This is a genomic window from Streptomyces sp. NPDC059832 (assembly GCF_042731715.1).
Taxonomy (GTDB): Bacteria; Actinomycetota; Actinomycetes; order Streptomycetales; family Streptomycetaceae; genus Streptomyces.
The window spans coordinates 1-54,737 of sequence record NZ_JBHWIY010000021.1 but is presented as its reverse complement, the minus strand read 5'-3'; the positions used below and the strand labels follow the sequence as shown (position 1 = coordinate 54,737).

Sequence of the window (54,737 nt, the reverse complement as noted above, 5' to 3'; positions counted from 1 at the left end):
CCCGTACCTAGCAAGGAGAGTCGTGAACGTGTTCGACTCGGCGACGCCCGACTACGCCCGCTACCGACCCGGGATCCCGGACGAGGCCATTCAGCTCCTCGCCCGGCCCCTGGAGGGCATCGACCGGCCGACGCTGCTCGATCTGAGCTCGGGCACCGGTCAGGTGACCGAGGGTCTGCTTCCCGCCCCCCTGCGCAGATCGGCCGCGTGGACCTCCTCGACCGGGACGAGGACATGCTCCGCACAGCTTCCGAGCTGCTTCGGCCACTGCTCGGACAGTCAGCTGCCGCCTACCATGCCATCGCCGCCGAGGAGTTCACCGCCCCGTACGCCGGCTACAGGGCTGATCTGGCCACATGCTCCCGGGCTTTCCACTGGATGGGCCGTCAAGCTGCCCTGGCGATGGCCGACCGCGTCACCACCCCCCGGGGCGGCGGTCGCGGTCATGGGTGACGGGAGCCTCTGGACCTACGAGGCGGAATGGACCTCGGCCCTGAAGGGGCTCATCCAGTCCTGCCTCGGCACTGAGCGGAGGGCAGGTACGACCGGCGTGTACGCGAACTCCTCGAACGGGGCCGCCGCACCCGGGCCAGGCTCCGTGCCACGGGCCGCCTGTGAACACCACACCCAACGCACCCGACCAGCTGAGGAGCAACACCATGGGGTACGTCGTCCGCGAGGAATGGCACAAGCACTACGCCGACGGGAAGAACTTCCGGCAGTTGGGTGAGGCCGAGCGGGCGCTGCTCGCCGAACACACCCCTGTGCCGGACGGCGGCGGGCGCGCGCTCGACGTGGGCTGCGGGACCGGCGGGCTGGCTCTCCACCTCTCCTGCCTCGGATATCTCGTGGATGCCGTCGACTTCGCCGACAGTGCGATCGAGCGGGCCCGGACCGAGCACGCCGACATGGAGGGAGTGCGCTGGTTGCGGCTGGATATCGAGCGCGAGGACCTGGTGGAGCTGCACCAGGACGGCTACGACCTGATCACGCTGCGCCTGGCGTACCCGTTCCTGCGCGACCGCAGCCGTACCCTCCACGCGCTCGGTGAGCGGCTGCGCCCCGGCGGCGCGCTCGTCGTCATCACGCCCACCGCCGAGCACACCCCGAAGGAGCGGCGGGACATCGCTCTCGACGAAGGCGAGATCCGTCTGCTCACCGCGGGCTGGGGTCGGGCCGAGCGGCTGGAAGCGGACGGGCTCGCCGTCCTCGTTCTGCGCGGTCCAAGGAACGTCGGCACAACTGCGGTCGAAAAGCAGCCGCCCACCGGCCATGCCCTGACCGGTGCCCTCGCAGTCGTCACCGATGAGGCCGGCCGGGTCCTGCTCGGCCGGTCCACCCGGGGCATGTGGGAACTGCCGGGCGGCAAGACTTCCGGTTCGGAGGACTTCGCCTCGGCGGCGGTACGGGAGCTCGCGGAGGAGACCGGCCTGACCGCCTCGGTCTGCGACGCGTACGTGGTGGCGATGCTCGCCGACGACAGCCACGGCGTGCCCCGTCTGACGGCAGCCGTTCGGATCACCGCCTGGTCCGGCACCCTCACCAATCGTGAGACGTCGCTTTTCGAGCGGTGGGAGTGGCACGACCTCCACGGCCTCGCCCACGCCGGGAACATCTTCACACCATCCGCGCAGACGCTCGACGCCATCTGGCCCGGAGTCATCCCCGGCCTGCCGCCCGTCCATACCTATCCCCTCGCCGTTGCGCAGCCGCCCGTACCCGGCGAGCCTGCCGAAGCTGTCCGGCGGCGCCACGCGATGGCCGAGGCTGTTATCGCCGGTGGCTGGGCACCCTCCGAGAGGGTTCAGGATGCGCTGCGCGCGGTGCCCCGGCACCGATACGCGCCGGAGAGGGACCTCAAGACGGCGTACGACGACCTGGCCGTCGTCACCCGCCTCGACGGCACGGGCAAGCCGACGAGTTCGGTGAGTGCGGCCTGGCTCCAGGCCGACATGATCGAAAGCCTCCAGCTGGAGGCCGGATCGGTCGTGCACGAGGCAGGGTCCGGCGGCTACAACGCCGCGCTTCTCGCCCACGTCGTCGGCCCCAACGGACGGATCGTCACCGGAGACATCGACCCGTACATCGTGCACCGCACCCGCAGGCTCACCACGGAGGCCGGCAGCAAAGACGTGACCGCCTTCCACGGCGACGCCGCCCTCGGCGCCCCCGCCCACCTCGTCCCCCGGAGCGGGTTCGACGCAACCGTGATCACCTACAACGTATGGGACATCGCGCCTGCCTGGCGCGAGCAGCTCGCCGAGGGCGGACGCCTGGTCCTGCCGCTCGAGATCGGCGGCCATACCCGGGCCATCACGTTCCGGCGGGCCGGGAATGTCCTGCACGCGGAGAGGTTCACGCACTGCGGGTTCATCCGCGCCCAGGGCGAGCACGCACGGATCATCCCGGTCGTCGACCTCCTCGGCGGTGAACTGCGGCTCCGGTTCGAGGACGGCGACCCCGCCCCCACAGAGGGGTTGGAGGAGGCGCTGCGCGGACCGCGTCACGAAATCGCCACCGGGGTCAAGATGGGCAGCGGCTTCTACTTCGGCTCGCTCCAGCTCTACGCGGCCACGACCCTGCCCTGCTTCTGCCGCCTGTCCGCCCACCGGGACAAGGGCACCGGCGTCACCCTGATCGCGAAGGACGGCGACGCCCCGGCGATCCTCGGCAACGCCGCACTGGCCTACCTCGTCCACGTCCAGACCCGGCTCGGCGACAGCCCGGCCGACAGGGAATGGGAGTGGGTTGTCCATGCCTTCGGAGAGCAAGGGCCTCAGCTTGCCCAGCAGTTGGCGGCCACGGTGCGGGCCTGGGACCGTGACGTACGCGACGGCGACAACCCGGGCCTGACCGTGCACCCGGCCGGGACACCCGATCACCTGCTGCCCGCCGGGGACGTAGTGGACAGACCGTTGTCACGCATGGTGTTCCAGTGGCCAGGCCGTGACATGCTTCTCCGGACGCCCGTTGAGCACTGCGGGACACCCGCCGCAACCGCGGAGGGCACGTGATCCTCTGGCTCGACGCCCCCTTCGGCGGCGGCAAGAGGACCCTCGCCGCCAGCCTGCGCGAGGCGATGCCCGGCACGGTCATCGCCGCCCCGGAGGCCCTCGGCGGTGTTCTGCGCACCGCACTCGCCGGTCACGCTCTTCACCCGCGGGACTACCGGGAACTGCCGCTCCGGCGGACCCTGACCACCGGGCCTGTCACCGGCCTGGCCCAGCGTACCGGTGGCCCCGCCACCGTGCCCATGACCGTCCTCACCCCCGTGTCCGCGACCGAGATGTTCACCCCGCTGCGCCAGAACGGCCCCCTTCTCCACCGCCTCGTCCTGCGCACCGCCCCGCCGGCCCTGCTGGAGCGGATCGAGTCCAGCTGGGAGTACGCCGGGGATGTGGAGCGCAGCGAGGCAGTGCCGACCTGGCTGGTCGGTTCGAACCGGCCGACGCGCTGCTGGCCGTCCCATACTGCGAGGCGCCAGGGCCCGGGATGTGACGTCTTGAGAATCTCCTCACGCGTTCCCGCGATGAAGGCGGAACTACCGGTGTACCGTCAGGGGCAGCTGTCATGGTTCCGAAGTACTGGTCGCCCGTGAACGTTTCCACGGGCGTTTCTGCTGTTCAACGTCTCTGAGGACCAAGGCGATCACCTCCGGTCCCCGCACGGTGCGGGGACCGACTACCAGTCCCCTTGGAGGGCAAAATGGCCAGCGGAACCGTCAAGTGGTTCAACTCGGAAAAGGGCTTCGGCTTCATCGAGCAGGACGGCGGCGGCCCCGACGTCTTCGCTCACTACTCCAACATTGCCAGCTCCGGCTTCCGTGAGCTCCAGGAAGGCCAGAAGGTGAACTTCGACGTCACCCAGGGCCAGAAGGGCCCGCAGGCGGAGAACATCACCCCGGCCTGATCAGCTTTTACCCGCACGGCACCCGCCCCGCGACAATCGCTGGGCGGGTTCCGTGCGCTCTGGAGCCCGGCCCCGTCCGCGGCGCCCATGCTCGCGCGAGCAAGAGGGGCCTACTGATCCAGCAATTGACGGGCCGCCCGTCGCTGCAGGCGACCGCTGGCTTCCCGGAGCCTGCGAGGCTGCTCGCCCCGGACAGCTGTCCCCTCGAAGAGGGAGTGCAAGGAGCCGGATGAGCTGGGCGGCGGGGCTGTCACCAAGATCCGCGGGCCGGTCCGAGGCACTGGCCGGCTGGAACATGTGCGGGCGCGATGACCTGCGGAGTGCGGCTCAGGCGGTCGGGCTGGCCAAGGAGCGGCAGGTCGTGTCCGACATTCGGTAGAGGCGGAGGACTCAGTGCCTGCCGCAGCCGATCACTGACCTCTGCTGCCGCACGCGGCCGTCGCCGGCGCCGCCCCATACCGACGGACCAGGCTGCCGCGTCGCCTGCGTAATGACCTCAGAAAACACCCCGGGCGTGCCGCGCGCGGTCGTGTAATCGCCCGTCACCGTTCCGGTCCCGAGGGCCTGTAGCCCCCTCACGCGCTCTGTGCGAGACCGCCGCCATTCCGCGAGATGGTCAGGAGCACCGGTTCTGCCACGCCGGCGTCGCGTACTGCGGTGGCGGTGACCTCGGCTGCCCAGATGGCGGTGTCGAGCGACCAGGCCGGCAAGGAGCAGTGGATCGACGCCGCGTTCTGCATTCCCCCGGTCTGCACCTCGCCTACGAGGGGAGGAGCCAGCCCTCCTGCGGGTGCAGGGGGTTTGCCGGGATGGATGGCCAGACGGTCGAAGGAACGTTCGAGAATCAGTACGTTCACGTCTTGTGCTCGGTTCGACAGATCGGCGGATTCCCGGGCTGCGATGGTGATGACACAGTCAGCCGACGGCCCCGGCCCCGCAGTGGCCACCCAGTCCGCGGCCTGCGACAAGTAGACGAGGTTGTCGTCCGTGGACAGCTGCAGGGGCGCGACCGTGTGCAGACCGGTGAGCGTGTACGTGCCCATGTGGTGCAGTACGTCGCTGAGGACGGTGGCCACGGGCAGCAGAGGCAGCCGTTGGCCGTGCAGCTGTTCCTCCACGGCTACCTGCATCCAGGCCAGTTGGCGGACACGATTGTCCTCGGTCCAGTCCTCACCGGCGTCGTTGTGTCCCCATCGACAGCCGTCCAGCGGACCGCGGCCCAGGTGAGTAGTGCTCCACCCGTAAGCTTCCGCCCTGGCCACGGCGAGACTGAACACGTCCTCGTCTTCCAGGTCGTTCTCGGCAAGGACGCGAGCGATCCACGGGTGCCGGTGGAAAACCCCGTGCAGGCCCATGATGAGGGTCGGATCGCTCGCGTACATGCCACTGCACTCCTTCTACGCTCCGCACGACAGGGTGACGGTCTTGGTGACCGCTTTCTCAGGGGAGTCCGCGATGCCGATCAAGTCGACATCGATGACGCTGCGCCACTGGGTTCTGTCCCGGTTCTCGCATGTCTTGCGGGCGTTGGCGCGGCGGGAACTGGCGCCCTTGCCGCCGGCCTTCACGTTCTTGGACCCCTCTGCGACAGTCTTCCAGGTATGTCCGTGCTTGGTCTGAAGCCAGATGGTGACCTTTGCCTTCACATTCTTGTGCTTGCCGAGGGGGTCCAGCCACCATCCATGTGCCGATGCTGTCGCGGGCGGCGTGCTGGACACGTGGACGTGGTCTCCGTCGGTGACGAACCCGCCGACGTCCGAAGCCGTCGTCTCGGAGGCCGCGTAAGCCGATGGTGCGGCAACGCTGATGGACATCGCCACAGCGAAGACCGCAGGCAGAAGGGGTGTACGCACAGGACTCCCTGGAGGTGGAGAGGTAGCTGGCAGTTGAAGTCCTGCTGATCATTTACAGCCGTACGGGCAGCAACCTTTCCCCTCGGTCAGATCACCCGATCGATGCGGGGAACGTGGCCCACTGACGCCCTGCCTGACCGGGACTCTGCGCCCGCGAGTTGAGGAGGAGAAGTCCGCGCTGATCGCAAGGCGAGTCACCCGGTCAACGGGGCCGCCTGCCGAGCAGGGTTGACCCGACTAAAGCGACCTCGGGCAAGCAGCGAGTCTCGCGCTCGCGCTTCTCAGTGGGCTAGCGGAGAGCTGGGAGGAGGTCGAGCGCCGGCACCGGCACCGGTACGAAGGCAACGGTCTGCAACCGCTCTGGACGACCCCACGGCTCGACCCCGTGGAATCCGCCAACCTCTACGCCTTCCCAGTCTCAAACGCTCGCGATCCAGGCGGGCCGCGGTGGGAAGCTCCCTGCTACGACGTATCGCTCTCTTCCACACCGTCACTGCCTTCCACCGTGTCCAGTGCTGGGACGACGGCGACAGCCGGAAAATCGACGCCCGCGCCGCCCACCCTCGTGCCCTCTGGCACGACCAGCTCATGCAGCAGAAGGTGGAACTGATCCACGGTGTCATCATCTTCACCGGTCGCTTCGACGGACAGGACCTGGTGTGGGCAGGCCGCAACCCCGGCGACCAACCCCGCGAAGGTGTCCCTGCGAAGGTGTCCTGTCGTCAGCGGGCAACCAGCTACCGGCTGCCGGCTACCGAAGGCAGTTCGCTCGGGCAATCCGCTTGCACGGACTTCGCACAGACGTCTAGCCTCACGCTCATCGGCGTGTAGCTCAGTAGCAGAGCACCGGGCTCTGGACCCGGAGGGCGCAGGGGCGGAACCTGCCACGTCGGCTTATGAGCGATGACGCTGAGCAGCAGCATTCCACAGGGTCCAGAGACTCCATGACGTATCCCCAGGCCATGCAGGCCCAGGCCTTCCTGACCCGGCTGACCCATGGTGAAGCCGACACCCGGGACCGCGCCGCGAGCCGCGTCGACCGTTGGCAGGCGGTGCTCTCCGGTATGGCTGACGGCCGCCTGACCATCGGCTCGCGCACCCCGGTGGCTGGGCTGCCCGCCTGGGTGACCCCGGAAGTCGTACGAGGCGGATTCGCCACCTCCGAGGCGAGCGCCGAGGGCCCGCTCCAACCGTACGAGCGCGAGGCCGCGTCCCTGGCGGGGGTGCCCGTCGGGCGTCGGGCACTGTTCGCGTACTGCCTCACCGAACCCGGCCTGGCACGGTTGTACGCGCTGCTCGACAGTGGACGTTACGAGATCGTCGTGCCCGAGAAAGCCGCGCTGCTGATCGTGGCGTGGCTGGTGCGGTCCGGAGACGTGACCGGCGCGCTGGAGCTTGTCGAGATCCTGGAACCGTGGGCCGATCGGCTGCGTTTCATGCCTCGGCCGTCTGTGCTGCCTACGCCGGACGTTCAGGCAGTCCACCGGCGCACGGTCGGCGACGTCGGCGCGTCCTTGTCCGCCCGACGGCCGCACTCCGCGGTGGAGACCCAGCGCGAGGCGCTCGCCGTCTGGCAGCCCTTCGGCGACGAACTGCTGGCCCACTGGCTGGAAACAGCCGGGACCGGCCGCGTGCTGGACCACGTGCTGGACGACACCTGGCGGGAGCGCGGCGAGATACTCCTGCGGCGCTACCGGGAGCTCGCGGCGACCCACACACGCTGCACCAAGCACCGCGACCCGAGGGAGAACCTGGGCATCCTGCGCGGCGCCCTGGAGGAAACCGTCGCAGGTCGGCCGCTGGACGCGCGCCGACTCGGGCTGCTGCGCCACGCGGTGGAGTCCATGGTTCGACGGCGTGGCCGTCCCGGCTCCGGACAGCACCGCGAGTTGCGCGCCCGCCAGGCGGCACAGGCGGCTCAGCCCTCGCACCACGCGCTCGCCCAACTCGTTCTGCGCCGACTGTCCGGACTCCCGCAGCAGACCGGCGCGGCCGATGTGACACCACTGATCGCGGACGTCTCGGCCCGCGAGTCCACGGAGACCGGGCTGCCCGCGGGGGCGGTGATCCCGGTGGCGGTGCGACGTGTCGTGGAGGCCGCGCTGAGCGCTCCGATCAGTACCCTCGTGGAACGCGGTGTGGTGCCCTCGGCCGAGGTCCTGGCCGAACTGGTGCCGCAGCTGGTCGCGTCAACCGGTTCGCAGGCGTATCAGGACCTGGCGCTGCGCACCCTGATGGCCGCGAACTACCGGGCGTTCCGCAACCGCCGTTCGCTGCTCCTGCTCGACCTCGCCCGGCAGGTACGGGTCGAGGAGCTGCCCTGGGTACGTGCAGTGGCCCAATACCGCGTCGACGATCAGGGGCAGGAGGCTGCGCACACCGTGCTGCGTCAACTCGGCGAACTGGCCGTGCAGGCCTTCCCCGGCACGCTCCTGCCCAACCCTCTGGTGCGCGAACTCAGTGTGCTCGCTCGGCAGGCCGAGGCAGGCGCACCGTTCGTGGAGGAGCTGGCCTCGGACATCTTCATGGGCACCTTCACACCGAAGTTTCTTGCGGCGGCGAGGGTCGCCGCTGAATTGCTCGACGGCACGCTGTACGAGCGCTACTACGGCATCGACTACGCGGCGGTCCGCAACCTCGCGATCACCGAGGCGAGCGACTCGCTGCGCCGGGCCCATCGGGCGCGCACCTCGCCCGGATTCGCGAAGCTGTGCGCAGCGCGGGCCGGCGATACGAGCACCCGGAGCTGGTCCGTGGCAGCGAATGGCAAGATCATCGAGCAGGGCCAGATCCTCACCACACACAACCTGGCCACCCTGGTCGGCCGAATCGGCATCAGTCCCGAGCCCGGTTGGGGAGACCTGGCTCGGCGCTGCTTCACCACCGTGTGCCTGCTGACTGCCCGGATACACGGCAACCCGCGACCGCTGTCCACGATCAAGGACGCGGCGTACGCATGGCGCCAGATGGTGTTCCACCTGTCGCTCTGCGGTCCTGCGGAACAGTCCCATGTGATCGCCCGACTGGACGAGGAGATGGCCCGCTATCCAGGTCATGTCGCGGCTCGGCTCGCTCCGGCGCTGACCGGCCTGCGCCAGGCCGCAGCCGGGGGCTCGCCCGACTCGGGTGGGGGGCGCTGTTTCCTGGGTTGGACCACTGAGGCCCACTGGCTCGTCCGCCTCGATGACGTCGGTATCCCCGTGCGGCCAGCCAGTTGGTGACGGACGACGCGCTATCGACGCCGCGCATGTCCGGGCGCTCAAAAGGGATGCTCATACCGGGCCTTCGCCGGTCGACCGGGCCGGCCCCGTCCGGCACCAGCACTACCTGCCGACCGAAACGGATCCCGCTCTCCCTCCCGTTCGCCGGCGGAGACCGTCACAACTCACCCAGCTCATGCCGCTGCTGGACGCCAACCCACCCGTCCGCAGGTTGCGCGGCCGGCCAGGCCATCGTCCCCGATGGCTCCTCACCGACCGCGGCTACGGCTTCGGCACGCGTGCCGATGTCGCCTCCGAGCACGCGGGGTCACTTCGGGATCGCCCACCGCGGCACCCCGCACGGCACCCCCCTGGGCAGAACCCGCGCCTGGCTCCACCAGTTCGAACGACTCCGTATCCGCTACCGGATACGCACCTCGAATGACCAACGGCCTGGACAGGGTGACCGCCGATCCGGCCGACGGCCCGGCGGGCGCGCGGTTTGAAGGTCGCCACCCGCAAGGGCGAGCCATGGATCACCGTGCCGACACCTCCCGCGGTCCGGGGCGAGGACGGTTCACTTGCCGCTGTCTTCGGCGAGCGTGTGTGCGACGAGGGCATTGGCGTGGCCGTGACCGAGGCCGTGCTCGGCCTTGAGCCACGAGACGAGCTCCATGTGTTTGGTCAGGGAAGAGGACCGGATGAGGTCCTTCCACTCCGTGATCGGACGGCCGTACTTCTTCTCGATCGAAGGGAAGTAACTGGCAGGGCCCTTTACCGGTTCAGTCATGTCGCAGTGTCCCATCTCTCCATGCTTAGTGATCTTGGATTGTCGCTTCGTTCTCGCCCGCCCTGCAAGCCACAGGGGACTCCGCCTGTCCTGCAAGCCACAGGGGCTCCGCCTAATGCTGAGCCGTCGGCGCGGCGGCGAGAAGCCGGGCCGACACTGCGGTGAGCCAGAGGAGTCCGAGTCCCGCTCCGGCCGTGAAGGCCAGGACGGCGACAGAGGAGCTTGCGAGGCCCACGAGAACTCCCACCGGCACGAGGCGGCAGGCGATGGCCCAGCCGCGCTGCCGCTGGGCGGCGAAGAGCCTGGCCAGCACGAAGGACGCGGCACACAACGCGAGGAAACCCACCATCCCGCTGAACATGTGGACGGCGCCGTGCGCACTCATCGAGGCGGCCGATCCCTCCGGGGTACCGGCCGGGAACCCGGCGCCGGCGTCGGCGGTGAACACCCCCGCAAGAAGGAACGAGGCGCCGAACACGCCTACCAACCGCGAGGCCCGGACCCCACCGGGATCGTCGCGCAGTGCCTGCCGTATCCCGATCGCACCGGCGATGGCCAGCACCCCGGTGAGCAGGAAGCTGGTCACCTGGATCCAGCCCAGGCCACCGAGGCTGAGCTGGCTTATGGCGTTGCGGGTGAAGTCGAAGCCCTCACGGGCGAAGCCCTGAATCAGGCCCGCACCCAGGAACAGCGGGCCCGCCGCGATACCGCCGGCCAGCAGCACCCGCGTCGCCTGCCGGGTCGAGATCGTGGAACTGGCAGTGATCGGGGCGTTGTTCGTCCGGGTCATGGAAGTCCTCCTCGGTCGCGATTACCGCACAGAACTAGACGGTTCAGTACCGCCAAGAACTGGACGGTACAGTACTCATGGATGAACTGGACTGTCCAGTACTGTCAGGTCAGGGAGACGGCATGGAAGCGAACGAGCTGGGCCGGTCGGCACGCAAGCGCCAGGCGATCATGGAGGCCGCGACCAGGGTGTTCATGGAGAAGGGCTACTCCGGCACGAGCATGGACGACATCGCGAAGCTGGCGGTCGTGTCCAAGCAGACCGTCTACAAGCACTTCTCCGACAAGGAGAAGCTGTTCGCAGAGATCGTCCTGGCCACCACCGACCGCATCGACGGCGTGATCGACCTGGTGGCCGACATCCCGTCCGACGCCGATGCGCTCGACGAGAACCTGACCCGCCTCGCCCGGCAGTTCCTCACCACCCTCACGCAGGCCCAGGTACTTCAGCTGCGTCGCCTGGTCATCGCCAACGCGGATGCCTTCCCCGAGCTCGGCGCGGCCTGGTACGAGCAGGGCTTCGAACGAGTACTCGTCACCCTGGCAGCCACGTTCCAGCGTCTCGCCGAGGACGGACTGCTCCGGATCGACGAACCGCTCCTGGCCGCCAACCACTTCTCCGGTCTGCTGCTGTGGATCCCGGTGAACAAGGCAATGTTCCACGGCGGCCCCCAGCACACCCAAGCCGAACTCGACCGCTACGCCACCGCCGGCGTCCGCGCCTTCCTCGCCGCCTACCGCTGACCCCCTGCGCCCCTGCGCCCCCGATGCACGCTTCGTCCGGCCGCCCCCTGAAGAGGCAACGCATGCCACGGCCCGAGCGCATGGCTCTGCACGATGGCGTACGGCTTTCCTGCCACGCACCCGAACTCATTCACACACTCGCACTGGTCGATGCTGCGCACCCGCAGCCCTCATCCGGGTGTTCCCGCTGAAATCGGCGGATGGCGCGGCTGATGGCCCATACCATTCCCTGCACGGAAGGTGGCAGTCCTCATCCTCGGCGCGGCCGGGTCGGCGAGGGCAGGGCGCGCGGCCAGTTCCGCGCGCCCGCCGCGTCGGCCGTGAAAATCCCTGTCCGATTGTCGGAGCACGATGAAAGACAGTCAGCGTGCAAAAGACTCCGGAATTCCCCGTTCTGCTGCGGCTGATCAACGAACGGTCGGTCGTGTTCCGGGCCGCGGTCGCCTCCGCGCCCAGCCTCGACGTGCAGGTGCCGACCTGCCCCGAGTGGAAGCTGCTGGATCTGGTACGGCACCTGGGCGGGGTGCACCGCTTCTGGGCCGCCACCGTCGCCGCAGGGCCTGCCGACGCTCCCCCGGCCGAGAGGTCCGGGCAGATGGCCCTCACTGCGCCCCGGGAGTGCGAGGCCCTGCTGGCCTGGTCGGCCGAGTCCACGGAGCTGCTGCTGAGCGCACTGCGCGAGGCCGGCCCGGATCGGGGCTGCTGGACGTGGTGGGGTGGGTCGCAGTCGCCGCAGACCAGCGGTGCCGTCGCCCGGCACCAGGTCCAGGAGGCCACGGTGCACACCTACGACGCCCAGATCACCGTGGGCGCCCCGCAGCCCCTGCCGGAAGAGGCGGCACTCGACGGTGTCGACGAGTTCCTGTCCACCTGCTGCGCGGGGCCGTACACCTGGCCGTACGAGCCCGCTGTCGTCGACTACCACGCCACCGAGGGCCACTCCTGGCGCCTCGCGCTCGCCGCCGACGGCGTACGGGCCACCCGTCTTCCCGCGACCGGAACGATGCCCGCCACCGCTGCCGGCGAGGCCCCGGACGCGGCCGACGCCTCCGCCCGGGGCACGGCCGGTGAGCTGGTCCTGGCCCTGGAAAGCCGCATTCCGGTGGACTCCCTGAAGCTCGACGGCGGCCGACGTCTCTTCGACCTGCTCCTGGCCTGGGACCCGGATGAGTAGGACCTGACGGCGCGCCACCTCACGCCTCCGAGGGCCCGATCCGCAGGGCGCGGACCTGCCGCACGATCGAACCGGACGCCGGGCTGAACGCCGTTCCGGGGCCTGTGAGTTCGATGTCGGCGGCTTGTCGGCTGGGGCCGGCACCTTTCCGGAAACGGCCGCCGGAGATCACTGGGCGGTCCCGACCCCGAGGAGCCCCCATGCGCACCCCCGTCACGATCATCGGCGCCGGACTCGGCGGACTTACCCTGGCCCGCGTGCTGCACGTCCACGGAATCCCGGTCACGGCCCACGAGGCCGAGTCCTCCCCCGACGGCGCGCACGCAGGGCGGGATGCTCGACATCCACGACCACAACGGGCAGCTCGCCCTCAAGGCGGCCGGCCTGATGGACGAGTTCCACGCCATCGTCATCGAAGGCCGCCAGACGATGCGGCTCGTCGAGCAAGACGGAACCGTCCTGCACGAGATGGCCGACGACGGCACGGGCGGAACGCCCCGAGGTAGAGCGCGGGGAGCTGCGACGGATTCTGCTCGACTCTCTCCCGGCCGACACCATCCGGTGGGGGCACAAGGTCAGCGGCACCCGTGCCCTCGGCGAGGGCCGTCATGAGGTGACGTTCGCCGACGGCGGCACTGTCGTCACGCGGCTGCTCGTCGGTGCGCACGGTGCGTGGTCGCGGGTCCGGCCGCTGCTCTCCGACGCCACACCCGAGTACGTCGGCACGTCGTTCGTCGAGACCTACCTGTTCGACGCCGACACCCGGCACACCGGCACCGCGAAGATGGTTGGCGGCGGGTCGACGATCGCGCCCTCGCCGGGCAAGGAGATCTTCGCTCACCGGGAAAGCAGTGACACCCTGCACGCCTATGTGGCACTGTCCAGGCCGCAGGACTGGTTTACCGCCATCGACTTCACCGATGCCTCCGCTGCGGCCACTCGGATCGCGCGGGAGTTCGACGGCTGGGCGCCGGAGCTCACCGCGCTGATCACGGACGCCGATACCACGCCTGTGCTGCGCCCTCACTACGCTTTGCCGGCCGAGCACCGGTGGGCCCGGGTGCCGGGGGTGACCCTGCTCGGCGACGCCGCCCACCTCGCAGCCCCGAACGGCGAAGGCGCCAACCTGGGCTCGACGGCGCCGAACTCGGCAATGCCCTCGCCACGTCCCCCGACGACATCGAAGCCGCGCTCGCCGAATACGAGCAGGCGATGTTCGCCCGCAGCACCGCGGCCGTCACTTTTGAAGGCACCGAGGTGGTCCAGGGAATCGACTCCGAGAACAACACGCCTCAGGCCATGCTCAAGATGATCACCGAGCAGCCCGGCCTGATCGCCCGGACCATTCCCAACTGCACGGCTGCACGAAGATGGCCGTCGGGACGCAATTCGCTCGCGTTCGCATGACTCTTCTGATGTGGTGACCGGCACGGGTACTTCGGAGCATGAGGAGGCGGCTGTGGCGGGTGACGGATGCATCTTCTGCGCGATAGGGCGCGGTGAGGCGGATGCCAGCATTGTCCATGAGGACGAGTCGGTGATCGCGTTCATGGATCTCCGGCCCGTCAACCCAGGCCACTTGTTGGTCGTTCCCAAGACTCATGCGGTGGGGTTGGAGGACCTTCAGGAGGACGACGGCGTCCAGGTCTGGGAAGTGGCGCACCGACTCGGGCGGGCACTGCGCCGATCAGGCCTGCGGTGCGAGGGCGTCAACCTGCTCCTCGCGGATGGTGAAGCGGCATTCCAGGAAGTCTTCCATGTGCACCTCCACGTCATCCCCCGCTTCGCAGGCGATCCATTTCGCATAGGCGCCGACTGGCGCGTTCATGAGCGGGAGCAGCTCGACGAGACGTCTGCTGCTGTCCGCAGCGGTCTCGCCGCCCTGGACGCCTCGCAACGTTGACGCCCGATCGGCGGCGGAACTCAGCGATCGTCGGTTGTCAGTCGCAGGAGTGGATTCGCAGTCGGACCGCCGCACAATTGCCCTGGCCGGGTCCGCAATCGAAGGAGACCCGGCCCGGGGGAGCGGCCCGCCGCGGATCGACAAGGCCGACCGCCTCGGTCATCCGGTCGTCGCTCACCAATCCCTGGCGGCGATCAGCTCCTCCGTATCGGCGTCCGAGAATCCGTAGACCGACGCCACGAACCAGAAGTCCTCGGCTATCTCCTCCCGTGCAACGGTCTCGATCTCGCTCCCTGCCGCCTCGAACTCGGCCTCCAGCAGATTGAACTCCTCTGTCGCCGCCTCCGTGAGCACGTACAGGGCGGGCAGATCCGCAGGCCGCACTGCCTCAATCCGCTCGCACAGCCTCAGCAGGATCGCCCTGCCCTTGTCGACGACGTGATCCGGAAAGTATTCGTCCGTGTAGAGCTGTTGCAGAAAGGCATACTCAGTCACCTGCTGGTTCGTGACCGGCATGGCGCCTCCGTCTCCCTCGAAGAACCGACGTGCCGATCATGCACCACGCCACTGACAGGCCCGGCTCAAGACTCGACACCGGCAGGGCCGGGCGGAACTGCTTCAGCAGAGCGACAGCTGTATGCCGATCCGGCTCGGAAGGCCGCCTGTCGGCGAAATGCATCTCCTCGTCCTCGGCACAGTCGGCGGCCCGTCGCATCAGGCGAGGGTGGCGAAGGCAGGGGGATGCAGAGTGCCCTCGGCGGTCTCCACCACCTGTGCGGCGCCGAGCAGCAGGTCCTCGCGGTGGTGTCGGGCGACGAGTTGTACCGCGCAGGGCAGGCCGTCCGGACCCAGACCGGCGGGGACACTGATTGCGGGGTGCCCGGTGTCGTTGAAGACGGAGGTGTAGGAGATCGGCAGCGTCCGCTCACGCACAGCTGTTGTCACGTCCGGCCCCTCCGCGAGCCATGCCGTTGTGGGCACGGTGGGCATGAGCAGCAGGTCGAACCGGTCGAAGAGTTCGGCCGTCCAGCGGTCGAGCAGGGAACGGTGCGCCCAGTAGGCGGCGAATTCGGCCGGTGCGATGTTGCGGCCGCCATCAAGGAGGTCGGCGAACCATGGTTCGAAATCGGCGCGTCGGGTGGTGAAGTCGTCGAGGACACCGAGGAGCCGGTTGTGGGCCAGGACTTTCTGGCGCAGTTGGAACGGCGCGGGAAAGTCCGCGGCTCCGGGCAGCGCCGCGTCGTCGTCCCGTACATCGTGGCCCTGGGCGCGCAGGATGTCCGCTGTCCGTTCGAGGGCACGCAGCATCTCTGTCCGGGGTGCGGCCACGCCGAGTGTGTGCAGGACTGCCACGCGCAGGGCGGGCAACGGTGTGCCGAGGCCGTCCAGGTACGAGGTTGCCGGTGCGGGCAGCGAGTACGGGTCGGCCGGGTGGTGTCCTGCGGCCACGTCGAGGTGCAGCGCGGTGTCCGACACGGTGCGGGCCATGCCGCTGAGGCATGCGTGCTGCGGCCAGCACGGCATGCGGGAGGGGCCCTGAGGGATGCGGCCGCGGCTCGGTTTGAGGCCGACCACGCCGCACAGTGCCGCAGGGATACGGGTGGAGCCGCCGCCGTCGCCGGCGGTGGCGAGGGCCACGAGCCCGGCGGCCACGGCTGCCGCGGCGCCGCCGCTGGACCCGCCCGGTGTCCGTTCCGGATTCCACGGGTTGCGGGTGATGCCGTGGGCGTCGTTGGCGGTGTGCACTGCGGCGCCGAGCGGCGGCAGGTTCGTCTTGCCGATGACCAGTGCGCCGGCCGCACGCAGCCGAGCCACGTGCAGGCTGTCGCCGGTTGCGGGCGGGCTGTTGTGGTAGGCGCTGGTGCCCCTGCTGGTGGGGAAGCCCTCCGCGTCCTCCAAGTCCTTGACGAGGATGGGCAGCCCTGCCAGCGGGCCGGGGTCCTCGCCTCGGGAGATCCGTGAGGTGAGGGCGGCGGATTCGGCGAGTGCCCGCTCGGGGTCCAGCGCGACGACGGAGTTGAGTGTGGCGTCTGCCGTCCGGATCCGGTCGAGGGTGTGGCGCATGAGCTCCTCGGGCGACAGCTTTCGGCGGCGTATGAGATCGGTGAGTTCGGTCGCGGAGGCGAAGGACAGATCGGTCATGACAGGACGGGTTCCTCTGCAGTGCGGGAGTCGTTGGGAGTGGTTGCGGCTTCCAGGCTCAGGCCGGTGGTGCCGGGGCCGAATGCGATGGCCACGCATCCGCCGACGAGGCTGAGGACGGCTAGAAAGGTGAACACGGCGGTGTACCCGAGCCCGCCGAACACCGCGGCAACCAGCATGGGGGCGGCAAAGTTGAAGATGCGTGACAGGGCGTTGGCGGTGCCGGACCCGAGCGCACGGATACGAGTGGGGAACACTTCGGCCGAGTACACCTGGAGGAAAGGCACGGCCATTTGGAAGAGCAGGCTGACCACGCATCCCAGGACGAGGACGGCTGCGGGGGCCCTGACGAGCCCGAAGAGCAGCAGCATGGTGGCGGTCAGGATACCGAGGACCAGTTGGGTGCGGCGGCGGTCCCACCGGTCGATGAGCGGGACGGCGACGAGGGCACCCAGCGGTGCGGCGGTGGCCAGGGCCGCGGACAACAGCAGTGTGTCGTCGAGATCGAGGCCGGTCTCCGAAAGGAGGGTGGGCGTCCAGGTGTTGTAGGAGGAGTAGGCGAGCAGTCCGGATACCCACATCGTCGCCACGACGAGGAACCGGCGGCGTTCAGGGCCCACCAGCAGCTCGGTCATACGGGGGCGGGCCGGTACGGAGACGGGCGGTGCGGGGACCGGCGGTGCGGAATCAGTCGGCTCGGCAGCGGGCACGGTGCGCGGATCCGCCCCGCACTGCCGCTCGATGGACCTCACGATCTCGTCGGCCTGGGCGAAATCGCCGCGGGAAGCGAGCCAGCGGGGGCTCTCGGGGACCCAGCGGCGGATCATCCAGGCGAAGACGACACCGAACAGGCCCAGACCGAAGACCAGTCGCCACCCCCAAGTCCACTGTGGTACGAGGAAGTAGCCGGCCCAGGCGGCGATCGGGATGCCGAGCGAGCCGACCGCGACCTTGTAGGTCTGCAGCCGTCCGCGGGCGGTGGCCGGGACGAATTCGGTGAGCACGACGATGGCCACGACCGCCATGCCCTGCGCGCCGAAGTGTGCGGCGCAGCGGACCACGATCAGCTGCCAAGGGCTCTGCACGAGGACGCACAGCGCGGTGGCCGCGCAGTAGACGGTGACAAAGGCGAGCATGGTGCGCCGACGACCCACCCGGTCGGCGAGGTAGCCGCCGAGGATGCCTCCGGCGAAGGCGCCGAGCTGGCTCACGCCGGCTATGAGGGCGACGGCCGAAAGCGACAGGCCCCATTGCTCTTTCAGGGCGGGTGCGACGAACGCGAAGGCGTAGGTCTCCACCCATTCGAAGAGGATCATTCCGGCCAGGGCGATGACCAGTCTGCGGTGGAACGAGCTGAGCGGGAGCCGGTCGAGCCGGTCCCCGAGTGCGGCGGCTTCGTACATGGCAGTCATGGGATGCATGACCTCCGGGAGAGTGGCGGAGCAGCGGGTGCGGGACGGGGGGTCAGATGACGCCGTCGGAGCTGAGGGCGGCGAGTTCGTCCGGGCTCAGGCCGAGCACTCCCTGGTACACCTCGGCGTTGTGCGCGCCGAGAGCGGGGCCGGTGGAGCGGATGCTGCCCGGGGTCTTCGACAGCCGGGGCAGGGGGGCGACCATGGAGAGTTCGCCGAAGTCCGGGTCTTCGACGGTGACGAGCGTGCCCCGCTCCCGGTAGTGCGGATCGGCGGCGATGTCGGCGATGCTCATCAGCGGCGAGGCAGGAACGTCCGCCTCGCTGAGCAGCTTGGTCAGATCGTCCGCGGTGCGGGTGGCGGCCCAGTCGGCAATCATCGTGTACAAGGCATCGGCGTTCTCGGCCCGGACCGCGCGGGTGGCGTACTCGGGGGCGTCGGCCAGCTCCGGTGTTCCCATGAGGGTGGCCAGGCGGCGGAAGAGTGCGTCGGTGCCCGCGTGAATCGAGACCCGGCGCCCGTCGGACGTGGTGAAGTCGCTGGCGGGAACGATCTGCGGGTTGCGGTTGCCCATACGCTCCCGAATCCGGCCGGTCGTCGCGTACGAGGTGAGCGCGTCCTCCGAGGCACGGAAGCCCGCCTCGTACAGCGCGAGGTCGATGACCTGACCGCCACCACCCGCCGTGTCGCGGTGGTACAGCGCCGTGACCACGGAGAAGGCGCCGAGATAGGCGGCCATGTAGTCGATCGTGGAATAGCCGCTGCGTACTGGGGACCGGTCGGCATCACCGGTCACGTATGTCAGGCCGGCGAAGGCACTCGCGATCCGGTCGAAGGAGCCCCGGTCGCGGTAGGGGCCGGTCAGCCCGTATCCCGTCACGTACACCAGCACGGTGTCGGGGGCGAGAGCGTGCAGCGCGTCCGGATCCAGTCCCCATGAACGCAGGGTGGGAGGGCGGTAGTTGGTGATCACGACGTCGAAGTGCGGGACCAGCCTGCGGACGAGGTCCTGTCCCCGTCCGGTGCGCAGGTCCAGGGTCACCGACTTCTTGTTGCGCGCCTCCTGGGCCCAGTACGGGGATCGCGCTCCGGCCTTCGCACCGCGGGTGAAGTCGCCGCGCCCGGGTTCTTCGACCTTGACCACCTCGGCGCCGAAGTCGCCCAGGAAAGTGGCCGTGACCGGCGCGGCGAGGACGGTGGACAGGTCGAGGACGCGTATGCCCGCCAGAGGAAGTGCTTGAGGGAGTGTCGGCATGGATGCCCCTTCACATCTAATTCACGTTCCGTTATTAACGAAACGTTGTTAGCGGGACCATAAGCTGGTCACTGGAGCGTGGCAAGGGGCTGCGACGAGAAAAGCCATCCAGGGACGGACGAGGAGCAGGGCATGAGCGAGACCGGCAGGACGCGGCGGCGACGGCGCACCCGCGAGGAGACCGAGGCGGACCTGCTGGCGGCCGCGCGCCGACTCCTCCAGCGCGACGGCGTGCTCGCCGGGGTCAACCTCCGGGAGATCGCCACCGAGGCCGGGGTCAACCACGGGCAGATCTATCAGTACTTCGGCACCCGGCAGGCCCTTCTACGCGCCGCCGCCGCCGACCTGGTACAACGTCAGGCCGCCGACCAGGACGGTCATTGGGAGCTGCCGTTCGCCGAGCGCCGACAGGCCATGTTCCGTCATCGCCTGGGGGAACCCGAACTGGTAAAGCTCGAAGCGCTGTTGGCGCTCGACGGCGATGGCGACTTCTCCCCGCTGCCACGGTTCACGCAGACCCGCCAGAGTCTGGAACGGGACAGGGGCGAGGGCTCACTGCCCGAGGACGCCGACGCAGTGGCCGACCATGTGATGACGGCCGCCGCACAGATGGGTTACATCATCTTCCGCGAGGCGTACGCCCGCGACACCGGAGTCCCCCTGGAAGAACTCGACGAGCGAGCAGCCCGCGCGTTTGCGCGCATGGTGGCCGGGCTCACCACCCCGTCGCCGAGGCAGGGGCCGCCGGAATGACACCTCAGTGCCGCGCACAGGGCCCTGCGTTGCCCGCGCCATCACGACCACGAGCCCCGGCAGCCCCTGCCCTTCCAGCACCCTGGCGACCGGCATGCCCAGCCGGTTGCAGCACGTTTGGATGACCGGCACACCTTCCCTGGTTGCGGGCCCCGCCGACCGGCACACACAGCAGGTCGTACGGCGGGGCGGCACGAGATCCGCGCACCGCCGGCGCGTGATACGCATGCCGACCTCGGTCGGCGGGAACCGCACACCGGTGATCGCCCAGCCCGTGCAGGCGACAAGGACCCCCAACAAGGAATGGGAATGGCGTCGTGGCAACGGCCACCACTCGACCCACCAGGGCTGGTCAGCCCTTCACCCGCCGGTCGCTCGGGCTGCGGAGCAGGACGTGACGGCTGGCTCCGGGTCGCGAGCGACGTGGCGCGAGGACGACGACCCTCGGGCGAGACCGTACGGCTCAGCCGTCCCGGGACCGCTGCGGGCGCCAGCCCTAACGCTGTTCGGCGACGTGCTCGCTCAAAAAGACACCTGCGTGGGCGGCAGCCTCCTCCTTCGTTGCGTAGTACGAGGTGCCGTCGGCCTCATCGCATGTTCCATCAGCCCCCCTTCCGGCCCATCGCCAGCCACCCGATGACGGATCCCGGAACAATTCCGCACTGCCGCCACACAGTTCGATCCGACTCGGCTCCGCTTCCGCAGGAGTCGACCTGTCGAGGGCGTCGGGCCATTTCTTGCGAGCACCCTGTCGAGTGATACCCCAGGCAGCACCCAACTGCTCATAGCTCGCGCCATAGGACCCGGCGGTCCCTGCTGCGATTGCCGTCAACCGCTTGACCTCCGCGTCCACCACCTTCCAGGTGCTGAGGATCGACAGAGTCACATCGATGGGTTCGGCATCCCACATCCGTTCTTCAGGAAGTCCGGTCACCCGGGCACGCATGGCCGAGGCAAGTGGGTTGAGGGCATCGAGGAGAGCCTTGTCGAGAACTGTCTGTTCCGCAGTAGTGATCTCAGGCAGCATCATGCGACAACTTTAGTTACCAGAGATGGCAAGCGCAACTAAAGTTACCGACGTAACGAGAGATCCGCGTCGCCGTCAGGCTCCCGACCCCTCACCGTGCACACAACACCGGCGGCGCCCCACGGATCCGCGATGGCCCCCGTGGAGCGGATGGTTCGCTACGTTCACCGGAGCGCCGAAGCACCAGAGCACCGGAGCGGCTCCGGCTTGTGGGCCAAGAAGCTGACGATCGCTCTCTTCCCCTCTTCGGCGGGCTCCTGCACCAGCCGCGTGGTCACCACGAGCCCGGCCCGGTCCAGTAGTTCGGCGATCCGGTCGGCCGGCAGCAGGTAGGAGTCGAAGAACGCGGGATGGTCGCCGTAGGCATTCTCCACATGCCGATGCTCGCCGTTTCCCGCCCGCCCGACGACCATCAGATGCCCACCGGGCGCCAAGGTGCGCTGAAATTCGGCGAACACGACCGGGAGCAGCTCCGGCGGCGTGTGGTGAGTTGAGTAATAGGCCAGAATGCCGCCGAGCTCGTTGTCATCGATGTCCAGCGCGGTCATCGAGCCCACCGTGAACCGCAGGTCCGGATGTGCTTCGCGTGCCAGGCCGATCATCTTCGGCGACACGTCGATCCCGCATGCCGACACCCCCAGTCCGGCGAGATGCGCCGTCACTTTGCCGGGGCCGCAGCCCAGGTCGGCGACGTCACCTCGGTCGGCGGTCCGCACGAGTTCGGCGAACGCGGCCAGCATCGCACGCGATATCGGATCAAGATCATCGGGGGCAGGTACGTACTCCGCGTAGTCGGCGGCGACGGTGTCGTACGACTCCCGGACCGCCGCAAGGTAGGAGGGTTCAGTCACGCAGCCAATCTAGACCCGCGCACTGACAGTGCCTGAGAGGCCGCTGTGCGCATGCTGCTCGCATGGTCCGTCCCAGACGAGCGAAGGCGGCCCGGCCCCACTGTCGGCCACGCAGTTGGAGGAGGAAGCCGCCCTCCTCCGCGTTGAACTCTCGCCGCAGAGTTTCGATCGTCCCGTCCATGAGATCAGATCATGACATTCGAAACCAATCATCGGGGACAACGGTGCCTCCGGCTGTGAACGCAGCGAGGACGATTGTCACGGAGAGCCAGGGCACCGACCGGCTTCCTGTCCCTGCCCGTCACCCGGGCCGGTGCCTGCTCCCCGGGGGGCTCGATGGACTATCCGGCCTGCCTTGGGCGTGGGCGTCGCGTACGACCATGCAGGCACGGGGCCGCACGCCGGTGATCACGACATCGAGCAGGTGACCGGCTTGCCTCTCCCCGTCCCGCACCCGCTCGGTGGCAACCGCGATCCCGTTGGCCAGATTGAGGAGATCCGAGATCGTGATGTCGTGCCGGGCCGCACCCGCCTGCTGCGCCCGGTGCAGGAGTTCGCCCCCCGCCGCGCGCACTTCGTCGTGCCGCGCCTCCACGTGATGTCCGGGCTCGGCGAGATCCTCGGACAGCAGCGCGGCAAGGCCACGAAACGTGTTGTTGTGCTCCACGACTGCCCGTACCCACGCTTCGAGGGCCTGCCCGGGTTCACACTCGGTCGAGAGCCGACGCGCTCGTGCGCACAGGGTCTGGACCCGTTCGTCCATCACCGCAACGGCCAGTGCGCGTCGCCCCTGGAAGTGGCGGTGCAGCGTCGCCGAACCCACCCCGGCGTGCTGGGCAATCCGCTCCAGGGAGACCGACACGCCCTCTTCGGCGAACAGTTGGCCGGCGGAGGCCACGATCCGCTCGCGGCTGATCCGGGCATCAGCACGTACGGGTCGGCCGTCGCCCGCGCGTTCCTCGTTCGCCGACTGCATTGTTTCCCGCCTTTCTCATCAAGTGGGGTCTGACCCCACTTAGTGTGGCAGAGTGTCGGATCCAGGCTCCTGCCGACCGAAAGGTTCGATGCCCCGTGCCCGATGCACTGGATGATCGCGACAGGCTTCTCGGCGGCTTCGTGGAACGCCCGCCCCTGAAGCGGTACGCGGCCGCGTACGCCGAACACTTCGCCATCCACCGGGACTCGGGAGTCGTCGAGATCCGCATGCACTCCAAGGGTGGACCGGCGGTCTTCTCGCGCGGGCTGCTCAACGCCTGGGGACGAGTGCTCGCGGAGGCCGGCGCGGACCCCGACAACGAGGTCCTGATCATCACGGGGACCGGCCGACAGTGGATGGCCGGGATCGATCCGCGGTCGTTCGCGGAACCGTTGTCGCAGTGGCCCGGCGACCTGCTGTACGAGCAGTATTCCGACGGCGCACGACTCCTTGAGAGTCTGGTCCTCGGTATCGACGTCCCGACCATCGGAGTGCTGAACGGACCCGGTCCACGCCAGGAGTTGGCCCTGATCTGCGATATCACTCTGTGTGCCGACGACGTGGTGATCGCCGACGGCAATTTCGCCGCCGGGTCGGTGCCCGGCGACGGCATGTACCTCGCTCTGGAGGAACTCCTCGGCACCAAACGGGCCGCCCATCTCGCCTACACCGGCAAGGGAATCGATGCCGCGACCGCACTGCGGTGGGGGGTGGTCAACGAGGTGCTGCCGAACGACCAACTGACGCACCGGGCCCACCGACTCGCAGAGACAATCATGGCCACTCCCCGCACCTCCCGCCGGCTCACCCACGCGGTCGTCAGCCGCCCATGGCGACGCCGGATCACCGAGGAACTGCGCAGCGGATATGCACGGCAACTCCTCGCGAGCAGCGGCACGTAGAACCTCTCCGGTGGATGCGGGTCACACAAGGCCCTGGCGCTGCCGCGAACACCTCGACACAAGCAGAGAACCAAGCCCTACGAGAATTCGAGGCACCGACGATGAAGATCGACTCAGTGATCGCAAGGCAGCGTGTCGACGACCTGGACGCGGCCATCGCCTTCTACGAGAGAGTGACCGGCGAGACAGCCGCCCGCTTCGCGTTCGCCGGGGTGAGTCTGGCGAGCATCGGTCCCTTCCTCCTGTTCAGCGGGCCGGACGAAGCGGTGCAGCGGGTAGCCGGTGTCGGGGCCACTCTCGCGGTCGCCGACCTGGACGCGGCGGTCGAGGAAGCGATGGCGGCAGGGGCCACCGTGGTGATGCCCGCTCAACCCACCCCCAACGGCCACCGTGCGGTACTGCGTCACCCCCACGGAGGCGTGTACGAGTACGTCGGCCCCTGAGCGGCCCACCGCGTCCGAGACCGTTGCGCGGTGCCGTTGTGCGTACGCATCGCCGTTCCCCGCCGATTCAAATCCTACTTCCGGGCGATGTAGGGACGCTCGGCGAGCAACTCCGCGAGGGAGTCGATAAGTTGCGTGAGCCATTCCAATTGTGAACCTCCGCGTGCCCTGCGAAATCCGTGGCGGCGACCCCAGAAAGCGCTTTGGACCGCATGGAACTGAGCCCAACGTCGGGCGCGTTCGGGATCGACTTCGGCCGCCTCGGTGAAGACATGCAGGGTCCGGAACAGCGCCCTTCGCAGGTCGCCCGCTTCGAGGAACGCCGGCGCCCGCGCCTTGAGCAGCGTGCCGCCGTCGTATGCGGGGTCTCCTGCGTACCCCTTGGGGTCGACGGCCAGCCACGGCTCACGGTCGGCACGCAGGATGTTGCGAGCATGCAAGTCGCCGTGGATGAGGATGTCCGGCTGATCGCGGCCCAATTCCTGGGCCGTCGCCACGGCGGCGTCGACCACGTATCGGGGCAACGTGTGTGTCAGCTCTGCGGCGTCCTGCCGGAGTTGGGCAGCCCAGGCATCGGCCTGGTCCCGAAGCCGGGGCAGTTCAGGCGGTGCGGGGATGGCCAGCCGATGACTGATCAGCCCTGCGATCCTCATCACCTCATCGCTGTCTTCGACCTCCGCCAGGGTCGACGACCGGACTCGCTCCAGGAGCATCGCGAAGTGCTCGTCGTCGCGCTCGTGCAGCAGCACCGCTCCTCGTCCGCCCCAGGCCGCAAACGCGTCCGGTTCATGCACGTTGCCGGGATGGGGAAAGGACACCTTCACCACGGCCGCCCCCTCGGCCGGCCGCCGCACCGGAACGATGACCCCGACTCCCCCATGCATGACCTCACCGTCCGGCACGCAGTCCCAGCGCCCCAGCAGCTCCTCCACGATCCCGGGCAGCTCGGCGAGCCAAGCCGCACCGGGCTCGCCCTCGCGCTCGACCGTGCTCCGCACGAACGCCTCTGGCACTTCCATCATCCCCGCACCCTACGCACCGGCCCTCTGTGAAGGCGGGACGGGGGGCACCTCCCACGTCCCGGCGCAAGGCAACGGTGCGATTGGCTCAACTCGCGGGAGACTTGCGCGATGCGGTACGCCCCGGCGGTGGCTGCCACCCTGTTGCCGCCGCCCAGCTTTCGGCCGCAATCATCAGAATCTCGGTGGCCGGGGCCTTGATCTGCCCGTAGTCCAGCAGGTCCGGCACACTGCGGGCCAGACGTCGTTTGAACGCCCCCCACTCCCGACGGGCGGCCTCATCGGCGCGCAGATAGTCACGGAACAGGAGAGCGAACCGGCAGTTCGGTGCACCGTCCTCGCGCAGGTGGACGCTGCAACTTCGCGCACCCACGGGCGGGGCAAACACCAACTTACGGCACTCCTGCCCGCCCGAAGTCTCCGCCCGGTTCCACGGCTCGGGACGGCAACGGAAGCCCATCGCGGCAAGAAGCCCGATCTGCCGGGCTTCTTGAATCGAGTCGACGCGTACCTGAATGTCCACACAGTCCTTGGCCGCCAGGCCCGGCACCGCCGTGGACCCGACGTGGTCGATCGCACGTGCGTCGTTCCCCAGAGCCTTGTACAGCTCCCCTGCCAGCCGCTCGAAGTCCACCGGCCACTGCGACTGGTACTCCAGTACGGCCACTGCGGCCGCCTCATCGGCAAAGGGCATGCCCCCAGCATGAACCCTCACGCGTGTTCCGAGCGCTGAACGACCCGAATCGAGGTGCGCGACCAGCGATGCAACTGACATGCTCCGCACGTGAACGACGTCGCGGCCTTCCAGATCTCCAAGATCACCGGCTCGGCCGAGCTGGCAGGCATCACCGCCGGGCTGATCGGCGCGCTCCCGTCATGGTTCGGTATCCCGCAGGTCAACGCGGAGTACGTGGAGTCGGCCAACCGTCTCTCCGGACTCGTCGCCCGCACCGACACGGAGTCGATAGGTGTCCTGCTGTACCAGCGGCACTTCGCCGAAGCAGCCGAGATCCACCTGATGGCGGTTGCCCCGTCATGGCATCGGCGAGGTGTCGGTAGGGCACTCGTCGATGAGCTCGTGTCCGAACTCACCCTGGACGGCTGCCGGTTGCTCCAGGTGAAGACGTTGGGAGCCACGCACCCCGATCGCGGCTATGCCCGGACCAGAGCCTTCTACCGGTCTGTCGAGTTCTTTCCGCTGGAGGAGACGAATGACCTGTGGCCCGGAACTCCCTGCCTGATCATGGTGAAGCCGCTGGCGCGCCCGACCTGAGCCCGCCTTCGCTCCATCCGGCCCGCAGCCCCAACTTCCGCCCGCTGCCGATCAGTCCACTCTTCGCACCGTCTGTCCGCAACCACCGGCCCTGGTCTCATCCACCGCGGTCTCGTCCCGCACGCATCCTCCCGCTCCGGGAGCCCCCACCCGCAGGCCGTCCATCACAAGGTCCAGAAGTCGCTTCGCACGCGGCTGCCAGTCGCTGTGCGGGTCGATCTGCCAGAGCCCGGCGATGAAGAGCACGAAGTCGTCGGGGGTCACCCCAGGACGGATGGTGCCGGCCTGCTCGTTCGCGGTCAGCAGCAGTGTGACCGCCCGAGTCACCGGGCCGTGGCCCAACTGGGCCAAACTGCCGTACTTGCCGGTGGACTTGCGCAACGCGTCGGCCAGGCCGGCCTTGGCCATGGCGTACTGGGCGAGACGGTCCATCCACTCCCTCAGCGCCCGGTCGGGCGCTCGGGTCCGGAGCAGTTGGTCCGCGGTGTCGGCCACCTGCTGCATCTCGTAGCGGTAGACCTCCAGGACCAGGGCCTCACGGTTGGGGAAGTTGCGGTAGAACGTCCCCTGCCCGACGCCCGCCTTCTTCGCGATCGCGCTCAATGGTGCGTCCGCTGCCCGGGTCAGCTCGGCCAGCGCGACTTCCAGGATGCGTTCACGATTACGTTGCGCGTCCGGGCGCAGAGGCGTGCTCTTCTCGTCCCGCACTCGTCCTCCTCCCGGAAGCACGGACGAGTCCGTCCTTGCTGAGCGGACAGCTGTCCGCTAGGTTCGACGATAAGCGGACAGCTGTCCGCTTGGATTCACCATAGCGGCAGATCCGGCCGGTGCGGCCGACCTGCGCCCACCGTCAATGGTTCCTTCACCGTCATCGCCCTCTCCCTCCCGGAATGTCCACCGGGATCGTCTCGTTCGACGCGCATCAGCAATGCGAAAGAAGGCTGATCATGACCCCATCGACGTCCAGTGCCATCACCCTGAACATCAATGGCGAGAAGTACACACTGCCCGTCGACCATCGCACCACCCTGCTCGACGCCTTGCGCGAGCATCTCGACCTGACCGGTTCCAAGAAGGGCTGTGACCAGGGTCAATGCGGCGCCTGCACGGTGATGATCGATGGGCGCCGGGCTGTTTCCTGCCTCCAGCTCGCGGTCGCGGCCGAGGGGCGGGTGATCACCACCATCGAAGGCGTGGCCGATGGCGAGCAGCTCCATCCCATGCAGCAGGCCTTTCTCGACCTGGACGGCTTTCAGTGCGGTTACTGCACACCCGGGCAGATCTGCTCGGCCATCGCGGTGATCGAGGAACACGCGGCGGGCTGGCCGAGCGCGGTGACCGATGACGTCCGGCCCGAGGCGGGGGTACCCGCGCTCAGCGCCGAGGAGATCCGCGAACGCATGAGCGGCAATCTGTGCCGTTGTGGCGCGTACGTGTCGATCGTGCAGGCAGTCGCGCAAGCGGCGGAGTCGGCCGGGTCCCAGAACAAGGAGACAGTGGCGTGAGGGAATTCGGCTACGAACGCGCCTTCGATGTTTCCGGAGCGGTCGCTCTGCTCGGTTCCGACCCCGACGCCCGCTTCCTCGGCGGCGGCACCAACCTCGTCGACCTGATGAAGGCCGGCGTGGAGAGGCCCGCGCTGCTCGTCGACATACGCGAACTTCCGCTCGGTGAAGTCGAGTTCGTCCCGGGTGGCAGACTGCGCATCGGAGCGACCGTCACCAACAGCGATCTCGCGGCTCACCCCGAAGTCCGGCGTCACTATCCGGCTTTGGCGCAGGCCGTCCTGGCCGGCGCATCGGGGCAGCTGCGCAACATGGCCACGGTCGGCGGGAATCTGCTCCAGCGCACCCGTTGCGGCTACTTCACCGACATCAGCAAACCATGCAACAAGCGCTCCCCCGACAGTGGTTGTCCCGCCGTCGACGGCGAGCACCACAACCACGCGATCCTCGGCGCCTCCGAGCACTGCATCGCCACCCATGCCTCGGACATGGCGGTCGCGCTCGCCGCCTTCGACGCCGTCGTCTCGTACGAAACGGCCGGCGGTCCGGGCGAGTTGCCGATCACCGAGTTCTACCCGCCCGTGGGCGACACGCCGCACATCGAGACCGCTCTGCCGCCCGGCGCGCTGATCACCGGCGTGACACTGCCGCCCGCTCCGGTCGCCGCCCACTCGCGATACCGGAAGGTACGTGAGCGCGCTTCGTACGCGTTCGCGATCGGCTCGATCGCCGCCGCGCTCGACGTCCAGGACGGTGTCGTGCGCGAAGTGCGTCTGGCGTTCGGAGCTGTCGCGTCGAGGCCGTGGCGGGCCCGGACGGCCGAGCGGGAGCTGATCGGCGGACCGGCGAGCGCGGAGGCGTTCGCCGCCGCGGCGGATGCCGAACTGGCCGCCGCCAAGGCCCTTCCCGAGAACGGCTACAAGGTGACGCTGATGCGCAACCTCGTCGTGGCCGTGCTGACCGAGCTCACCGAGGAGGTCTCCCGATGACCACGACGACCGGGGTCGCCACCGTGGCAGGAGCCGTCGGCTCCGCCCACACCCGCGTGGAGGGCCGTGACAAGGTCACCGGGGCGGCCCGCTACGCCGGAGAGGTTCCCTTCACCGAACTGGCCCACGGCTGGCTGGTGTTGTCGACCATTGCCCGTGGCCGGATCCGCTCCGTGGAGGACGGCCCCGTCCTGGCCATGCCCGGCGTCCTGACCGTGCTGCACCACGGGAACGCGCCACGCGTCGACACCGATTACATGGGCATGCTGGGGCGGCCGAACCCGATCCTCGGGGTCTTCCAGCACGATCGCGTACCCTTCGTCGGCTGGCCCGTGGCATTGGTGGTGGCCGATACGTCCGAGCAGGCCAGGGAGGCCGCCGAGGCGCTGGTGGTCCGGTACGACGAGGAGCCGCACGACGTCGCCTTCCACGCCGGCCGTTCGCACGCGTACACGCCGGAGAACACCCCGATGGTCCAGGCCGAGACGGAGAAGGGGGACGTGGAGGCGCAACTCGGCGCCTCCGCCGTGGTCGTGGACGCGGAGTACACCACTCCGGAGGAGCACCACAACCCGATGGAGCCGCATGCGGCAACGGCCCGCTGGGACGGCGGCCGACTCGACGTCATCGACTCCAACCAGGGAAGCACCTGGGTGGCGAGCGAACTGGCACAGCTCTTCTCCCTCGATCCGGCCTCCGTGCGGGTCCGGTCCGAACACGTCGGGGGCGCCTTCGGATCGAAGGGACTGAGCCCGCATCAGGTGGCGGCCGTGATGGCCACGACCGTCCTTCACCGTCCGGTCCGCGTCGTACTGACCCGCCGCCAGATGTTCTCGCTCATCGGCTACCGCAGCCCCACGGCGCAGCGGATCAGGCTCGGTGCCGATGCCGATGGCCGGCTGCTCGCCTTCGACCACCAGGCCCAGAACCTCACGTCGACCGTGCGTGAATTCGTCGAGACGAGCGCCGTGCTGGGGCGCGTGATGTACGACGCCGAGGCGCATCACACCCTTCACCGGCTCGTCCGGCTCGACGTGCCGACCCCGACGTGGATGCGCGCGCCGGGCGAGGCACCGGGATCCTTCGCCCTCGAATCCGCCCTCGACGAGCTGGCCGAGAAGTGCGGCATCGACCCGATCGCGCTGCGCGTACGCAACGAACCCGAGACGGGTCCCGTGTCCGGGCTGCCGTTCAGCAGCCGCAATGTGCTGGCCTGCTTCGAGGAGGGCGCCCGCAGGTTCGGCTGGGCGGACCGGGACCCCCGTCCCGGCGTGCGCCGTGAGGGGCGATGGCTGCTCGGGACCGGAACGGCGGCGGCCACCTACCCGTCGGGGGTCGGGCCGTCCACCGCGGCCGTGACCGCGGAGGCGGACGGAAGCTTCACCGTACGGATCAACGCGGCGGACATCGGTACCGGGGCGCGGACCGCGATGACCCTGGTCGCCGCGGACGCGCTGCAGGTGGCCCCGGACCGCGTCCGGGTGCGCATCGCGGACAGCGACCTCGGCCCGGCGATGATCGCCGGAGGCTCGATGGGAACGCGCTCCTGGGCGTGGGCGGTGACGATCGCGGCGGGCGAACTGCGGGAGCGTCTGGCCCTGGGTGGCGGCATTCCGCCGGAGGGAATCACCGCCCGGTCGGACACGGCCGAGGCCATCGGCGCTCTCGCGCAGCAGGAACGCCACTCCTTCGGAGCACAGTTCGCCGAGGTCGCGGTGGATGTGGACACCGGTGAGGTGCGCGTACGACGGCTGCTCGGCATCTATGCCGCGGGCACCATCGTCAACCCGCTCACCGCCCGCAGCCAGCTCATCGGCGGAATGACCTGGGGGCTGTCCATGGCGCTCCACGAGGAGGCGATCAGGGACCAGGCATCGGGCGGCCACGTCGGCGCCGACCTCGCCGGCTATCACTTCGCCGCGCACGCCGACGTGCCGCTCATCGAGGCCGACTGGGTGGACGACCCCGTCCCGGGCGATCCGGTCGGGATCAAGGGCATCGGCGAGATCGGCATCGTGGGCGTGGCCGCCGCGATCGCCAACGCGGTGTGGCACGCGACCGGCGTACGCCACCGGGACCTGCCGATCCGTCCGGACCGCGTCCTGCGCGCGGCGGACGAGGCCCGGCGCCGGGCGGCGGGAGGAGCCCGGAGTGCTTGACATCGCCGAGGAGCTGAGCCGGTGGTTCGAGGAGGGCCGGGACTTCGCCGTCGCCACCGTCGTAGCCGTCAGCGGCAGCGCGCCGCGCGGTCCCGGCGCCGCCCTGGCCGTCGCCGGTGACGGCACCGCCATCGGTTCCGTCTCCGGCGGTTGTGTGGAAGGCGCGGTGTACGACCTGTGTGTCCAGGCGCTCGGGGACGGGCGGACGGTACGCGAACGGTTCGGGTACGACGACGAGGACGCCTTCGCGGTGGGGCTCACCTGCGGCGGCGTCGTCGAGGTCCTGGTCACGCCGGTGCGTGCGGACGCACCGGTGTTCCGGGCCGGGGTGTCGGCCGCGGTCCGAGGAGAACCGGCGGCCCTCGCCCGGGTGGCCCGGGGCCCGGTGGGCCTGCTCGGCCGGGCACTGCTCGTCCACTCCGACGGATCGTACGAGGGCAGCCTGGACGGAGATCCGGAGCTGGACCGGACCGCGGCGGCCGAGGCCCGCGCGATGCTGGACGCCGGCCGCACCGGCACCGTCGAGATCGCGGAGGACGGATCGCGCTGTCCGGGCGGTGTGACGCTGTTCGTGGAGTCGAGGGTGCCGCCGCCCCGGATGATCGTCTTCGGTGCCGTGGACTTCGCGACGGCCCTCGTACGGGCGGGCAAGTTCCTCGGCTACCACGTGACCGTGTGCGACGCCCGGCCGGTCTTCGCCACTCACGCACGCTTCCCCGAGGCCGACGACCTCGTGGTCGACTGGCCGCACCGCTATCTCCGGCGCACCGCGACCGACGAACGCACCGTCCTGTGCGTGCTCACCCATGACGCCAAGTTCGACGTTCCCCTCCTGGAGACCGCCCTGCGGCTGCCGGTGGCATTCGTCGGCGCGATGGGCTCGCGCCGCACCCACGAGGACCGCAATCGCCGTCTTCGCGAAGTCGGCGTCAGCGGACCCGAGTTGGCCCGCCTGCACTCTCCGATCGGCCTCGACCTCGGCGCCCGTACGCCCGAGGAGACCGCCCTGTCCATCGCGGCGGAGATCGTCGCGGCGCGCCGGGGCGGCACGGGTGTTCCACTGACCGGCTCGGGCACACCCATCCACCATGACGTGGACGGGAGGGAGGCGGGCGAGGCCCGTTCCCGAACGGCGGCGTGACCTGACGGAGGCCGGGCGCGGCCGACGGCCGGGCGGACGCGAGGCCGGGAGAGGCTCTCTCAGTGGTCGCGTCCGCTCAGCCCGACGCCGAGCTCCACCAGGCCGTCGAGGACCAGGTCGATACTGACTGCGGCGAGCAGCAGTCCCAGAAGCCGGCCGAGCAGTTCGAATGTCGCATGGTGTGTGGCGCGGAGCACGCGTTCCAGGAGCAGGATGCAGACGAGGTCGAGCAGAATCACCGCCACGTACGCGCCGGCAACCGTGGAGCGCCAGGTCCAGGACGAACGCGCGGTGGCCTCGATCAGCAGCGCTGTCATGGCCAGCGGACTGACGACGAACGGCACGAGGAGTTCGCGCAGTCCGCTGGTCACGTCGGCGGTTTCCTCGTCCGGTGCGTCCACTCCGGTCCGAATCCCCAGGACGAGTCCGACGGCGTAGAGGAAGAAGATGATGCCGCCGGCAAGCAGGAGAGCGGGGGTGCTGATGTGGAACAGGTCCAGGAGCACCGGGGCGGTCAGGCTGGCTACCAGGCCGATGAAGATCGCCGCGCCGCAGGACAGCAGGGCGATGGTGCGAAGTTGGCGCGTCGGGTGCAGCTTCGCCAGGTGAGCGAAGGAGAGCAGAACCTTGGGCGGCCCGACGACCGAGACGAAGGTGATCAGAGCGGCGGAGAAAGTGAGCGCGTTCACCCGCGAAATCTAGGCCGCCGGGTCCGACTCCACGCAGTAGGCGAGGCTGGTGTCCCCCGCATCCGGCGAACGAGATCACGGCACCGGGCTCACGCTGTGCGATGCCCGGTCCGGCGGGCAGGCAGGCCTTCGACGCGCCCCTGTCTGCGGCGGTGTCTCCGAGTCGTGCCTTTTTCTGACGGCATTCGATTCGGGCACAGGCTTCTCCGCATGGCACGATGACTTGCGGTCGACGCAATCACGGTTGACGCTCCGGGGTGCGCTCGGATTTCCTTCTGCGATGCCTGACATTCGTATCGAACGGCCAGACAGAGAAACCGCATTCAAGGACTGGCAGTACGTCCACAATGCGATCATCCCTACGCACGTCCTGTCGCTGGACGACGTACGGGAACGCGCCCAGCGGCACCACCTGGAAGTCGCCTATCTCGGTGACGTTCTCGTAGGTAGCAGCACCGTGCGGCCGCCGACGGGTGATACATCGGCGGCCACGGTGATCGCCCGTGTGCTGGCCGATCGTCGTGGACAGGGATTCGGTGAGGAGCTCTATGCGCGCGGGCTGAAACGGGCGCGGGAGCTGGGTGCCCGGGTGGTCGAGACCGTCGTCCTGGCCTCCAACGAGGACGGTCTGCGGTTCGCGCGGAAGCGCGGTTTCATCGAGACCGAGCGCTACCTGCTGCCGGGAGAAACCATCCCCTGGATCGACTTGCGGCTCTCATGACCCGCCTCGCCCTCTGATCTCATGGGGCGGAAACGCCTGTCCGTCGATAGTGGACTTTCCTCCTCGCGAAGGTGCGGGTGAACAGCCTCACCTCCGGCCGGCGCTCTCGCCCCTCTGTACCGGCACTTCGCTGCGTTTCCTGGATGTGGTGACGCTCGATCGGTTCCTCGCCGAGGCGGGGTTCGAGATCGAGGCCCGGTACGGCGACTGGCACCGCGGACCCGTCACTCCGACGAGCCAGGAGATCGTCACTGTCGCTCGCCGCAGACAGGAAGGCCGGTGAGGCATGTGCTCTGAGGAAGAATCGTTGCCGGCCCACCCGCACGCCACTGCGCGGCGCGGAGCCGGGCCGCGACCCGTCCAAACCGTTGCGACGCGATTGGGAGCGGGTCAGGGACGAGGTGTTGCGTCGCATGGTAGCGGCCAAGTTCCGTACACACACCGACATCCGTGAGGTTCTGCTGTCCACCGGCGATGAAGCGATCGTCGAGGACACGACCACCGATCACTCCTGAGGTCGCGGTAGAACCGGGGACGGCAAGAACCTGCTCGGACGGATCTGTACCCGTACCCGTGGCCGGCTCGGGCCGAGTTCGCCGGAACCCACGGGAGCCACGGCCGTCCCGGACGGTGACCGGAGGAGTTGCTCGTGCCCGCTCGCGGTCGGGCAGACGGCCCGTGCCACCCGCCGGCGGGCGAGGACACGGGCCGACCGCGCCGTCATCCCGGCCCGGCGTTTCGATCAGCGTTCAGAGGCCGGTTCAGAACACGAACGGGCCCGGCGACTGAGTGGAGGTCGCGTTGCAGGTCGCGGTGATGCCGAACACCACGACCTTGAGGGACTTGGCCTCCAGGCTGTCCCCCGAGGCGACGGTTCCCTTGAGCGGCCCCGTCGACACAGGGCTTCCGGCGGGGATGGCCGGGTTGGAGTTTCCGGTGAACGTCACTGTTGACGCGCCCTTGTTGGTGAGAGTGAGCGTGGAACTGACCGAGTTCGCCCCGATGCTGATCGGTGCCGTGATGGCGGACGTCGAGACATTGATGGTCGCGCTCGTGCCGTCCTGCGTGGCGGTGAGGGTCGCGCTGCCCGAGCCGTAGGATCCGCAGTCGAAGGAAATGGTGGCGGTGGTGGGGGCGACCGCCTCGGCCGTGGGTGCCAGCGCGAGCGTGCCCGCGGCGAGGGCGGAACAGATGGCGAGTCGCCGTATGCCATACCTCATGGTGGTTGCCCTTCATGTGGGGGGACTGCCGACGCGCTGAATCGACGTGCCGCGTCGGAACACAGCACTCCCTGACGAACCGTCAGGGCGGCTGCCTCCCCCATTGAGGCACGACCCCCTTGAAGCAACAAGGCACATCACCATGATTCTTGACATGCCACGGCCAATTCAGGTCACCCCCTGGGGCTCCCCCGTCAGGAGGGCAGCTTCAGATCCGTGCATCCATGGCGCTGCGCGGCACGTTCGGCGAAGGCGCGCAGCGCGGTGCGGAGGTAGCCGCGCGGCGGGGCCGCGTACTCGGTGTCATTGACGGTGAAGAGGGCCCGCGGGCCCGTGCCGCACACGGCGCTCGCCCAGGCGCTGTGACGGTCGGCGCCCGCGTCGCCGCGGTAGCCGCCGGGACCGTCCTCGGAGGTGCGCAGGCGCTGCGTGTACGGGCCGAACGCGGCGTCGAACCAGTAGAGTTCCTCGTCCCGCGCCTTGGTCTCGCCGAGTGCGCAGGTCTCCAGGAGGGCGGTGCCGGGGGCGGTGGTCTCACGGTGCCAGTCGACGGAGTCGTCACCGGGGACGGGAACCCCGGCACAGGTGCCCGTGGCGTTGCCGGGTGCCGGGCGGTCGTCCTGTACGGGGATCGGCGGCACGCCGGTGCCGTGGGGGGCGTCGCACGACCATCGCTCGGCGGCCCGTTCGGCGGTGGCCGTGGCCAGCCGGGCGATCCGCCGGGTCTCCGCGGCGTTCTCGTGCGACTCGTCGGCACGCACGGCCACCACGAGGGAGGCCGGCCTGTTGGTGCAGTTGAGCACGATGCCGGTCTCGCGGAAATCGGTGTAGCCCTGCCAGTCACCGCCGACGGCGACGGGCAGATGGTCGGAGTCCCCGTCGCGCAGCATCGAGAGCGGATCGCCGGAGAGGTTGCGGTTGCGGACGGCGTCGTGCGGAATCAGAGCGGCCAGCAGCCGGGTGTCCGCCACCCCGCACTCGTACCAACGGTCGTCGTCCGCACCACCCGTGCGGTCCCCCGGCAGTCCGGGGTCGGTGGAGTACGCGGTCAGGGCGGCGGACTCGGCGACCGGCAGCAGGCCCTCGCAGTACGTCGCGAGCCGGCCCTCGTACCGCCACCGTTTGCCGGTGTCGCTCATCCGGTACCAGCCGTAGCCGGCCGCGAGCACGAGGGCCAGTGGCACCACGGCGTACAGCGCAATCCGGCGCATCGTCTTCATGGCGCGTCGGCCTCCCCCGTATCGATCACGGGCCCCTGCCTATCATCCGGGGCCCGGGACCCGACAACCGCCCTGCCCGAAATGGGCGCTGCTGCGGGCTTCGAGCAGCGCGGATCACACCGCGTCCCGCGCGGCCCGTCCCGGGCAACGCCACAGTCAGCCAAGGCGGGTCGTCCTACGGGGCGGGGCCCGGTCGGCCCCGGCCCGCTCGACAGCCAAGAGCTGTCCCCTAATCCCTGGTGGATCAGCGTGCGGCGTCAGATGCGGTGCATCGCAAGGACGCGGCGAGGCGCCATAGCTGTCGTCGCACGCCCGCCAGGGGTTACGGGACAGCCCTGAGGGCCTTTTGTTTGGATCACGCCCGGCTCGCGGGGTCCGGCCTGATCCAAACGAAAGACCCTAGGCCGGCCACGCGATCTGCCCGTTCACAACCTCGATCGCATCCGGCGTCAGGGCTTCGAGATGCCTCAAACCGCCGATCGGAACGGCATCGCCCGCGAGCCGGTCGGCGTCGTGAACTCGCGCCGCAAGCCAGCACAGCAGCTCGCCGACCTGCTCGAACTCGTCCGGGTGGATCTCCTGCCGGGAGGTCAGCGACCAGCCCTTCCGCGGCAGGTCCGCGCGGTCGGCCAGTGCCGAGCCCAGCACACCGCCCACCCGCCAGGCCGCACCGTTGCCGGCGAGCAGTGGACGAGGTTCGTCCTCGATCACCGGGTCCCCCGCCTCGTCCACCACCACGATCGGGAACGCGGTCACGATGGACAGGCGCTCCGGCTGCGGCCCGATTCCCAGATGCCAGCGCAGCTCGGCGAGCTCCTGCTCGGAGAGTTCGTCCCGCAGATCGACCGATATCGCCAACTCGTACACGTCACTCACGCCAGGCACCCTACAGAGAGGGTCCGACATGCCGATCCGGACCCGGGGCAGGGCGTACACCCAGCACGCTCCGCCTCCCGTGATGCCAGGAGTCGCCGCACCCACCGGCCGTGTGACGCGCCCGGTGATACGACGATCTCGATCCCGGTGCGATGTTTCCGTTCAGGCCCGTATGTGTCCGAATCTATTTACATCCCCGAATCACGGGCGTAATCTGACCACCAAACCACACACTCAGGCATGGAACGGATCCAAAACAACATGTATGCACCGGAGCGGCAGCAAGCCATCCTCCGCCTCGCCCGCGAGAGCGGCCGGGTCGACGTGCTGTCCCTGGCCGAGGAGTTCCAGGTCACCGCCGAGACCGTACGGCGTGATCTGAAGAGTCTCGACCGGGCCGGGCTGCTGCGGCGCGTCCATGGTGGCGCGATCCCGGCCGGGCGGCTCGACTTCGAGCCCGACCTCGCCGAGCGCGATGCAGTGGCCATCGACGAGAAGGAACGCATCGCGACAGCCGCGATCGGTGAGCTCCCCACCGACGGCAGCGTGATCATCGACGCGGGCAGTACGGCCGCCCGGCTGGCCGCGGCCATCCCGCTGGACGCCCACCTGACCGTGGTGACCCATGCGCTGCCGGTGGCCGCCAGGCTCGCCGACCACCCCGGCATCGCGCTGCACCTCGTCGGCGGCCGGGTCAGGCACCGTACTCGCGCCGCCGTCGATGCCTGGGCGTTGAACGCCTACAGCGAGATCAACGCCGACGTCGTCTTCCTCGCCACCAACGGCTTCTCACCGAAGGGTGGCCTGACCACGCCGGACCTGGCCGAGGCCGCCGTCAAACGCGCCATGATCGCTGCCGCCCGGCGGGTCGTGCTCCTGGCCGACTCCGCCAAGTTCGGCCAGGAGCACTTCGCCCGCTTCGGCGATCTCACCCAGGTCGATCTGCTCATCACCGACACCGGACTCGGCTCCGACGACGCCCTCGCCATCGAGAGCCTGGGCACGGAAGTAGTACGCGCATGATCCTCACCGTCACCCCCAATCCGAGCCTCGACCGTACGTACGAGCTGCCCGAGCTGACTCGCGGAGCCGTGCTGCGGGCCACGGACGACCGGGTCGACCCCGGCGGCAAAGGCATCAACGTCTCGCGCGCTGTCGCGGCGGCCGGCCACCGTACGATCGCTGTCGCACCGCTCGGCGGACCCGAGGGCGCGCTGCTCGCCCGGCTGCTGAGTGAGCACGGCATCGAGGCGGCCGGAGTGCCGATCGTCGGCAGCACCCGTATCAATGTGACGCTCGTCGAGCCCGACGGAACACTCACCAAGGTCAACGCGGTGGGCCCGGAGATCACCGCGGCCGAGGCCGAGGCCCTGCTCGATGCCGTACAGACCAGGTCGACGGCCACGGACTGGATCGCCTGCTGCGGCAGTCTGCCGCGTGGACTGCCGCCGCAGTGGTACGCCGAGCTGGTGGCGCGGAGCCACCGGGCCGGGGCCCGGATCGCCCTCGACACCTCCGGCGCGGCGCTGACCGCGGCGCTGCGGGAGCACCCCGATGTGATCAAGCCGAACGCGGAGGAGCTCGCCCAGGCCGTCGGTCGCCCGCTGGCGACGGTGGGCGATGCCGTGAAGGCGGCGGAGGAACTCCGCGAGCGCGGTGCCCGCTCCGTTCTGGCCAGCCTCGGGGCCGACGGGCAGTTGCTGGTCGACGGTGCGGATACGTACTTCGGCAGCGCCCGGGTGGAGACGGTCCGCAGCAACGTCGGAGCGGGCGACGCCTCCCTCGCGGGCTTCCTCGCCGCGGGCGGAAGAGGCCCGGCCGCGCTCGCCGCGGCGGTCGCCCACGGCGCGGCGGCCGTACAGCTGCCGGGCAGCGTCATGCCGACCCCGGCCGATCTCGATCTGTCGGCGGTCACCACGACCACCGAAATCCCTCTGGACCGACCCCTGACGGAGCCGACTTCATGACTGCCGCGCATCCGCGACCCAGCCCGCCGCCCCGAGTGTCCCCCGCCGCCCGCAGAACGGTCCACGAGCAAGGAGCCCCGCGATGAGTGAACTGATCACCGCGGAACTGGTCGATCTCGATCTGTCCGCCGAGACGAAGCACGACGCTGCCCGGTCGCTCGCCGAGCGGATGGTCGCCGAGGGCCGGGTGACCGACCTCGACGGCTTCCTCGCCGATGTCGCAGCCCGTGAGGCACAGATGCCGACCGGTCTGGACGGCGGCATCGGCATCCCGCACTGCCGCAGCGAGCATGTCACCACGCCCACGCTCGCGTTCGGCCGCAGCGGTTCGGGCATCGACTTCGGTGCGGCGGACGGCCCCGCCGATCTGATCTTCCTGATCGCCGCGCCGGCCGGAGCCGACGACGACCACCTCACCATCCTCTCCGCGCTGGCGCGGCGGCTGATGGACCCGGACTTCACGGGCGCGCTGCGCGCGGAGCGCGACGCCGGCGCGGCCGCGGCCCTCATCCGCGGCAAGGAGACCCACCCGGCCGACTCGGCTCCGCAGGCCTCGCCCCCGGATGACGTACCGGTGGACAACCCTGGCGCGGACAGCGCCGCGCCGGCCGCCGCCGCACCGTTCCGGATCGTCGCCGTCACGTCCTGTCCGACCGGTATCGCCCACACCTACATGGCGGCCGAAGCGCTGGCAGCCGCGGCCCGTGCCGAGGGCGTGGTGCTCGATGTCGAGACGCAGGGCTCGGCCGGGTTCGAGCGGCTCGATCCCGGGCTGATCGCCTCCGCCGACGCGGTCATCTGGGCGCATGACGTCGAGGTGCGCGAGAAGGCCCGGTTCGACGGCAAGCCCATCGTCGACACCGGGGTCAAGGCGGGGATCAACCGCCCAGCCGAGCTGATCGCCGAAGCGAGGCAGAAGGCGGAGCGCGGCGAGACCAGCACCATCGCGGCCGGCGCCGCTCAGCGGGACGGTGGAGCCGCGACCGGCGGTGACCACGCCCACTTCGGAATCCGGCTGCGGACCTATCTGATGTCCGGCGTCAGTTACATGGTGCCGTTCGTCGCGGCGGGCGGGCTGCTCATCGCCCTGTCGTTCGCCATCGGCGGCTACGAGATAACCGGTGCGAAATCCGTCGCGGACCACTTCGTCTGGGGCGAGGCCGACAGTTGGGCGGCTCTGCTCAACCAGATCGGCACCGCCGCATTCGCCTTCCTGGTGCCGGTGCTGGCCGGGTACATCGCGTACGGCATGGCCGACCGGCCCGCGCTCGTTCCCGGCTTCGTCGGCGGCGCCATCGCACTCACCATCGACGCGGGCTTCCTCGGCGGCCTCGCGGCCGGTCTCCTGGCCGGTGCGGTGGTGATGGCGATCCAACGGGTGAAGGTCCATCCCACCCTTCGGGGCATCATGCCGGTGCTGGTGATTCCACTGATCGCCTCGGCGGTCGTCGGTTTCCTGATGTTCATCGTCGTCGGCAAGCCGATCGCATCCCTCCAACGCGCTCTGACCGACGGGCTCAACGGGCTCTCCGGCTCGAACGCGATCATCCTCGGCATCGTCCTCGGGCTGATGATGTGCTTCGACATGGGCGGGCCGCTCAACAAGGTGGCGTACGCCTTCGCGGTCGGCGGTCTGGCCGACCCGACGCCCGGCAGCCTCAAGGTGATGGCCGCGGTGATGGCCGCCGGTATGGTGCCGCCGCTGGCCATGGCACTCGCGACCACCGTGCGCGGCAGGCTGTTCAGCAAGACCGAACGGGAGAACGGCCGGGCGGCCTGGGTCCTGGGCGCATCCTTCATCAGCGAGGGCGCGATCCCGTTCGCGGCGGCCGACCCGCTCCGGGTGATCCCGTCGGTGATGGCCGGCGGCGCGGTGACCGGTGCGCTTTCGATGGCCTTCGGCTGCACATTGCGGGCCCCGCACGGTGGCATCTTCGTGGTGCCGCTCATCGGGGATCCGTTCCTCTACCTGCTGGCCATCGCCGCCGGTACGACGGTCGCCACCGCCCTGGTCGTCCTGCTCAAGGGCATGCGCCGGAACACGGAGGCATCCGCACAGGCGACCGCGGAGCCCGAGATCTCCGTCGCCGCCTGACGGATTCCCCAGCAACCCGCATCTCCACCCCGCCACCACCACAGGAGAGTTCACCATGCATCAGCGCACCGTCGTCGTCGGTTCCCGCAGTGGTCTGCACGCCCGCCCGGCCTCGTTGTTCGTCAAGGCCGCTGCCCAGCATCCGGTCAAGGTGACGATCGGCCGGGACGGTCAGAGCGCGGTCGACGCCCGGAGCCTGCTCTCCGTTCTCGCCCTCGGGGCCCAGCACGGCGATTCGGTGGTGCTGACCGCGGAGGGCGAAGGCGCGGAGACCGCGGTCGAGGAGCTGGCCGCGCTCCTCGCTCGCGACCTGGATGCGACGCCGTAATTTCAGCTACCCCCTGCCGTCCCCGGAGCACCCAACGGCTCCGGGGACGGTGGGCGTTTCCCGAGCCGTTGTGTCGAACCGGCCGCAACGGCGGGCAGGGCCGTGATACCACGCTCGGCATCACCGTGTCCGTGGGGCGCGGCTGCCCGGCGAAGGGCGGCAACCTCACGCTTCCCGGCCTGCTCGCCGGTGTTCGGCGGTGCTGAACAGCAGGCCACCACGGGTGTCGGGAGTGTCACCGGTTCACAGCGTTCGGGCGAGCCGGAACCCCAGGTCGTCGATGCGGAACGTGGGGTGGCTCTTGCGGCGGCACGATGCGCGGCAGCCTCGGGGCCGGTCGAATCCGCCCCCGCCACGGAATACGCGGTACGGGCCGTAGACCTCGGGGTCGTAGAGGTCCCAGCACCACTCCCACACGTTGCCGATCATGTCGTGGAGCCCCCACGCGTTGGGCATCCTGGTCGCGACGTCGTGCACTTCGTCGCCGGAGTTCCCGCGGTGCCAGGCGATCTCGTCCAGGTCCCCGTAGCGGTCGCCGGAGGTTCCGGCTCTGCATGCGTACTCCCACTCCGCCTCGGACGGGAGCCGATAGCCGTCGGCCTGCCAGTCGCAGTCCACGTCCAGCCCGTCGGGGCCGTCGCCCGTCGAGTAGCAGGGCCGGAGTCCCATCGCCTGCGAGAGCAGGTTGCAGAACCGGACAGCCTCGTTCCAGGAGATCTCGGTCACCGGTGTACGTGGACCGGCCGAACTCGCGGGCAACTCTCCTCGAACCGCCTGGTACAGCTCGCGGGTCACGGGGTACGGCGCCAGTCGGAAGGCAGCGACCTCTACCTTCCAGTCCGTCCTCGTCCCCTCGTCCCGCAGCACGATCTCCCCGCCGGGGATGCTCCTCATGCTCTCGGCATTCGCCTGGCGACGTATGGATTCCGCGCTCATCACAGCTCCTCATGTGCTCCAGCTCGTCGAACCGGTGCGCCGGACCGGCAGCCTCCCGGGGTGCCCCGTCCTGCTGTCTCCTGAGCGAGTGAGAATACAGACGACAGTGACGCAGCGGCGCGGCGTTCCCGATGCCCCGTCACATCGCCCCGCTCCGGCACCAGTCGCGACACCGGACCACGACTCCCCATCCGTCGGGATCAGTGGAGGTGGATGTGGACGTGGACGGCGACGGGGCCGCGTCCGCCGCCGGGTCAGTCGCGGTAGCCGGGCATGGTGGTCCAGAGCGGATCGATGTGGCCCAGCCAGGCATCTTGTTCGTCCGCCAACGGTCGCTTCAGAGGAAGCGGGAGGAAGCGGCAGGCGAAGGTGAGGCCGGCGTCATCGCCGTCTCCTCGGACCTGGTGCTCCCACGTGTCAGGGGTGTCGGCCGATGCTCGGAGGAAGAAGAAGGTGGTCCTGCGCGGCTGTCCCGTATCGGGGTGCGGCTTGTCCTCCACGGCGATCCTCCGGACCACGGTGGCTGACGAAAGCCCGGATTCCTCCGCGACCTCTCGCAGGACGGCGTGTTCCATATCTTCGTCCGGTCCCACTCCGCCGGCGGGCACCTGGGTACCGGCTGCCGGCATTCCGATGTGGTCGAACACCAATAACTCGGGTACGGCACGATTCCGGATCACGTATGCGGCAACACGGATTCTGGGTCGGGTCATACACACATTCTCTGCCACCGGCAGCGCTCGCCGCGCGGGACTGCACGGGACCGCACCGGACCGCACGGGACCGGGCTTGAAGGCTGGAGAGCGAGAGGCATCCGCATGCCCATGGGCGCAAGGGGCTTTCGCCGGAATACCCGGTTCCCGCCCTCTGGAAGACTGGTTGTGTGACGGTGACAGAGGAACTCTTGCGACAACAGGACACACTGCGATCCGCGGCGGACGGGGTCAGCGCCGATCTACGGCTGGACGCACTGCTGCCCGAGGTCGGCCGACCGGTGCGGGTGGGAAGTTACGCCCTTGGTCTGATGGTCCGTCGCGACCTGGACGTAACGGTGATCTGCCCGCAGCTCGACCCGCGGACCCTGGAGACCGTTGCCGGCATCGGCGCACAACTGGCACAGCACCAGCGGGTGCGGCAGGTCCGGTTCCGCGACGACACCGGTGAGTGGAACACCGACCCGGACTACCCCGACGGGCTCTATCTCGGTGTGGAGTGTCGCTCAGTGCAAGGTCAGGACTGGACACTGGACATCTGGTTCGTCGACGAACCCGACCGGCAGCCCGACCTCGCCCACGTCAAGGCAATGCCTCCGCGTCTCACTTCCGAGACCCGCGCGGCGATTCTCGAAGTCAAGCGGGCCTGGGCAGACCGTGCCGAGTACGGCAAGTCCGTGAAGAGCGTCGACATCTACCGGTCGGTCCTGGACGACCACGTCCGCACACCCGAGCAGTTCGACGAATGGCGTGCCCGCGCGGAGTCCTGAGGGCGTTCAGCGTCGATCTCGTGGGCAACGCCCGCCGTTCGTCGATCAGGCCCGGACCGGTGCGCGGCATCATGTGATCGTTGACGACTTCGCAGCCTCGGCTGCCTCCGTCATTTGCTCAGTGCGCTCAGGGCGGCGGTTAGTCTTCACGGATGACCGACGAACCCTTGCTGCTGAACGTCCAGTTCGACGAAGCCGGCCTCGTCGTGGCCAAAGAGCCTGGTGAGGACGGAGCTTACTGCTTCCCTCGCCATGGCCGGGTGCCGGACAGTTCGCGGTGCTCGCTCCCCCTGGCCGAGGCATTGCACGCGCGGATCCGGCCCGTCGGCACCGCGGAGACCGTGCTGCGGAACTGGGTGACGGGAAGTCCGGCGCGGGAAATGGCCCTCTGGGATGATCCGGCGGCTGCCGATCCGGTGCGGGTCCGGGCCGGCGCGGTGGTGATTCGTGAGGGGCGGATGCTGCTCATCGGCTTCGAGGAGGACGGGCACCCGTTCTACGAGATTCCGGGCGGCGGCGTCGAGGACGGCGAGACTCTGCACGCTGCGGTGATCCGCGAACTGCGGGAGGAGACCGGCCTGCGCGGCGAAGTGGTCAGGGAAGTGGCCCGTGTCTGGAAGGACAATCGCCGTGAGCACTACTTCCTGCTGCATGCCGAAGGCGAGATCGGTGCGCCTGCGGAACTCGACAACTACGGTGGAACGCCCACGTGGATTCCGGTCGACCAGCTGCCCACCACCCCGGTGTGGCCCCGGCGACTGGCCTGGCGCATCGCTCACTGGTACACGACCGGGTGGCCCACTCGACCGGCCGAACTCGCCGACAGCATCAACGACCTTCGGGCCGACTGCACTTGGTGAGTGTGTTTCGCGGTTCCCGTCACGATTGCACACGCGACACGGGGCACCCGGGCGTCGAACTGACTGAGGCCGCAGCCTCCTGAGTGCACGCGCGCCACGAGAAGGGTCTGCCGCGAGCGGGCAATGGAGCTCGTGTCGCGACAGACCCCTCGCAGTGGGCGCCGGGCGGACCGGGTCCGGCCGGCTCCCGGGTACCGTCAGGCCGTGTGCAGGGTCAGCCCGTACCGGTTCAGAATCTCATTGATCGGCTGGTGCCAGGTCTCCCCGCCGCCGGTGCAGTCGCCCCAGCCACCCGAGGTGACTCCCTGGGCCTGGTCACCGCTGATGAACGAACCTCCCGAATCTCCCGGCTCGGCGCAGACACTCGTCTTGGTCATCTGATAGACCGCACCCTGGCTGTAGTTCACGGTCTCGTTCGTGGCCAGCACATTGCCGCAGTGCCAGTGGCTGGTGGAGCCGGAACGGCAGATCGAGGCGCCGATGGGCGCCTCCGCGGAGCCCCGCACCAGTTGGTCCGAAACGGTGCCCCAGCCGAGGACCACGGGGACGGTCCACCAACCGTTGCCGACGCTGACCCAGGCGTAGTCGTCACCGGGGAAGGACGACCCCTGGAAGTTGCCGATGGCCGAACGGTCCCATCCGCTGACCGCGGCACCTGCCTGTCCGCAATGTCCTGCCGTGACGAAACCGCCGTACACGGAGAAGCCGATGGAGCATCGGACATTGCCCGTGTAGTAGGGATCGCCGCCCACGGTTCCGGCAGCGAAGGTCCTGGGTGCCTCTGGTGTCTGATTCACCAGTACGGGACCGGCCCTGCGGGCCTGTTCGACGAACTCGCGGACATCGTTGTCACCCGCTGCCGGAGCGACGACGTCGACGACGACGCGGTTGGCCTTCGGGTCGACGTGCCAGCCGCTGACACCGTCCGGCGCGGTCAGCCTGTCGATCCGCATCCTGGTCGCGTCGAGCTGCCGTGCGTTGTGGCGTACCAGCTCGACGGACGCGCCGGCCGCTCGGACGTCACCCGACTTCCGGCTGTCGGTGACGGCCACGGTGAGCCTGCCCGTGGCCGGATCGAACCAGGAGCCGGCATAGGACGATCCGGCGGCCCGTCGCGCCTTGCCCTGTACGGCGGTTGCCGTCTTCTCCGCAGCCAGCCTGGCCCTGGCCTGACTTCTCGTCAGGCCGAGGTCCCTTTGCATGGCGGAGAGCAGTCCTGCGGACGCCGGCGCTTCATCGGTCGCGGAACGGGGTGTCATGGAAGGCGAGTCCGCCGCGGCGGCGGACGCGGGACCCGAGGCAAGACCCACGGTCGCCCAGGCTCCGACAACCAGCGCGGCAGCCAGGCTCGTACGCAGTGCGTTCACACATCTCAAGGCAATGGCCCTTCTGTTGTTCCGGCATCGTGGGGGAGGAACAGCAGGCGTCCGGGAGCTCTCACCTGAGAGCGCTCTCAGAGTGTGCCGCAACGGACTGTAACGCAGCTCGCCTATCAGGTCCATGCCAATGAATGTTTCCGGTCCCGGTCAGAGGTGCGTCCTTCGCGCCACGGCGCCCCCACCGAGCCCGCCTCCCTCCGCTCCGGGCGGACACCTATGCTCGCGTCAGATGATCGTGCGTGCCCGATGCTTCAGCTCCCGCCACGGGTCTCGCGCACGGCAGCGCACTCTCCCGCAGGAGCCTCACCATGACTTCCTCCGCCGACGAATCCGCTTCCTGGACCAGGTTGTGGGAGGGCTCCCCACGGGTTCCTCATACGCCCCTCGACGAGAAGACACGACGCAGCTCGGGGATTCCGGGCACATTGCTGCCTGCACCGGACGGGATGAATCACCCCCTGGTCTTCGAACCCGCTCTCAAGCAGTTCGCCAATGCCTACCGGGCAGGAGAACCGGACTTCGGCGATGGCGGGGAAGAGGTGGGGCGCACCTGGCATCGGGCGCGGCGTACCGTACTCGACACGGTGCTCTCATCCATCGCGGACGGCCCGTGGAGCGGCCATCTGGTGTTGCGTGGCAGCGTATTGATGGCCACATGGTTCGGTAAGGCCGCCCGCGACCCGGGTGATCTGGACTTCCTCTTCGTACCCCGGGACTGGGCCATGGACGACCCTCGGACCTCGGGTCTCTTCGGCACGATCGCCCGTGACGCGGCAGCGTCCGCCGTCGGTGGCCCCGTCCGGATCGACGCGGCAGGCACGGTGACGGAGGACATCTGGACGTACGACCGGGTTCCGGGCCGGCGCATGCTGCTGCCGTGGACGGCGGACGGGGTGCCCGGCGGCACCGTGCAGCTCGACGTGGTGTTCAACGAGACCCTTCCCTCGCCCGCCGTGCTCACCGAACTCCGGCCGCTGGGAGACGGCCCGGGTTGCCGCGTGCGGGCCGTCTCCCCCGAGCTGTCGCTGGCCTGGAAGTTGCTGTGGCTGGTCACCGACATGTATCCGCAGGGCAAGGATCTGTACGATGCCGTGCTGCTCGCGGAACACTCCCCACCTGTTTACGAACTGTTGCGGGAGGCCTTCGTTCTCGGCGGGACCGAGGGCCTGCGCCCCGTCGGCGCCCAGTTGTTCGACGATTTGAGGGTACAGACCGATTGGGAGCACTTCACCGCGGAACACCCATGGGTCACGGAAAGTGCGGCGAACTATTGCGGACGTCTCGCGCGAGCGCTGGCACCGCGCCTGGAGACGGAGGTGCCGGCTGACGGGACGGGCCGGTACCGACAGTGGGCCCGGTGGCTGCAGCCACTGGTGGAGGCCACGCGCGCGTCGGCCGCGGCGGACCCTGCCGCCGCGCTCGGGTATCTGGCCGAAGGCGGGCGGGACGGGTTGCTGGCGGCCGTCGTGGTCGTACGGGAGATCGCCGGGCCCCGGTGTCCGGATCTGGCGGAGGCACTCGCCGACGTCCTTTCCCATGAGGGAAGTTGGCAGTACTGGCGGGACCATCCCGAGGCGTGCGCCCGGCTCCTCGACGAGCTGCGCTGATCAACTCCCCCGGTTCCTGGCCCGGTTCAGCCGGCCCGGCCGATCGCGCTGCGCAGCATGGCGATCGTCGTCGCGGCGGCCGCTCGCTCCGCGCCGTCATCCGTCGCGCGTACTCGCTCCTCCAGGAGGACCACGGCCGCCTGGAGGACACCCACACGCACCGGAACGCTCTGCATAGCCGTCAGTACGGCCGCCGCCTGTTCGGCCGGGGTGGCCGTGGCGGCCTGTGGAATGAGGGTGGTGATTCCGCGCCCGAGCGCGCGGTCGCGAGGCGGCTGAGCCGCGGCTGTGGTCACCCGAGAAGTGTGCCGCACCGGACCCGGGGAATCGGTCAGCGACCTGGCTGTGCCCCTGCGGGACCTTCATGGACATGGGCATGCACTCGCCTCAACAGTGCTGCCAGCTGGGCCTGTTCCGGCCCGGTCAGAGGTGCGAGCAGCGCCTCCTGCACAGTCAGTGCCTCGGCCTGGAGCTCCCTGAGCGCCGCACGGCCGGCCGAGGTGGGCGTGACGGTCACCCGGCGGCGGTCGCCGGTGTCGCGGGCCCGGTCGACGAGACCGGCCACCGAGAGATCGTCCACGATCTTGACTATGTCGCTCCGGTCGATGCCGAGCCGCGATGCCAGCTCCCGTTGTACGTGAGGGCCGAAGTCGACGAGCGCCGACAGCACGGCCATGTGCCAGAGCCGCAGATTTCGCTCGGCCAGTCGTGCTGCCAGCATGCCGCGCGCCGCCTTGCCGGTCTTGGACATCAGATAGGTCGTGAGTCCCAGGAGGCTGGGCGGGGTCTCGCTCATCGGCACTATCTTAGGCCCACACCAATCATAGGTTTTCACCTACCAATCGGAGCGCGTCATGGATGCCCGCATCCGTGCCTGCCGGAGCACGACGCGCGGTGCCCCGCTCCAGGTGCACAGCGCCACGCGTCCTGCGTCCCGTCATCTTGATCCGGTCATGGCCGTGTCCGTGCTCCGGCGTCCGGTCCTCGGTCTCACCGCCCTGACGCGGCGCCTACCCCCGGGCCCAGTCGCGCATGGCCGTCCGCGACGAGAAGGCGGCGACGTCCTTGTCGAGCGGTTGGTCGGTGTACTGATGAATACGCCAGGATGCCTTGATCCTGGGCTTCCCCGCGGTCACATAGTCGGCGATCCACAGACCGTCCCCGGCATACGACGTGGTGTCGTGGTTCAACCAGAAGTAGCGGTTGCAGTACAGCAGAACCTTGTGGTGGGGCCGCAGGCGCTTGACCTCACGAATGAAGCGGTCCTTTTCGGCATTGCCGGCCCTCGTGCCTTCGCCGTTCTGCTCCCAGTCGACGGCGAGCAGATCGCCCGCCTTCTCGGGAGCCTTGCTCACGAAGTACTCGGCCTGGGCCGTGATGTTTCCCGGCCAAAGAAAATGATAAAAGCCGACCACGCACTCCGCGTCCCTCGCACGTTTCACCTGGGCCGCCAGATGCGGATTGATGTACGAACGTCCCTCGGTGGCCTTGATGAAGACGAAGTCCAGTCCGTCCGTGTCGAAGGACGACTGATGGGAGCTGACATCGACGCCATGCAGCATGGGCACCGCCTTCAAGTGGTCTCAGTGATTCCGTTCTCCTCCTGTAGGTGCCCGCAGCAACTCGTTCCCATCCTTCGGGTGAATGGGCGAATCGCTTTTCCAACGGCAGGAATACGGACCGGCGGCGGGTAGTTGATGATGCGCGAGACCACATCACGTACCGCAGGCGCCATGGGAAGGTCGGATCCATGAAGATCGGCATCATCGGAGCGGGCAACATCGGCGGAAACCTCACCCGGCGCCTCACGGCGCTGGGCCACGACGTCTCCGTCGCCAATTCGCGCGGCCCTCAGACGCTCTCCGCGCTCGCCGACGAGACCGGAGCCACCGCGGTCACCGCCGCTGAAGCGGCTCGGGGAGCCCAGGTCGTCGTCGTCACCGTTCCCCTCAAGGCCGTCCCCGATCTGCCCGCCGGCCTGATCGACGGTGCCGCGGACGCGGTCGCGGTCATCGACACGGGCAATTACTATCCGCAACAGCGCGACGGCCGTATCGCCGCGATCGAGGACGGCAAGCCCGAGAGCCGCTGGACCGAGGAGCAGATCGGTCATCCGGTGATCAAGGCGTTCAACGGGACGTACGCACAGGACATCCTCTCCAACGGCCTTCCCCAGGGCAGCCCCGGCCGTCAGGCGTTGCCGGTGGCCGGTGACGACGCGGCGGCCAAGCAGGTCGTGCGCGAGCTCATCGACAAGCTGGGTTTCGACACCGTGGACGCGGGAGGCCTCGACGAGTCCTGGCGTCAGCAGCCCGGCACGCCTGTTTACGGTCATCAGGGCGACGCGGAGGCAATTGTCAAGGCGCTCGCCGAAGCGTCCCCCGAGCGCACGGCCGAGTGGCGCGCCTGACGTCCCCGATGCCGGGGACGGTCGGGTTCGTACCCGTCATCCCCGGCGCGCCTCTCACCGATGAGCGCCCCGGCGCCGGTCGTGGGCCCGCAGGCGCACTCCGGCGCGCGTCCGAGGGCCCGGCGCATGCGCCCTGACGTCAGGTGCGGCAGGGCGCACTTCTCATTCGTCGAAGTCGGTGCTGCGGCTGACCGTCTCCCAGGCGAGAGTCTCTGCGCGGGCCGCTTCGAGGTGGGCCTGGATCGCGTCGATCGCGTCGTTCCCGAGCGGCAGTCGCAGCGGCGTCTCCTCGGCGGCGAGAGCGGTGAGATTGGCTGCAGCCGCCTTGTCGGGGTCGCCCTCCTGCTTGCCGTCCGAGCCGGGGAGGTTTGTCCGTACGGGGCCGACCGTCGCCACGTACGCGGGGATCTCGGCTGCCCGGCGGAGCGCCCCTCCCCCGTCGAACCCGGGCCGGAACGACCCGGGTTCGACGATCAGGACCTTGATTCCGTGCGGGGCGACCTCGGCCGCGAGGGCCTCGGACAGTCCTTCGAGAGCGAATTTGCTCGCCGAGTAGGCACCGACCCCGGGGAAGGTGAACCGTCCGCCCATGCTGCTCATCTGCACAATGGCGCCGGATCTCTGACGGAGCATGTGGGGCAGCACCGCGCGGACCAGCGCCGCGGGACCGAAGAAATGCAGGTCCATCAGGTCCCGCAGTTCCTGGTCGGTGGTCTCCTCGACCGCCCGACCAGGCCGAGGCCCGCGTTGTTGACGACGACATCGATGCGCCCGTGCCGGAGCACCGTATCGGCGACGACCGCGGCGATGCGTGCGGTGTCGGTCACGTCCAACTGGGCTGCCACGGCCCGGTCGGGGTAGGCGGCGACCAGATCGCCGAGCGCCTCGGGCCTGCGGGCCGTGACCACGACGGTGTCCCCTGCGGCCAGAGCGGCGTCAGCTGCACTACCTCACCGTGATCGCCGACGAGGAGAACCTCGGACGGGCCGCGCAGCGGCTGTACGTCAGCCAGCCGGCTCTGTCCTATGCGTTGAAGAGTCTTGAGTCCGAGCTGGGTGTGCGGCTCTTCGGCCGGCACGCCGGGGGTGTCTCCGCGACCGCCGCCGGGCGCGACATCGTTGCCGAGGCTCTGCTCACGGTCCGTCAGTCCGAGCGGGTGGCCGCCGCCGCGGAACGGCACCGGCGCGGGGCGACGGGCGTGCTGCGGGTGGGCTTCGAGGCGAGCGGTGCGGGTGAACTCACCACCCGCGCACGGGCCGAGTTCGCACGGCGCCACCCACGCGTGTGCGTGGTGCCCAAGCGCTATGACTGGGGGCAGGAAGGCCGCCGCTCTGCGTAAGGGGCTGGTCGACGTGGCCTTCGTCCGGCTGCCCAGCGATCTGACCGGCCTCCGCTCCGAGATGGTGCGTACGGAACCACGCGTCGCCTGGGTCGACGGCACGGACAACAACCTGGTGCGGGGGTTCGCGCGCGTGGTAGGCGAACTGGCGGCCGGGGCCCGGACCGGGTCCGGGCCCGGCGACCGGACCGGTACTACCGGTCGTCTTCCGGACGGGCCGGAAGGCTGTCCATGAACGAGCTGACGGAGAAGACGGCGCGTCCGGGTCCGGGCGGCCCGTAGCCGGGGGGCGAGCTGAGGCCGTACTCCTCCATGGTCGCGCGATAGGCGTCCAGCAGGCGGATGTGGTATTCGAGCGGCGCCCCGTCCGGGTTGGTCTTCCCGAGCGGGGTGGTGGGCTCCGGGCACCAGGTGGTGAACCGCGGGGTGATGCCGTGCGACATGAAGAACCGCAGGCCCTCGGTGGTCGAGGCGATGGCTTCGTCCACCGTGGTGAAGCCGAAGGGCTCGGCCATCTCCACGCCCGCCACGAAGTTGGGGATGACGTTGCGGGCGCCGAAGACCTCGGCGGAGTCCAGGATGCGGCGGTGCCATTCGTCGCGGCCCACGTAGCGTTCCTTGCCCGGACAGTAGAGCTCGAACAGCCGGCGGTCCCACACCTCGTAGTTGGGGTGGTAGATCTGCACGCCGTAGTCGTGGAACCGCTGTACGTCGGCCTTGGGCAGGGCCTGGGCGACGACCTTGCCGATCCAGCGGCCGGGGAACCGCTCCTCGATGGCCTTGGCGTACTGCCCGTAGAAATCGGCCTCGTCACGGCCTCCGATGTGGGAGGTGATGGCCCCGCCGGTGAGGGTGTAAGCGGTGGAGGCCTTCGCCGTGTCGTACTTGTCGATGATGGCGAGCGCCTCCAGGACCTCCTCGACCGGCTTCACCCCGGTGTACGGGCGTCCCGCCGCCTTGTGCTGGCGCCAGTTGTGATTGATGTCGCAGTACTGGCACTCCTCCTTCGCCCCGAAGTACTGGCAGACCCGGAAGACGGTCAGGTAGACGAGGTATCCCCACTGGATGGTGGGCGCCACCTCCATCACGGACTTGCCGTTCTCCAGTGTGTGCCGGTAGTAGTCCGGCATGGGCGGCAGACCCACGTCGGAGATCCGCCGGCCGTCGAGATACAGCCCGAGCACACCGTCGTCGTCGGCCGCGACACGGTACGGGGACGCGGGGTTGACCCGCACCGACACGACGGTCCTGCGCAGGTCGTACGGACCGCCGGTGAGGACGATCTCCTCCGGCGGACGGCGAAGTGCGGCCGCGCCCAGCTCGGGAAGGGTGCCGTGGTCGAACGAGAAGATGAAGTAGGACTTCGGCTTGACGTCACCGTCCTCGTTGTCGCTGAGCGCGGACTCGTCGAACGCCACGCCGCCGCGCAGCAGATCCTCCTTGATGACGGCTTCCCGGGGCACGTGCGGGAACTGCTCCATGAGGCGCTCGACCAGGCGGGTGCGGTTCCCGTCGGTGCGACTCGGTTCGGTGCGGCTGCGGTCGGTACTGCTGGGCATGTGCGGGACTCCTCGGTCCGGTCGTCTGCGGCGTTCCGGGTACGCCACACTGTGCAACGAACCGGACACGTCCGCAGTGCCCCGACCCACCGGCCGATTCGTCCCGATGTGGCGCGGATGGTCCATGGCCGCCAGTGGTGCGTCCCGGCCGTCGGTCGGTGGCCGCCTCCGGGCCGGGATTCACCGGTCCCAGTGCGTGGGGCGGCCGAGTGATGGCGGGAGCTTCGTCGCCGTGTCGCCCCGGGCCGCGTTGAGCTGGGCCTGAGCGAGGAAGAGGCTTCCGGTGAGGTCGGCGCCGGACAGGTCCGCGTCCCGGAAGTCGGCGCCGATCAGGTCGGCCAGGCGCAGATCGGCACCGGTGAGGTCCGCGGCGATCAGATAGGCGCCCCGCAGATCGGCGCCCCGCAGATCGGCACCCTTGAGCCTGGCTCCGATGAGGTCGGCGCCGCGGTGGTCACGCTTCTTCCTGCGCGGCGCCGTCGCCCGTACCAGTTCGCTGGTACGGAGCAGCAGTTCGGCCACGACGTCGCGGTGCCCGGCCACGTCCAGTTCCGAGAACGCGTCCGCCGGGAGGTGGGTGAGGCGCTCCGTCTCGTCGAGGGTGCGCCGGATCTCCGCGCGGAGGGGCCGCGCCGGTTCCAGGGACAGCGCTTCCGTGAGGTACCAGAGGAGTTCATGGAGCTGCCGCACGACCGGGAACACCTGGAACATCTGCCGGGCGGTCTGCGGGGCCCTGCGCCAGTCCTGTCCGTCGAAGATCTCACCGGAAACCTTCTGGCCCGCTCCGAAGCAGTCGTACACGGTGCAGCCGGGGAAGCCCTGTGTCCGCAGTTCGGTGTGGATGCCGCAGCGGAAGTCCTCCTGGAGGTTCCGGCAGGGCTTCCCGGCGTCCTTGTCGATCGCGAAGTCCGCGGACCGTGTCAGGGTCAGCGCCACGCAGCACAGACCGAAACAGTTCGCGCAGTCGGCGCGCAGCGCGGCACGATCGGTGCGGTCGTGGCCGGGGCCTTGGACATTGTCGGGCACGGTGCGTAGGTCCTCTGGGTACGGAACTGTCGGACGGTCGACCTTATCGGGATCCGTCACCCGTTCGCGTCAATTTCATGACCTCCGGATCAGGGGGCTCCGATCCGGCCTGCGCGCGATGATGGTGGGTAGTACATCTTTGTAGGAGGTGGCCACGACCGTGGCGAACGCAGCAGTCGACGACATCCCTGCCCGCCGGGTACTCACCGATCCGACCGGCCTCGCGCGGTACCAGCACGACGAGGCCGAGTGGGCCCCGTACGGAACGCCGCTGGCCGTGGTGCGTCCGCAGGACACCGAAGAGGTCCGGGATGTGGTCCGGCACTGCCTGGCCCACCGCATCCCGCTGGTTCCGCGCGGCGCGGGCACCGGCCTGTCGGGAGGTGCGAACGCCGTGGACGGGGCGATCGTCCTGTCCTTCGAGGACATGAACCGCATCGTCCGCATCGACAGGGCGGAGCGGCTGGCCGTCGTCCAGCCGGGAGTGGTCAACGACGATCTCCGGGCGGCGGGCGCGGAGCACGGGCTCTGGTACCCACCGGATCCGGCGAGTTCGCCCTGGTCGACGATCGGCGGGAACGTCGCGACCAACGCCGGAGGCATGTGCTGCGTCAAGTACGGCGTGACGCGCGACTACGTCCTCGGCCTCGAAGTGGTCAACGGGCTCGGTGAGGTCGTCTCGCTCGGCCGACGAACCGCGAAGGGCGTAGCGGGGTACGACCTGGCCGGCCTGATGGTCGGGTCCGAGGGCACCCTCGGCGTGATCACGGAGATCACGGTGCGGCTGCGTCCGGCACGGCCGCAGGAACGGAC

The 54,737-nt window shown here is 69.2% G+C and carries 57 protein-coding genes, 1 tRNA gene and 2 pseudogenes; 33 read left to right on the top strand and 27 right to left on the bottom strand.

All coding sequences use genetic code 11. The annotated features are described in order from the left end of the window. Positions 1-207: 207 nt before the first annotated feature. The 5 genes from ACFV8T_RS29945 to ACFV8T_RS29925 all read left to right on the top strand — a co-directional run bounded on the left by ACFV8T_RS29945 (position 208) and on the right by ACFV8T_RS29925 (position 4,288). A complete protein-coding gene (locus ACFV8T_RS29945) occupies positions 208-453 on the top strand; it encodes a hypothetical protein (RefSeq protein WP_385333596.1) in 246 nt (81 codons plus the stop codon). Between the two features lie 206 nt (positions 454-659). Continuing rightward, on the top strand, positions 660-3,014 hold the full coding sequence (fxlM, locus tag ACFV8T_RS29940; RefSeq protein ID WP_385333809.1) for a methyltransferase, FxLD system: 2,355 nt from the start codon (positions 660-662) through the stop codon (positions 3,012-3,014). Continuing rightward, positions 3,011-3,598: a hypothetical protein gene (locus ACFV8T_RS29935; RefSeq protein WP_385333594.1), complete on the top strand. Its 588-nt coding sequence runs from the start codon at positions 3,011-3,013 to the stop codon at positions 3,596-3,598. The genes fxlM and ACFV8T_RS29935 overlap by 4 nt, the downstream gene beginning before the upstream one ends. Positions 3,599-3,705: 107 nt before the next feature. Beyond that, the gene (locus ACFV8T_RS29930) at positions 3,706-3,909 is read left to right on the top strand and encodes a cold-shock protein (RefSeq protein WP_010982331.1); all 204 of its coding nucleotides are present in this window, start codon (positions 3,706-3,708) and stop codon (positions 3,907-3,909) included. Between the two features lie 229 nt (positions 3,910-4,138). After that, positions 4,139-4,288 (top strand): hypothetical protein, encoded by a 150-nt coding sequence (locus ACFV8T_RS29925; protein ID WP_385333592.1) that lies wholly within the window; start codon positions 4,139-4,141, stop codon positions 4,286-4,288. Positions 4,289-4,484: 196 nt separating this feature from the next. Here ACFV8T_RS29925 and ACFV8T_RS29920 read toward each other — a convergent pair whose 3' ends face one another. Both ACFV8T_RS29920 and ACFV8T_RS29915 read right to left on the bottom strand, forming a co-directional pair. Continuing rightward, positions 4,485-5,291 (bottom strand): hypothetical protein, encoded by an 807-nt coding sequence (locus ACFV8T_RS29920; protein WP_385333589.1) that lies wholly within the window; start codon positions 5,289-5,291, stop codon positions 4,485-4,487. A 15-nt stretch (positions 5,292-5,306) separates the two neighbouring features. Continuing rightward, positions 5,307-5,723, bottom strand: a complete 417-nt coding sequence (locus tag ACFV8T_RS29915) for a hypothetical protein (RefSeq protein WP_385333586.1) — start codon at positions 5,721-5,723, stop codon at positions 5,307-5,309. A gap of 627 nt (positions 5,724-6,350) precedes the next feature. On the opposite strand from ACFV8T_RS29915, the gene ACFV8T_RS29910 reads away from it, so the two are divergent. The 3 genes from ACFV8T_RS29910 to ACFV8T_RS29900 all read left to right on the top strand — a co-directional run bounded on the left by ACFV8T_RS29910 (position 6,351) and on the right by ACFV8T_RS29900 (position 8,983). Continuing rightward, positions 6,351-6,593 carry a hypothetical protein gene (locus tag ACFV8T_RS29910; RefSeq protein ID WP_385333584.1) on the top strand — a complete coding sequence of 81 codons (243 nt, stop codon included), beginning with the start codon at positions 6,351-6,353 and terminating at the stop codon, positions 6,591-6,593. Continuing rightward, positions 6,584-6,655 (top strand) — tRNA-Gln (locus ACFV8T_RS29905). Before ACFV8T_RS29910 ends, ACFV8T_RS29905 begins: the two co-directional genes overlap by 10 nt. A gap of 3 nt (positions 6,656-6,658) precedes the next feature. Continuing rightward, positions 6,659-8,983, top strand: a complete 2,325-nt coding sequence (locus ACFV8T_RS29900) for a hypothetical protein (RefSeq protein WP_385333581.1) — start codon at positions 6,659-6,661, stop codon at positions 8,981-8,983. Positions 8,984-9,539: 556 nt separating this feature from the next. Here ACFV8T_RS29900 and ACFV8T_RS29895 read toward each other — a convergent pair. Next, the gene (locus ACFV8T_RS29895; RefSeq protein ID WP_385333578.1) at positions 9,540-9,752 is read right to left on the bottom strand and encodes a DUF4287 domain-containing protein; all 213 of its coding nucleotides are present in this window, start codon (positions 9,750-9,752) and stop codon (positions 9,540-9,542) included. Between the two features lie 112 nt (positions 9,753-9,864). Beyond that, a complete protein-coding gene (locus tag ACFV8T_RS29890) occupies positions 9,865-10,542 on the bottom strand; it encodes a DUF998 domain-containing protein (RefSeq protein WP_385333575.1) in 678 nt (225 codons plus the stop codon). Positions 10,543-10,664: 122 nt separating this feature from the next. Here ACFV8T_RS29890 and ACFV8T_RS29885 point away from each other — a divergent pair, with 122 nt between their 5' ends. The 4 genes and pseudogenes from ACFV8T_RS29885 to ACFV8T_RS29870 all read left to right on the top strand — a co-directional run bounded on the left by ACFV8T_RS29885 (position 10,665) and on the right by ACFV8T_RS29870 (position 14,362). After that, positions 10,665-11,285, top strand: coding sequence for a TetR/AcrR family transcriptional regulator (locus tag ACFV8T_RS29885; protein WP_385333572.1), 621 nt, complete (start codon positions 10,665-10,667; stop codon positions 11,283-11,285). A gap of 367 nt (positions 11,286-11,652) precedes the next feature. Next, complete coding sequence (locus tag ACFV8T_RS29880) at positions 11,653-12,459, top strand: maleylpyruvate isomerase family mycothiol-dependent enzyme (RefSeq protein WP_385333569.1); 807 nt, start codon at positions 11,653-11,655, stop codon at positions 12,457-12,459. Positions 12,460-12,659: 200 nt separating this feature from the next. After that, positions 12,660-13,866: pseudogene (locus tag ACFV8T_RS29875) on the top strand (FAD-dependent oxidoreductase). 10 nt (positions 13,867-13,876) lie between these two features. Then, on the top strand, positions 13,877-14,362 hold the full coding sequence (locus ACFV8T_RS29870; protein WP_385333567.1) for an HIT family protein: 486 nt from the start codon (positions 13,877-13,879) through the stop codon (positions 14,360-14,362). Positions 14,363-14,536: 174 nt separating this feature from the next. Here the strand turns inward: ACFV8T_RS29870 and ACFV8T_RS29865 are convergent, their stop codons facing one another. The 4 genes from ACFV8T_RS29865 to ACFV8T_RS29850 form a co-directional block, all read right to left on the bottom strand. After that, positions 14,537-14,878, bottom strand: a complete 342-nt coding sequence (locus ACFV8T_RS29865) for a DUF5713 family protein (RefSeq protein ID WP_385333564.1) — start codon at positions 14,876-14,878, stop codon at positions 14,537-14,539. A gap of 198 nt (positions 14,879-15,076) precedes the next feature. Further along, positions 15,077-16,504, bottom strand: coding sequence for an amidase (locus ACFV8T_RS29860; protein ID WP_385333561.1), 1,428 nt, complete (start codon positions 16,502-16,504; stop codon positions 15,077-15,079). Continuing rightward, positions 16,501-17,916 (bottom strand): MFS transporter, encoded by a 1,416-nt coding sequence (locus ACFV8T_RS29855; RefSeq protein WP_385333559.1) that lies wholly within the window; start codon positions 17,914-17,916, stop codon positions 16,501-16,503. Before ACFV8T_RS29855 ends, ACFV8T_RS29860 begins: the two co-directional genes overlap by 4 nt. 52 nt (positions 17,917-17,968) lie before the next feature. Continuing rightward, complete coding sequence (locus ACFV8T_RS29850; protein ID WP_385333556.1) at positions 17,969-19,171, bottom strand: CaiB/BaiF CoA transferase family protein; 1,203 nt, start codon at positions 19,169-19,171, stop codon at positions 17,969-17,971. A gap of 132 nt (positions 19,172-19,303) precedes the next feature. On the opposite strand from ACFV8T_RS29850, the gene ACFV8T_RS29845 reads away from it, so the two are divergent. Then, a complete protein-coding gene (locus tag ACFV8T_RS29845) occupies positions 19,304-19,924 on the top strand; it encodes a helix-turn-helix domain-containing protein (RefSeq protein ID WP_385333554.1) in 621 nt (206 codons plus the stop codon). A 496-nt stretch (positions 19,925-20,420) separates the two neighbouring features. Here the strand turns inward: ACFV8T_RS29845 and ACFV8T_RS29840 are convergent, their stop codons facing one another. The 3 genes from ACFV8T_RS29840 to ACFV8T_RS29830 all read right to left on the bottom strand — a co-directional run bounded on the left by ACFV8T_RS29840 (position 20,421) and on the right by ACFV8T_RS29830 (position 22,778). Continuing rightward, a complete protein-coding gene (locus ACFV8T_RS29840; RefSeq protein ID WP_385333551.1) occupies positions 20,421-20,954 on the bottom strand; it encodes a hypothetical protein in 534 nt (177 codons plus the stop codon). Between the two features lie 161 nt (positions 20,955-21,115). After that, positions 21,116-21,802, bottom strand: a complete 687-nt coding sequence (locus tag ACFV8T_RS29835; RefSeq protein WP_385333548.1) for a class I SAM-dependent methyltransferase — start codon at positions 21,800-21,802, stop codon at positions 21,116-21,118. 301 nt (positions 21,803-22,103) lie between these two features. After that, positions 22,104-22,778 carry a TetR/AcrR family transcriptional regulator gene (locus ACFV8T_RS29830; RefSeq protein ID WP_385333545.1) on the bottom strand — a complete coding sequence of 225 codons (675 nt, stop codon included), beginning with the start codon at positions 22,776-22,778 and terminating at the stop codon, positions 22,104-22,106. 95 nt (positions 22,779-22,873) lie between these two features. On the opposite strand from ACFV8T_RS29830, the gene ACFV8T_RS29825 reads away from it, so the two are divergent. Then, the gene (locus ACFV8T_RS29825) at positions 22,874-23,680 is read left to right on the top strand and encodes an enoyl-CoA hydratase/isomerase family protein (protein WP_385333542.1); all 807 of its coding nucleotides are present in this window, start codon (positions 22,874-22,876) and stop codon (positions 23,678-23,680) included. A 101-nt stretch (positions 23,681-23,781) separates the two neighbouring features. Continuing rightward, a complete protein-coding gene (locus tag ACFV8T_RS29820) occupies positions 23,782-24,123 on the top strand; it encodes a VOC family protein (protein ID WP_385333539.1) in 342 nt (113 codons plus the stop codon). A gap of 74 nt (positions 24,124-24,197) precedes the next feature. On the opposite strand, the gene ACFV8T_RS29815 is transcribed toward ACFV8T_RS29820, so the two are convergent. Then, a complete protein-coding gene (locus ACFV8T_RS29815) occupies positions 24,198-25,145 on the bottom strand; it encodes an aminoglycoside phosphotransferase family protein (protein WP_385333537.1) in 948 nt (315 codons plus the stop codon). A gap of 85 nt (positions 25,146-25,230) precedes the next feature. Next, entirely contained in the window at positions 25,231-25,836 is a 606-nt protein-coding gene (locus ACFV8T_RS29810; RefSeq protein WP_385333534.1) for a GrpB family protein, read from the bottom strand. Between the two features lie 90 nt (positions 25,837-25,926). Between ACFV8T_RS29810 and ACFV8T_RS29805 the strand changes: the two genes are divergently transcribed. Next, the gene (locus ACFV8T_RS29805) at positions 25,927-26,415 is read left to right on the top strand and encodes a GNAT family N-acetyltransferase (RefSeq protein WP_385333531.1); all 489 of its coding nucleotides are present in this window, start codon (positions 25,927-25,929) and stop codon (positions 26,413-26,415) included. A 51-nt stretch (positions 26,416-26,466) separates the two neighbouring features. On the opposite strand, the gene ACFV8T_RS29800 is transcribed toward ACFV8T_RS29805, so the two are convergent. Beyond that, positions 26,467-27,123 carry a TetR/AcrR family transcriptional regulator gene (locus tag ACFV8T_RS29800; RefSeq protein ID WP_385333528.1) on the bottom strand — a complete coding sequence of 219 codons (657 nt, stop codon included), beginning with the start codon at positions 27,121-27,123 and terminating at the stop codon, positions 26,467-26,469. 239 nt (positions 27,124-27,362) lie between these two features. Here ACFV8T_RS29800 and ACFV8T_RS29795 point away from each other — a divergent pair, with 239 nt between their 5' ends. From ACFV8T_RS29795 to ACFV8T_RS29780, 4 genes are read left to right on the top strand one after another with little or no spacing between them, the layout of a single operon-like run. Further along, on the top strand, positions 27,363-27,920 hold the full coding sequence (locus tag ACFV8T_RS29795; RefSeq protein WP_385333806.1) for a (2Fe-2S)-binding protein: 558 nt from the start codon (positions 27,363-27,365) through the stop codon (positions 27,918-27,920). Then, on the top strand, positions 27,917-28,909 hold the full coding sequence (locus tag ACFV8T_RS29790) for an FAD binding domain-containing protein (RefSeq protein WP_385333526.1): 993 nt from the start codon (positions 27,917-27,919) through the stop codon (positions 28,907-28,909). Before ACFV8T_RS29795 ends, ACFV8T_RS29790 begins: the two co-directional genes overlap by 4 nt. Further along, a complete protein-coding gene (locus ACFV8T_RS29785; protein ID WP_385333524.1) occupies positions 28,906-31,068 on the top strand; it encodes a xanthine dehydrogenase family protein molybdopterin-binding subunit in 2,163 nt (720 codons plus the stop codon). Before ACFV8T_RS29790 ends, ACFV8T_RS29785 begins: the two co-directional genes overlap by 4 nt. Further along, entirely contained in the window at positions 31,061-32,209 is a 1,149-nt protein-coding gene (locus ACFV8T_RS29780) for an XdhC family protein (RefSeq protein ID WP_385333521.1), read from the top strand. Before ACFV8T_RS29785 ends, ACFV8T_RS29780 begins: the two co-directional genes overlap by 8 nt. Positions 32,210-32,268: 59 nt before the next feature. Here ACFV8T_RS29780 and ACFV8T_RS29775 read toward each other — a convergent pair whose 3' ends face one another. Next, positions 32,269-32,898, bottom strand: coding sequence for a MarC family protein (locus ACFV8T_RS29775; protein WP_385333519.1), 630 nt, complete (start codon positions 32,896-32,898; stop codon positions 32,269-32,271). 280 nt (positions 32,899-33,178) lie between these two features. Between ACFV8T_RS29775 and ACFV8T_RS29770 the strand changes: the two genes are divergently transcribed. From ACFV8T_RS29770 to ACFV8T_RS29760, 3 genes are all read left to right on the top strand, one after another. Next, on the top strand, positions 33,179-33,619 hold the full coding sequence (locus ACFV8T_RS29770) for a GNAT family N-acetyltransferase (RefSeq protein ID WP_385333516.1): 441 nt from the start codon (positions 33,179-33,181) through the stop codon (positions 33,617-33,619). Between the two features lie 148 nt (positions 33,620-33,767). Then, positions 33,768-33,902 (top strand): hypothetical protein, encoded by a 135-nt coding sequence (locus tag ACFV8T_RS29765; protein WP_385333515.1) that lies wholly within the window; start codon positions 33,768-33,770, stop codon positions 33,900-33,902. Continuing rightward, the gene (locus ACFV8T_RS29760) at positions 33,871-34,134 is read left to right on the top strand and encodes an NADAR domain-containing protein (protein WP_385333803.1); all 264 of its coding nucleotides are present in this window, start codon (positions 33,871-33,873) and stop codon (positions 34,132-34,134) included. The genes ACFV8T_RS29765 and ACFV8T_RS29760 overlap by 32 nt, the downstream gene beginning before the upstream one ends. Positions 34,135-34,380: 246 nt before the next feature. Here the strand turns inward: ACFV8T_RS29760 and ACFV8T_RS29755 are convergent, their stop codons facing one another. The 3 genes from ACFV8T_RS29755 to ACFV8T_RS29745 form a co-directional block, all read right to left on the bottom strand. Beyond that, positions 34,381-34,839: a hypothetical protein gene (locus ACFV8T_RS29755; RefSeq protein WP_385333512.1), complete on the bottom strand. Its 459-nt coding sequence runs from the start codon at positions 34,837-34,839 to the stop codon at positions 34,381-34,383. Positions 34,840-35,033: 194 nt separating this feature from the next. Further along, positions 35,034-36,059 (bottom strand): hypothetical protein, encoded by a 1,026-nt coding sequence (locus ACFV8T_RS29750; protein WP_385333510.1) that lies wholly within the window; start codon positions 36,057-36,059, stop codon positions 35,034-35,036. A 399-nt stretch (positions 36,060-36,458) separates the two neighbouring features. Continuing rightward, positions 36,459-36,935 carry a hypothetical protein gene (locus ACFV8T_RS29745; protein ID WP_385333508.1) on the bottom strand — a complete coding sequence of 159 codons (477 nt, stop codon included), beginning with the start codon at positions 36,933-36,935 and terminating at the stop codon, positions 36,459-36,461. Positions 36,936-37,196: 261 nt separating this feature from the next. Here ACFV8T_RS29745 and ACFV8T_RS29740 point away from each other — a divergent pair, with 261 nt between their 5' ends. The 4 genes from ACFV8T_RS29740 to ACFV8T_RS29725 all read left to right on the top strand — a co-directional run bounded on the left by ACFV8T_RS29740 (position 37,197) and on the right by ACFV8T_RS29725 (position 41,325). Then, positions 37,197-37,958 (top strand): DeoR/GlpR family DNA-binding transcription regulator, encoded by a 762-nt coding sequence (locus ACFV8T_RS29740; protein ID WP_385333800.1) that lies wholly within the window; start codon positions 37,197-37,199, stop codon positions 37,956-37,958. Beyond that, positions 37,955-38,902 (top strand): 1-phosphofructokinase, encoded by a 948-nt coding sequence (pfkB, locus tag ACFV8T_RS29735; RefSeq protein ID WP_385333506.1) that lies wholly within the window; start codon positions 37,955-37,957, stop codon positions 38,900-38,902. The genes ACFV8T_RS29740 and pfkB overlap by 4 nt, the downstream gene beginning before the upstream one ends. 82 nt (positions 38,903-38,984) lie before the next feature. Continuing rightward, positions 38,985-40,997, top strand: a complete 2,013-nt coding sequence (locus ACFV8T_RS29730) for a fructose-specific PTS transporter subunit EIIC (RefSeq protein ID WP_385333503.1) — start codon at positions 38,985-38,987, stop codon at positions 40,995-40,997. 55 nt (positions 40,998-41,052) lie between these two features. Further along, complete coding sequence (locus ACFV8T_RS29725; RefSeq protein WP_385333501.1) at positions 41,053-41,325, top strand: HPr family phosphocarrier protein; 273 nt, start codon at positions 41,053-41,055, stop codon at positions 41,323-41,325. 243 nt (positions 41,326-41,568) lie between these two features. Here the strand turns inward: ACFV8T_RS29725 and ACFV8T_RS29720 are convergent, their stop codons facing one another. Then, positions 41,569-42,261: a formylglycine-generating enzyme family protein gene (locus tag ACFV8T_RS29720; protein WP_385333498.1), complete on the bottom strand. Its 693-nt coding sequence runs from the start codon at positions 42,259-42,261 to the stop codon at positions 41,569-41,571. Positions 42,262-42,515: 254 nt separating this feature from the next. Next, positions 42,516-42,974, bottom strand: coding sequence for an NUDIX domain-containing protein (locus tag ACFV8T_RS29715; RefSeq protein ID WP_385333496.1), 459 nt, complete (start codon positions 42,972-42,974; stop codon positions 42,516-42,518). Positions 42,975-43,144: 170 nt separating this feature from the next. Between ACFV8T_RS29715 and ACFV8T_RS29710 the strand changes: the two genes are divergently transcribed. Both ACFV8T_RS29710 and ACFV8T_RS29705 read left to right on the top strand, forming a co-directional pair. Further along, positions 43,145-43,744, top strand: coding sequence for a hypothetical protein (locus tag ACFV8T_RS29710; protein ID WP_385333494.1), 600 nt, complete (start codon positions 43,145-43,147; stop codon positions 43,742-43,744). A 152-nt stretch (positions 43,745-43,896) separates the two neighbouring features. Then, positions 43,897-44,604, top strand: a complete 708-nt coding sequence (locus ACFV8T_RS29705) for an NUDIX domain-containing protein (RefSeq protein WP_385333492.1) — start codon at positions 43,897-43,899, stop codon at positions 44,602-44,604. Positions 44,605-44,801: 197 nt separating this feature from the next. Here ACFV8T_RS29705 and ACFV8T_RS29700 read toward each other — a convergent pair whose 3' ends face one another. Next, the gene (locus ACFV8T_RS29700; protein ID WP_385333798.1) at positions 44,802-45,962 is read right to left on the bottom strand and encodes a S1 family peptidase; all 1,161 of its coding nucleotides are present in this window, start codon (positions 45,960-45,962) and stop codon (positions 44,802-44,804) included. Positions 45,963-46,429: 467 nt separating this feature from the next. Between ACFV8T_RS29700 and ACFV8T_RS29695 the strand changes: the two genes are divergently transcribed. Further along, positions 46,430-47,590, top strand: a complete 1,161-nt coding sequence (locus tag ACFV8T_RS29695; RefSeq protein ID WP_385333489.1) for a nucleotidyl transferase AbiEii/AbiGii toxin family protein — start codon at positions 46,430-46,432, stop codon at positions 47,588-47,590. A gap of 26 nt (positions 47,591-47,616) precedes the next feature. Here ACFV8T_RS29695 and ACFV8T_RS29690 read toward each other — a convergent pair whose 3' ends face one another. The 3 genes from ACFV8T_RS29690 to ACFV8T_RS29680 form a co-directional block, all read right to left on the bottom strand. Continuing rightward, positions 47,617-47,886: a hypothetical protein gene (locus ACFV8T_RS29690; RefSeq protein WP_385333486.1), complete on the bottom strand. Its 270-nt coding sequence runs from the start codon at positions 47,884-47,886 to the stop codon at positions 47,617-47,619. Between the two features lie 35 nt (positions 47,887-47,921). After that, positions 47,922-48,386 carry a MarR family winged helix-turn-helix transcriptional regulator gene (locus ACFV8T_RS29685; protein WP_385333483.1) on the bottom strand — a complete coding sequence of 155 codons (465 nt, stop codon included), beginning with the start codon at positions 48,384-48,386 and terminating at the stop codon, positions 47,922-47,924. 214 nt (positions 48,387-48,600) lie between these two features. Continuing rightward, positions 48,601-49,152, bottom strand: a complete 552-nt coding sequence (locus ACFV8T_RS29680; protein ID WP_385333480.1) for a glycoside hydrolase family 25 protein — start codon at positions 49,150-49,152, stop codon at positions 48,601-48,603. Between the two features lie 152 nt (positions 49,153-49,304). Between ACFV8T_RS29680 and ACFV8T_RS29675 the strand changes: the two genes are divergently transcribed. After that, positions 49,305-50,000, top strand: a complete 696-nt coding sequence (locus ACFV8T_RS29675) for an NADPH-dependent F420 reductase (RefSeq protein ID WP_385333795.1) — start codon at positions 49,305-49,307, stop codon at positions 49,998-50,000. Between the two features lie 162 nt (positions 50,001-50,162). On the opposite strand, the pseudogene ACFV8T_RS29670 reads toward ACFV8T_RS29675, so the two are convergent. Continuing rightward, positions 50,163-50,929 (bottom strand): annotated as a pseudogene (locus tag ACFV8T_RS29670) (SDR family NAD(P)-dependent oxidoreductase). A gap of 26 nt (positions 50,930-50,955) precedes the next feature. On the opposite strand from ACFV8T_RS29670, the gene ACFV8T_RS29665 reads away from it, so the two are divergent. Then, entirely contained in the window at positions 50,956-51,339 is a 384-nt protein-coding gene (locus tag ACFV8T_RS29665; protein WP_385333477.1) for a LysR family transcriptional regulator, read from the top strand. Between the two features lie 194 nt (positions 51,340-51,533). On the opposite strand, the gene ACFV8T_RS29660 is transcribed toward ACFV8T_RS29665, so the two are convergent. Beyond that, complete coding sequence (locus ACFV8T_RS29660; protein WP_385333474.1) at positions 51,534-52,898, bottom strand: radical SAM protein; 1,365 nt, start codon at positions 52,896-52,898, stop codon at positions 51,534-51,536. A gap of 180 nt (positions 52,899-53,078) precedes the next feature. Beyond that, positions 53,079-53,924 carry a pentapeptide repeat-containing protein gene (locus ACFV8T_RS29655; protein ID WP_385333471.1) on the bottom strand — a complete coding sequence of 282 codons (846 nt, stop codon included), beginning with the start codon at positions 53,922-53,924 and terminating at the stop codon, positions 53,079-53,081. A gap of 160 nt (positions 53,925-54,084) precedes the next feature. Between ACFV8T_RS29655 and ACFV8T_RS29650 the strand changes: the two genes are divergently transcribed. Next, positions 54,085-54,737 (top strand): FAD-binding oxidoreductase (locus tag ACFV8T_RS29650; protein ID WP_385333469.1); only part of this gene is annotated, 653 nt, incomplete at its 3' end.

Excerpts from the sequence above, each read along its gene's own strand:
- ACFV8T_RS29920 (WP_385333589.1), bottom strand. The coding sequence starts at position 5,291 with ATGTACGCGAGCGATCCGACCCTCATCATGGGCCTGCACGGGGTTTTC.
- ACFV8T_RS29660 (WP_385333474.1), bottom strand. The coding sequence starts at position 52,898 with ATGCCCAGCAGTACCGACCGCAGCCGCACCGAACCGAGTCGCACCGAC.
- ACFV8T_RS29840 (WP_385333551.1), bottom strand. The coding sequence starts at position 20,954 with ATGATGCTGCCTGAGATCACTACTGCGGAACAGACAGTTCTCGACAAG.
- ACFV8T_RS29915 (WP_385333586.1), bottom strand. The coding sequence starts at position 5,723 with ATGTCCATCAGCGTTGCCGCACCATCGGCTTACGCGGCCTCCGAGACG.
- ACFV8T_RS29730 (WP_385333503.1), top strand. The coding sequence starts at position 38,985 with ATGAGTGAACTGATCACCGCGGAACTGGTCGATCTCGATCTGTCCGCC.
- ACFV8T_RS29785 (WP_385333524.1), top strand. The coding sequence starts at position 28,906 with ATGACCACGACGACCGGGGTCGCCACCGTGGCAGGAGCCGTCGGCTCC.
- ACFV8T_RS29715 (WP_385333496.1), bottom strand. The coding sequence starts at position 42,974 with ATGACCCGACCCAGAATCCGTGTTGCCGCATACGTGATCCGGAATCGT.
- ACFV8T_RS29795 (WP_385333806.1), top strand. The coding sequence starts at position 27,363 with ATGACCCCATCGACGTCCAGTGCCATCACCCTGAACATCAATGGCGAG.
- ACFV8T_RS29685 (WP_385333483.1), bottom strand. The coding sequence starts at position 48,386 with ATGAGCGAGACCCCGCCCAGCCTCCTGGGACTCACGACCTATCTGATG.
- ACFV8T_RS29830 (WP_385333545.1), bottom strand. The coding sequence starts at position 22,778 with ATGCAGTCGGCGAACGAGGAACGCGCGGGCGACGGCCGACCCGTACGT.
- ACFV8T_RS29750 (WP_385333510.1), bottom strand. The coding sequence starts at position 36,059 with ATGAAGACGATGCGCCGGATTGCGCTGTACGCCGTGGTGCCACTGGCC.
- ACFV8T_RS29755 (WP_385333512.1), bottom strand. The coding sequence starts at position 34,839 with ATGAGGTATGGCATACGGCGACTCGCCATCTGTTCCGCCCTCGCCGCG.
- ACFV8T_RS29860 (WP_385333561.1), bottom strand. The coding sequence starts at position 16,504 with ATGACCGATCTGTCCTTCGCCTCCGCGACCGAACTCACCGATCTCATA.
- ACFV8T_RS29725 (WP_385333501.1), top strand. The coding sequence starts at position 41,053 with ATGCATCAGCGCACCGTCGTCGTCGGTTCCCGCAGTGGTCTGCACGCC.
- ACFV8T_RS29720 (WP_385333498.1), bottom strand. The coding sequence starts at position 42,261 with ATGAGCGCGGAATCCATACGTCGCCAGGCGAATGCCGAGAGCATGAGG.
- ACFV8T_RS29890 (WP_385333575.1), bottom strand. The coding sequence starts at position 10,542 with ATGACCCGGACGAACAACGCCCCGATCACTGCCAGTTCCACGATCTCG.
- ACFV8T_RS29770 (WP_385333516.1), top strand. The coding sequence starts at position 33,179 with ATGCCTGACATTCGTATCGAACGGCCAGACAGAGAAACCGCATTCAAG.
- ACFV8T_RS29930 (WP_010982331.1), top strand. The coding sequence starts at position 3,706 with ATGGCCAGCGGAACCGTCAAGTGGTTCAACTCGGAAAAGGGCTTCGGC.
- ACFV8T_RS29910 (WP_385333584.1), top strand. The coding sequence starts at position 6,351 with ATGCAGCAGAAGGTGGAACTGATCCACGGTGTCATCATCTTCACCGGT.
- ACFV8T_RS29855 (WP_385333559.1), bottom strand. The coding sequence starts at position 17,916 with ATGACTGCCATGTACGAAGCCGCCGCACTCGGGGACCGGCTCGACCGG.
- pfkB (WP_385333506.1), top strand. The coding sequence starts at position 37,955 with ATGATCCTCACCGTCACCCCCAATCCGAGCCTCGACCGTACGTACGAG.
- ACFV8T_RS29895 (WP_385333578.1), bottom strand. The coding sequence starts at position 9,752 with ATGACTGAACCGGTAAAGGGCCCTGCCAGTTACTTCCCTTCGATCGAG.
- ACFV8T_RS29885 (WP_385333572.1), top strand. The coding sequence starts at position 10,665 with ATGGAAGCGAACGAGCTGGGCCGGTCGGCACGCAAGCGCCAGGCGATC.
- ACFV8T_RS29820 (WP_385333539.1), top strand. The coding sequence starts at position 23,782 with ATGAAGATCGACTCAGTGATCGCAAGGCAGCGTGTCGACGACCTGGAC.
- ACFV8T_RS29705 (WP_385333492.1), top strand. The coding sequence starts at position 43,897 with ATGACCGACGAACCCTTGCTGCTGAACGTCCAGTTCGACGAAGCCGGC.
- fxlM (WP_385333809.1), top strand. The coding sequence starts at position 660 with ATGGGGTACGTCGTCCGCGAGGAATGGCACAAGCACTACGCCGACGGG.
- ACFV8T_RS29925 (WP_385333592.1), top strand. The coding sequence starts at position 4,139 with ATGAGCTGGGCGGCGGGGCTGTCACCAAGATCCGCGGGCCGGTCCGAG.
- ACFV8T_RS29680 (WP_385333480.1), bottom strand. The coding sequence starts at position 49,152 with ATGCTGCATGGCGTCGATGTCAGCTCCCATCAGTCGTCCTTCGACACG.
- ACFV8T_RS29740 (WP_385333800.1), top strand. The coding sequence starts at position 37,197 with ATGTATGCACCGGAGCGGCAGCAAGCCATCCTCCGCCTCGCCCGCGAG.
- ACFV8T_RS29815 (WP_385333537.1), bottom strand. The coding sequence starts at position 25,145 with ATGATGGAAGTGCCAGAGGCGTTCGTGCGGAGCACGGTCGAGCGCGAG.
- ACFV8T_RS29900 (WP_385333581.1), top strand. The coding sequence starts at position 6,659 with ATGAGCGATGACGCTGAGCAGCAGCATTCCACAGGGTCCAGAGACTCC.
- ACFV8T_RS29810 (WP_385333534.1), bottom strand. The coding sequence starts at position 25,836 with ATGCCCTTTGCCGATGAGGCGGCCGCAGTGGCCGTACTGGAGTACCAG.
- ACFV8T_RS29695 (WP_385333489.1), top strand. The coding sequence starts at position 46,430 with ATGAATCACCCCCTGGTCTTCGAACCCGCTCTCAAGCAGTTCGCCAAT.
- ACFV8T_RS29850 (WP_385333556.1), bottom strand. The coding sequence starts at position 19,171 with ATGCCGACACTCCCTCAAGCACTTCCTCTGGCGGGCATACGCGTCCTC.
- ACFV8T_RS29845 (WP_385333554.1), top strand. The coding sequence starts at position 19,304 with ATGAGCGAGACCGGCAGGACGCGGCGGCGACGGCGCACCCGCGAGGAG.
- ACFV8T_RS29865 (WP_385333564.1), bottom strand. The coding sequence starts at position 14,878 with ATGCCGGTCACGAACCAGCAGGTGACTGAGTATGCCTTTCTGCAACAG.